Annotated in this window: 52 protein-coding genes and 6 pseudogenes (1 of these 58 cut by a window edge); 38 read left to right on the top strand and 20 right to left on the bottom strand. The window is 72.5% G+C overall.

The genetic code is table 11. The annotated features are described in order from the left end of the window. The 6 genes from ACIBJF_RS27920 to ACIBJF_RS27895 all read left to right on the top strand — a co-directional run. On the top strand, positions 1-924 hold the 3' portion of the coding sequence (locus ACIBJF_RS27920; protein ID WP_399177756.1) for an IS1182 family transposase. 741 nt of this gene lie to the left of the window's left edge; the window shows 924 of its 1,665 coding nt (coding positions 742-1,665); its start codon lies beyond the left edge, outside the window; its stop codon occupies positions 922-924. Between the two features lie 200 nt (positions 925-1,124). Beyond that, the gene (locus ACIBJF_RS27915) at positions 1,125-2,345 is read left to right on the top strand and encodes an RNA-guided endonuclease InsQ/TnpB family protein (RefSeq protein WP_399177754.1); all 1,221 of its coding nucleotides are present in this window, start codon (positions 1,125-1,127) and stop codon (positions 2,343-2,345) included. A 326-nt stretch (positions 2,346-2,671) separates the two neighbouring features. Next, positions 2,672-2,995 carry a DUF2795 domain-containing protein gene (locus ACIBJF_RS27910; protein WP_399177753.1) on the top strand — a complete coding sequence of 108 codons (324 nt, stop codon included), beginning with the start codon at positions 2,672-2,674 and terminating at the stop codon, positions 2,993-2,995. A gap of 102 nt (positions 2,996-3,097) precedes the next feature. After that, positions 3,098-4,612 (top strand): purine-cytosine permease family protein, encoded by a 1,515-nt coding sequence (locus tag ACIBJF_RS27905; RefSeq protein WP_399177751.1) that lies wholly within the window; start codon positions 3,098-3,100, stop codon positions 4,610-4,612. Beyond that, positions 4,609-5,160 carry a cysteine hydrolase family protein gene (locus tag ACIBJF_RS27900; protein WP_399177749.1) on the top strand — a complete coding sequence of 184 codons (552 nt, stop codon included), beginning with the start codon at positions 4,609-4,611 and terminating at the stop codon, positions 5,158-5,160. The genes ACIBJF_RS27905 and ACIBJF_RS27900 overlap by 4 nt, the downstream gene beginning before the upstream one ends. Beyond that, complete coding sequence (locus ACIBJF_RS27895; RefSeq protein WP_399177747.1) at positions 5,157-5,864, top strand: GntR family transcriptional regulator; 708 nt, start codon at positions 5,157-5,159, stop codon at positions 5,862-5,864. Before ACIBJF_RS27900 ends, ACIBJF_RS27895 begins: the two co-directional genes overlap by 4 nt. An 18-nt stretch (positions 5,865-5,882) precedes the next feature. On the opposite strand, the pseudogene ACIBJF_RS27890 reads toward ACIBJF_RS27895, so the two are convergent. After that, a pseudogene (locus ACIBJF_RS27890) lies at positions 5,883-7,139 on the bottom strand (alpha-L-fucosidase). 226 nt (positions 7,140-7,365) lie between these two features. Between ACIBJF_RS27890 and ACIBJF_RS27885 the strand changes: the two are divergent. From ACIBJF_RS27885 to pqqB, 3 genes are all read left to right on the top strand, one after another. Continuing rightward, on the top strand, positions 7,366-7,764 hold the full coding sequence (locus ACIBJF_RS27885) for an SseB family protein (protein WP_351804949.1): 399 nt from the start codon (positions 7,366-7,368) through the stop codon (positions 7,762-7,764). A 105-nt stretch (positions 7,765-7,869) separates the two neighbouring features. Then, positions 7,870-8,982, top strand: a complete 1,113-nt coding sequence (locus ACIBJF_RS27880; RefSeq protein WP_399177745.1) for a hypothetical protein — start codon at positions 7,870-7,872, stop codon at positions 8,980-8,982. A gap of 66 nt (positions 8,983-9,048) precedes the next feature. Then, positions 9,049-9,939 carry a pyrroloquinoline quinone biosynthesis protein PqqB gene (gene pqqB / locus ACIBJF_RS27875; protein WP_399177744.1) on the top strand — a complete coding sequence of 297 codons (891 nt, stop codon included), beginning with the start codon at positions 9,049-9,051 and terminating at the stop codon, positions 9,937-9,939. On the opposite strand, the gene ACIBJF_RS27870 is transcribed toward pqqB, so the two are convergent. The 4 genes from ACIBJF_RS27870 to ACIBJF_RS27855 all read right to left on the bottom strand — a co-directional run bounded on the left by ACIBJF_RS27870 (position 9,936) and on the right by ACIBJF_RS27855 (position 12,006). Continuing rightward, the gene (locus tag ACIBJF_RS27870; RefSeq protein WP_399177742.1) at positions 9,936-10,355 is read right to left on the bottom strand and encodes a MarR family winged helix-turn-helix transcriptional regulator; all 420 of its coding nucleotides are present in this window, start codon (positions 10,353-10,355) and stop codon (positions 9,936-9,938) included. The genes pqqB and ACIBJF_RS27870 overlap by 4 nt on opposite strands. A 74-nt stretch (positions 10,356-10,429) precedes the next feature. Beyond that, positions 10,430-10,780: a VOC family protein gene (locus ACIBJF_RS27865; RefSeq protein WP_069782639.1), complete on the bottom strand. Its 351-nt coding sequence runs from the start codon at positions 10,778-10,780 to the stop codon at positions 10,430-10,432. Positions 10,781-10,899: 119 nt separating this feature from the next. Further along, on the bottom strand, positions 10,900-11,520 hold the full coding sequence (locus ACIBJF_RS27860) for an ABC transporter permease (RefSeq protein WP_399177740.1): 621 nt from the start codon (positions 11,518-11,520) through the stop codon (positions 10,900-10,902). Between the two features lie 42 nt (positions 11,521-11,562). Next, on the bottom strand, positions 11,563-12,006 hold the full coding sequence (locus tag ACIBJF_RS27855; protein ID WP_399177813.1) for a hypothetical protein: 444 nt from the start codon (positions 12,004-12,006) through the stop codon (positions 11,563-11,565). Between the two features lie 105 nt (positions 12,007-12,111). Between ACIBJF_RS27855 and ACIBJF_RS27850 the strand changes: the two are divergent. The 17 genes and pseudogenes from ACIBJF_RS27850 to ACIBJF_RS27770 form a co-directional block, all read left to right on the top strand. Continuing rightward, positions 12,112-12,474 (top strand): annotated as a pseudogene (locus ACIBJF_RS27850) (glycosyl hydrolase 53 family protein); the annotation flags it as partial. Between the two features lie 181 nt (positions 12,475-12,655). Beyond that, positions 12,656-13,876, top strand: coding sequence for an RNA-guided endonuclease InsQ/TnpB family protein (locus tag ACIBJF_RS27845; RefSeq protein ID WP_399177738.1), 1,221 nt, complete (start codon positions 12,656-12,658; stop codon positions 13,874-13,876). A 61-nt stretch (positions 13,877-13,937) separates the two neighbouring features. Continuing rightward, positions 13,938-14,240: pseudogene (locus ACIBJF_RS27840) on the top strand (glycosyl hydrolase 53 family protein); the annotation flags it as partial. 190 nt (positions 14,241-14,430) lie between these two features. Then, positions 14,431-14,718, top strand: a complete 288-nt coding sequence (locus ACIBJF_RS27835) for a helix-turn-helix domain-containing protein (RefSeq protein ID WP_351804966.1) — start codon at positions 14,431-14,433, stop codon at positions 14,716-14,718. Between the two features lie 48 nt (positions 14,719-14,766). Next, positions 14,767-15,735 carry an SMP-30/gluconolactonase/LRE family protein gene (locus ACIBJF_RS27830; protein WP_399177736.1) on the top strand — a complete coding sequence of 323 codons (969 nt, stop codon included), beginning with the start codon at positions 14,767-14,769 and terminating at the stop codon, positions 15,733-15,735. 67 nt (positions 15,736-15,802) lie between these two features. Then, positions 15,803-16,264, top strand: a complete 462-nt coding sequence (gene crcB / locus ACIBJF_RS27825; protein ID WP_399177734.1) for a fluoride efflux transporter CrcB — start codon at positions 15,803-15,805, stop codon at positions 16,262-16,264. Further along, positions 16,261-16,641, top strand: a complete 381-nt coding sequence (locus ACIBJF_RS27820; protein WP_399177732.1) for a DUF190 domain-containing protein — start codon at positions 16,261-16,263, stop codon at positions 16,639-16,641. Before crcB (ACIBJF_RS27825) ends, ACIBJF_RS27820 begins: the two co-directional genes overlap by 4 nt. Beyond that, positions 16,638-17,012 (top strand): fluoride efflux transporter CrcB, encoded by a 375-nt coding sequence (crcB, locus tag ACIBJF_RS27815; protein WP_399177731.1) that lies wholly within the window; start codon positions 16,638-16,640, stop codon positions 17,010-17,012. The genes ACIBJF_RS27820 and crcB (ACIBJF_RS27815) overlap by 4 nt, the downstream gene beginning before the upstream one ends. A 75-nt stretch (positions 17,013-17,087) precedes the next feature. Then, on the top strand, positions 17,088-17,924 hold the full coding sequence (locus ACIBJF_RS27810; protein ID WP_399177729.1) for an undecaprenyl-diphosphate phosphatase: 837 nt from the start codon (positions 17,088-17,090) through the stop codon (positions 17,922-17,924). Positions 17,925-18,096: 172 nt separating this feature from the next. Then, on the top strand, positions 18,097-18,777 hold the full coding sequence (locus ACIBJF_RS27805; RefSeq protein WP_399177810.1) for a FadR/GntR family transcriptional regulator: 681 nt from the start codon (positions 18,097-18,099) through the stop codon (positions 18,775-18,777). After that, entirely contained in the window at positions 18,774-20,213 is a 1,440-nt protein-coding gene (locus ACIBJF_RS27800) for an amino acid permease (RefSeq protein ID WP_399177728.1), read from the top strand. The genes ACIBJF_RS27805 and ACIBJF_RS27800 overlap by 4 nt, the downstream gene beginning before the upstream one ends. Positions 20,214-20,254: 41 nt before the next feature. Beyond that, entirely contained in the window at positions 20,255-21,271 is a 1,017-nt protein-coding gene (locus ACIBJF_RS27795) for an asparaginase (RefSeq protein WP_399177726.1), read from the top strand. A 157-nt stretch (positions 21,272-21,428) separates the two neighbouring features. Beyond that, positions 21,429-22,841: an aspartate ammonia-lyase gene (gene aspA, locus ACIBJF_RS27790; RefSeq protein WP_399177724.1), complete on the top strand. Its 1,413-nt coding sequence runs from the start codon at positions 21,429-21,431 to the stop codon at positions 22,839-22,841. A 64-nt stretch (positions 22,842-22,905) separates the two neighbouring features. Then, entirely contained in the window at positions 22,906-23,841 is a 936-nt protein-coding gene (locus ACIBJF_RS27785) for a glutaminase (RefSeq protein ID WP_399177722.1), read from the top strand. Positions 23,842-23,880: 39 nt separating this feature from the next. Next, complete coding sequence (locus ACIBJF_RS27780; protein ID WP_399177720.1) at positions 23,881-24,141, top strand: hypothetical protein; 261 nt, start codon at positions 23,881-23,883, stop codon at positions 24,139-24,141. A 217-nt stretch (positions 24,142-24,358) separates the two neighbouring features. Further along, a complete protein-coding gene (gene mptB, locus ACIBJF_RS27775) occupies positions 24,359-25,762 on the top strand; it encodes a polyprenol phosphomannose-dependent alpha 1,6 mannosyltransferase MptB (RefSeq protein WP_399177718.1) in 1,404 nt (467 codons plus the stop codon). Further along, positions 25,759-27,162, top strand: a complete 1,404-nt coding sequence (locus ACIBJF_RS27770) for a glycosyltransferase 87 family protein (protein WP_399177716.1) — start codon at positions 25,759-25,761, stop codon at positions 27,160-27,162. The genes mptB and ACIBJF_RS27770 overlap by 4 nt, the downstream gene beginning before the upstream one ends. A 59-nt stretch (positions 27,163-27,221) precedes the next feature. Here ACIBJF_RS27770 and ACIBJF_RS27765 read toward each other — a convergent pair. Next, positions 27,222-27,917, bottom strand: a pseudogene (locus tag ACIBJF_RS27765) (D-alanyl-D-alanine carboxypeptidase family protein); the annotation flags it as partial. A 238-nt stretch (positions 27,918-28,155) separates the two neighbouring features. Beyond that, on the bottom strand, positions 28,156-29,304 hold the full coding sequence (gene rho / locus ACIBJF_RS27760) for a transcription termination factor Rho (protein ID WP_399177714.1): 1,149 nt from the start codon (positions 29,302-29,304) through the stop codon (positions 28,156-28,158). A 364-nt stretch (positions 29,305-29,668) separates the two neighbouring features. Here rho and ACIBJF_RS27755 point away from each other — a divergent pair. The 3 genes and pseudogenes from ACIBJF_RS27755 to ACIBJF_RS27745 form a co-directional block, all read left to right on the top strand. Beyond that, positions 29,669-30,001: pseudogene (locus tag ACIBJF_RS27755) on the top strand (cytochrome P450); the annotation flags it as partial. A gap of 178 nt (positions 30,002-30,179) precedes the next feature. Beyond that, positions 30,180-31,400 carry an RNA-guided endonuclease InsQ/TnpB family protein gene (locus tag ACIBJF_RS27750; protein WP_399177712.1) on the top strand — a complete coding sequence of 407 codons (1,221 nt, stop codon included), beginning with the start codon at positions 30,180-30,182 and terminating at the stop codon, positions 31,398-31,400. Between the two features lie 58 nt (positions 31,401-31,458). Further along, positions 31,459-32,436 (top strand): annotated as a pseudogene (locus ACIBJF_RS27745) (cytochrome P450); the annotation flags it as partial. Between the two features lie 106 nt (positions 32,437-32,542). Here the strand turns inward: ACIBJF_RS27745 and ACIBJF_RS27740 are convergent. Beyond that, positions 32,543-32,941 carry a nuclear transport factor 2 family protein gene (locus ACIBJF_RS27740; protein WP_399177710.1) on the bottom strand — a complete coding sequence of 133 codons (399 nt, stop codon included), beginning with the start codon at positions 32,939-32,941 and terminating at the stop codon, positions 32,543-32,545. A 94-nt stretch (positions 32,942-33,035) separates the two neighbouring features. On the opposite strand from ACIBJF_RS27740, the gene ACIBJF_RS27735 reads away from it, so the two are divergent. Both ACIBJF_RS27735 and ACIBJF_RS27730 read left to right on the top strand, forming a co-directional pair. Further along, the gene (locus ACIBJF_RS27735) at positions 33,036-33,599 is read left to right on the top strand and encodes a PadR family transcriptional regulator (protein ID WP_399177708.1); all 564 of its coding nucleotides are present in this window, start codon (positions 33,036-33,038) and stop codon (positions 33,597-33,599) included. 4 nt (positions 33,600-33,603) lie between these two features. Next, the gene (locus ACIBJF_RS27730; RefSeq protein WP_399177706.1) at positions 33,604-34,356 is read left to right on the top strand and encodes a class I SAM-dependent methyltransferase; all 753 of its coding nucleotides are present in this window, start codon (positions 33,604-33,606) and stop codon (positions 34,354-34,356) included. Here the strand turns inward: ACIBJF_RS27730 and ACIBJF_RS27725 are convergent. From ACIBJF_RS27725 to ACIBJF_RS27700, 6 genes are all read right to left on the bottom strand, one after another. Next, the gene (locus ACIBJF_RS27725; RefSeq protein ID WP_399177704.1) at positions 34,326-35,069 is read right to left on the bottom strand and encodes a GntR family transcriptional regulator; all 744 of its coding nucleotides are present in this window, start codon (positions 35,067-35,069) and stop codon (positions 34,326-34,328) included. The genes ACIBJF_RS27730 and ACIBJF_RS27725 overlap by 31 nt on opposite strands. A gap of 152 nt (positions 35,070-35,221) precedes the next feature. Further along, the gene (locus tag ACIBJF_RS27720; protein WP_399177702.1) at positions 35,222-36,388 is read right to left on the bottom strand and encodes a serine hydrolase domain-containing protein; all 1,167 of its coding nucleotides are present in this window, start codon (positions 36,386-36,388) and stop codon (positions 35,222-35,224) included. 118 nt (positions 36,389-36,506) lie between these two features. Next, positions 36,507-37,475 (bottom strand): acetylxylan esterase, encoded by a 969-nt coding sequence (locus ACIBJF_RS27715; protein WP_399177700.1) that lies wholly within the window; start codon positions 37,473-37,475, stop codon positions 36,507-36,509. Positions 37,476-37,577: 102 nt separating this feature from the next. After that, a complete protein-coding gene (locus tag ACIBJF_RS27710) occupies positions 37,578-38,162 on the bottom strand; it encodes a hypothetical protein (protein WP_399177698.1) in 585 nt (194 codons plus the stop codon). Positions 38,163-38,380: 218 nt separating this feature from the next. Next, positions 38,381-39,088: a ferredoxin reductase gene (locus ACIBJF_RS27705; protein ID WP_399177809.1), complete on the bottom strand. Its 708-nt coding sequence runs from the start codon at positions 39,086-39,088 to the stop codon at positions 38,381-38,383. Positions 39,089-39,173: 85 nt separating this feature from the next. Further along, positions 39,174-39,779, bottom strand: a complete 606-nt coding sequence (locus tag ACIBJF_RS27700; RefSeq protein WP_399177697.1) for a sulfite oxidase-like oxidoreductase — start codon at positions 39,777-39,779, stop codon at positions 39,174-39,176. A 180-nt stretch (positions 39,780-39,959) separates the two neighbouring features. On the opposite strand from ACIBJF_RS27700, the gene ACIBJF_RS27695 reads away from it, so the two are divergent. Both ACIBJF_RS27695 and ACIBJF_RS27690 read left to right on the top strand, forming a co-directional pair. Beyond that, positions 39,960-40,883, top strand: a complete 924-nt coding sequence (locus ACIBJF_RS27695; RefSeq protein WP_399177695.1) for an NADP-dependent oxidoreductase — start codon at positions 39,960-39,962, stop codon at positions 40,881-40,883. Next, entirely contained in the window at positions 40,880-41,641 is a 762-nt protein-coding gene (locus ACIBJF_RS27690) for a GNAT family N-acetyltransferase (protein ID WP_399177693.1), read from the top strand. Before ACIBJF_RS27695 ends, ACIBJF_RS27690 begins: the two co-directional genes overlap by 4 nt. 38 nt (positions 41,642-41,679) lie before the next feature. On the opposite strand, the gene ACIBJF_RS27685 is transcribed toward ACIBJF_RS27690, so the two are convergent. Further along, positions 41,680-42,078 carry a MarR family winged helix-turn-helix transcriptional regulator gene (locus ACIBJF_RS27685; RefSeq protein WP_399177807.1) on the bottom strand — a complete coding sequence of 133 codons (399 nt, stop codon included), beginning with the start codon at positions 42,076-42,078 and terminating at the stop codon, positions 41,680-41,682. 126 nt (positions 42,079-42,204) lie between these two features. Between ACIBJF_RS27685 and ACIBJF_RS27680 the strand changes: the two genes are divergently transcribed. After that, positions 42,205-43,308 (top strand): hypothetical protein, encoded by a 1,104-nt coding sequence (locus ACIBJF_RS27680; RefSeq protein WP_399177692.1) that lies wholly within the window; start codon positions 42,205-42,207, stop codon positions 43,306-43,308. A gap of 123 nt (positions 43,309-43,431) precedes the next feature. Here the strand turns inward: ACIBJF_RS27680 and ACIBJF_RS27675 are convergent, their stop codons facing one another. From ACIBJF_RS27675 to ACIBJF_RS27665, 3 genes are read right to left on the bottom strand one after another with little or no spacing between them, the layout of a single operon-like run. After that, positions 43,432-44,673: a VWA-like domain-containing protein gene (locus ACIBJF_RS27675; RefSeq protein WP_399177690.1), complete on the bottom strand. Its 1,242-nt coding sequence runs from the start codon at positions 44,671-44,673 to the stop codon at positions 43,432-43,434. After that, complete coding sequence (locus ACIBJF_RS27670; protein ID WP_399177688.1) at positions 44,670-45,896, bottom strand: AAA family ATPase; 1,227 nt, start codon at positions 45,894-45,896, stop codon at positions 44,670-44,672. The genes ACIBJF_RS27675 and ACIBJF_RS27670 overlap by 4 nt, the downstream gene beginning before the upstream one ends. A 57-nt stretch (positions 45,897-45,953) precedes the next feature. Then, positions 45,954-47,540: a hypothetical protein gene (locus ACIBJF_RS27665; protein ID WP_399177686.1), complete on the bottom strand. Its 1,587-nt coding sequence runs from the start codon at positions 47,538-47,540 to the stop codon at positions 45,954-45,956. Between the two features lie 223 nt (positions 47,541-47,763). On the opposite strand from ACIBJF_RS27665, the gene ACIBJF_RS27660 reads away from it, so the two are divergent. Further along, a complete protein-coding gene (locus ACIBJF_RS27660; protein WP_399177684.1) occupies positions 47,764-48,576 on the top strand; it encodes a putative protein N(5)-glutamine methyltransferase in 813 nt (270 codons plus the stop codon). 3 nt (positions 48,577-48,579) lie between these two features. Here the strand turns inward: ACIBJF_RS27660 and ACIBJF_RS27655 are convergent, their stop codons facing one another. Continuing rightward, positions 48,580-50,658, bottom strand: a complete 2,079-nt coding sequence (locus tag ACIBJF_RS27655; RefSeq protein ID WP_399177683.1) for a SpoIIE family protein phosphatase — start codon at positions 50,656-50,658, stop codon at positions 48,580-48,582. Positions 50,659-50,971: 313 nt separating this feature from the next. Here ACIBJF_RS27655 and ACIBJF_RS27650 point away from each other — a divergent pair, with 313 nt between their 5' ends. Beyond that, complete coding sequence (locus ACIBJF_RS27650) at positions 50,972-51,853, top strand: hypothetical protein (protein WP_399177681.1); 882 nt, start codon at positions 50,972-50,974, stop codon at positions 51,851-51,853. A gap of 104 nt (positions 51,854-51,957) precedes the next feature. Then, a complete protein-coding gene (locus ACIBJF_RS27645) occupies positions 51,958-52,329 on the top strand; it encodes a hypothetical protein (protein ID WP_399177679.1) in 372 nt (123 codons plus the stop codon). Positions 52,330-52,338: 9 nt separating this feature from the next. Here the strand turns inward: ACIBJF_RS27645 and ACIBJF_RS27640 are convergent, their stop codons facing one another. Further along, positions 52,339-52,752, bottom strand: a complete 414-nt coding sequence (locus tag ACIBJF_RS27640; RefSeq protein WP_399177805.1) for a tautomerase family protein — start codon at positions 52,750-52,752, stop codon at positions 52,339-52,341. A gap of 160 nt (positions 52,753-52,912) precedes the next feature. Between ACIBJF_RS27640 and ACIBJF_RS27635 the strand changes: the two genes are divergently transcribed. Further along, on the top strand, positions 52,913-54,928 hold the full coding sequence (locus ACIBJF_RS27635; protein WP_399177677.1) for an FAD-dependent oxidoreductase: 2,016 nt from the start codon (positions 52,913-52,915) through the stop codon (positions 54,926-54,928). The last annotated feature ends 462 nt before the right edge of the window (positions 54,929-55,390 follow it).

The following is a 55,390-nucleotide window of genomic DNA, read 5'->3' as shown; positions in this document are numbered from 1 at the left end:
CGGGCCTGGTTGGAGCAGTACCACCGCGACGGTGAGGGGGTGCGCTGGCGGGAGGCGAAAGACCTCCCGCCGGGCAGACGCCGGATGTCCTCGCCCTACGACCTCGACGCACGCTACGGCATGAAGCGGGGCTCGGGCTGGTGCGGCTTCAAAGCCCATCTGACCGAGACGTGCGAGCCGGATGCACCCCATATGATCACGAATGTCGAGACCACGGACGCCACCGTCGACGACGCCGAGATGACCGAGACCGTCCACCAGAACCTGGACGAACGCCGATTGGTGCCGGGCGAGCACGTAGTGGACGCCGGCTACGTCACTGCCGCCCACATCCTCACCGCACTCGACGAGCATGCGATCACGCTCCTCGGGCCGGTCGGCCTGGACACCCACCACGGCAAGCAGCACGACACCGGCCCGGACCCCTCCCAGCAGGCATTCACGATCGACTGGGACCGGCGCAAGGCGGTCTGCCCACGCGGCGCGGTCAGCATCAGCTGGTCCGACCAGGTCAAGCCCAGCGGCACCCCGATCACCCGGATCCAGTTCGCCGCCACCGACTGCCGCCCCTGCCCACTGCGCTCGGCCTGCACGCGGGCGTCCGAGAAGGGCCGCTACGGACGCAGCCTGACCCTGCTCCCGCGTGAGCAGCAAGAGATTCTGAGCCGGCGCCGACAGGAACAGCAAACCGAGGAATGGAAGAAGCGGTACGACATCCGAGCCGGTGTCGAGGGCACGATCTCGCAAGCCGTCCACCGCACCGGAATCCGCCGCACCCGCTACACAGGACTGTCCAAGACCCACCTCGGCAACGTCCTCGCCGCCACCGCGATCAACATCATCCGACTCGACGCATGGTTGACCGAAACCCCGCTCGGCGGCACCAGGACCTCACACCTGGCCCGCCTGGAACTCGCCGCGTGAACCACCAGCACTCGACAGCCAGTTTGCGGATTTCCCAACGGAGTCCTTCAGGCCGGGGATGAATCGGACTCCTGCGGAGCAGGGCAGGGATAGCCGGATCGCCGTCGGGGCGGTCCGGCGCCCCGCCCCGCACGGCGGTGATGCCGCCCACCGTGATCGAGAGCTCTCGACTGTCAGTGGTCTCGGGTAGGTTCGGATGCATGACGACGGAGGCTGGCACGAAGGACACCGGGCATGCCCGGTACACCTTCCGTGTGCGCCTGTCGGCTACCGCGCGGCGCGCACTCGAAGCGGAGTGGGCGCGCTGCCGGTGGATCTGGAATGAGTGCGTCGCGAAGTCCCGGCAGGTCCACGCGCAGGGCCGGGCGACGGGTGAGAAGTTGACCTGTGGTCCGGGGCAGTTGGACAAGATGCTGACCGAGGCCCGCGGGGTGACGCCGTGGCTGGCTGAGGGCGCGAGCGTGCCGCAGCAGCAGGTGATTCGGGACTTCGCCAGGTCGAGGGCGAAAGCGCTGAAGGACATCAAGGATCGGTTGCCGATGCACCGGCGGGCCGGGATGCCCCGCTTCAAGAAGAAGCGGGAGGCGCGGCCCAGCCTCAACTACACCAGGCGCGGTTTCCGCCTCAGGGACGGCCGCCTGCACCTTGCGGGCCGGATCGTGCTGAGGGTGGTGTGGTCGCGGGAGCTTCCGGCCGACCCGTCGAGTGTGCGGGTGTACCAGGACACGCTCGGGCACTGGTATGTGTCCTTCGTCGTTGCCGCGCGGAGTGAACCGCTCGCTCCCACGGGGCGCGTGCTCGGGGTGGACTGGGGTGTGACGGAGACCGCCACCACCACGGACGACGCCTACGATCTGCCGCATGCCGAGCACGGCAGGCGGGCCGCGCAGCGGCTGGCGAGGTATCAGCGGATGATGGCCCGGCGGCGGCGTCCGAAGGGACATCCCGCATCCGCGGGCTACCGGCAGGCGCAGGCACAGGCGGCGAAGCTGCACAAGAAGATCGCGCGGCAGCGGGAGGACACCGCCCGCAAGTGGGCCAAGCGGGTGATGCGCGGCCACGACGGGGTTGCGGTGGAGGACTTCAGGCCGAGGTTCCTGGCGAAGACCACCATGGCCCGCAAGGCGGCCGATGCCGCCATCGCCGCGACGAAGCGTGCCCTGTGCGAGATGGGCCGCAAGCACGGGCGGGACGTCCGTCTCGTGCACCCGGCGCACACCACGATGGACTGTGCCACGTGCGGAGCGAGAACCAAGCACGCACTGCCTCTGTCGATGAGAACGTATGCCTGCACCGTGTGCGGAGCGGTGTCCCCCAGGGACGAGAACTCCGCCCGCGTGATGCTGGTCCGGGCAGGTTGGAACCCGGACGGTGTCGAGGGCGTAAGACCGCCGGGGCCGCCGGCTCCGGTGGCGGCCTGAGCCGTAAATCCCCGCTCAGCCCTGGAGGGCGACGCATTCCCCTCCCTTCAGGGAGGGGAGCCTTCAAGGAATCCCCGTCAGTGCGAGGTGAGGGTGCTCCCCGGTCATGGGAGGCGGGAGGGAGGGGTACTCGGGGTCTTTGGGACCGGCACGGACGCGCGTGGGAGGCCCGATGAGTGAGAGCACCCCTTCGCAGGCCGAGGGCGAGCGGGAGCCGGGCACCGCGGAGGCCGAGCAGCCGCCGCGTACGACTTCGTCCCAGGCGGAGGGCTAGGACACCGCGGACGAGAACGCCGAGGAAGGCGACGAGGAGTGAGGGAGGCGCCATGAGCACGGCACACACCAGCGTCCCCGAGGTGCTGGCGGCGCTGAAGGACGTGTCGTACCCGGCCGACAAGGACCGCCTGGTCACGGCCGCCCGCGAGGCGGGCGCGTCGGACGAGGTCGTCAAGGCCCTGCGCGGCATCCCGGCCGAGCAGTACGGGGGTCGTGACGACGTGGCGAGGTCCGTACGGGTCGATCCGGACTCGGACATCGGCCGCACTGCGGCACAGCGCGCGGAACAGGCGCGGGAAGGCGGCAAGCCCGGCCTCTCCCAGCACCTGCGGGAGGAGCCCAAGACGCCCATCCAGGAGGAGTTCGACCGCTGAACCGCGAGGACCGCCGGGCCGTCGGCAGCCGGCGTTGACGGCCCGGTGTGCCGCTTCTAGCGTGAGCAGACACGTCTAGACAGGTGGGCAGGGGGCTCGGGGATGACGCAACCGCAGGACCCGACGGGAACAGCCGACGGCAGATCCACCGGCAGCGCGTTGCAGGTGGAGACGCACGGACTCGACGTGATCGGGGACGCCGAGCGCAAGGGAACCCCGCGGACGCTGTTCTGGCCCTGGTTCGGCGCCAATGTCTCCGTCCTCGGCCTGAGCTACGGTGCCTTCGCGTTGGGCTTCGTGATCTCCTTCTGGCAGGCCCTCGCCGCCGGCGTGCTCGGCATCGTCGTCTCGTTCCTGCTGTGCGGATTCATCGCGGTCGCCGGCAAGCGCGGCTCGGCGCCCACGATGGTGCTCAGCCGGGCGGCGTACGGAGTGCGCGGCAACCGGCTGCCGTCGGTGATCTCCTGGATGCTCACCGTCGGCTGGGAGACCGTCCTCACCGCGCTCGCCACGATGGCCACCGCGACCGTCTTCGGCCGCCTCGGCTGGGGCGGCGGCACCGATACCAAGGTGGCCGCCCTCGTGGTCGTGGCCGCGCTGACCGTCGTCGGCGGAGTCATGGGCTTCGACCTGATCATGCGGCTGCAGACGGCGATCACCGTGATCACCGGCGTCCTCACCGTCGTCTACGTCGGCCTCGTCGCCGACCACATCCACTGGAGCACGGTGAGCGCCGTCCCGCCGGGTTCCGCGCAGGAGTTCATCGGCGCGCTGGTGTTCATGATGACCGGCTTCGGCCTGGGCTGGGTGAACGCCGCCGCCGACTACTCCCGCTATCTGCCCCGGAGTTCGTCCGGCCGCGGGGTGATCGGCTGGACCACGTTCGGTGCCTCGGCGGCCCCGCTGCTCCTGCTGGTCTTCGGCCTGCTGCTGGCCGGTTCCTCGCCAGCGCTGAGCAAGGCTATCGCGGCCGACCCGATCGGCGCGCTCACCACGATCCTGCCGACCTGGTTCCTGGTGCCGTTCGCCGTGGTCGCCGTCCTCGGTCTGGTCGGCGGCGCCGTCCTCGACATCTACTCCTCGGGCCTCGCCCTGCTCTCCGCCGGCCTGTGCGTGCCCCGCTATCTGGCCGCCCTGCTCGACGGCGTCCTGATGATCGCCGGCTCGGTCTACATCGTGTTCTTCGCCGGTGACTTCCTCGGCCAGTTCATGGGCTTCCTCACCACGCTGGGCGTCCCCATCGCCGCCTGGTGCGGCATCGTCCTCGCCGACCTCGCCCTGCGCCGCCGCGACTACGACGACGGCGACCTCTACCGTCCGCACGGCCGCTACGGCGACATCCCCCTGCCGCCCCTGTTCCTCACCCTCGCCGCCACGGCCGTCGGCTGGGGCCTGGTCACCAACACTGCGGCGAGCTGGCTGACCTGGCAGGGGTATCTCCTCGGTCCGCTCGGCCTCGGGGGCAAGACCGGTGCCTGGGCGTACGCCAACCTCGGCGTCCTGGTGGCGCTGGCGCTGGCCTTCCTCTGCACCCTGCTGACGGGCCGGGGCCGGGTCCGTGCCCAGGAGGCGCAGGCGCCGAGCCCGGTGACCGACGCGGGGGTGCTCCAGCCATGACCGCCGGACACCTCGCCGTCATCGACATGCAGCGCGTCTTCGCCGACCCGGCGAGCCCGTGGGCCACCCCCCGGTACGCCGACGCGGTGGCGGGCGTACGCAGCCTGCTGCCGGCCTTCGCCGACCGCGTCACCTTCACCCGCTTCCTGGCCCCCGCGACACCGGCCGGGGCCTGGCGCGCCTACTACGACGCGTGGCCCTTCGCCCTGCAGCCCCCGGACGCCGAACTCTGGCAGCTGTCCGAGGAGTTCGCCGACCCGGCCGGCCAGGTCCTGGACGCCACCACCTTCGGCAAGTGGACCCCGGAGCTCGCCGCCCGCGTCGGCCCGGAGGGCCGCCTGGTCCTGGGCGGTGTCAGCACCGAGTGCTGCGTGCTCTCCACCGCCCTGGCCGCCGCCGACGCCGGCACCGAGGTGCTGGTGGTCGCGGACGCCTGCGCGGGCGTGGACGACGACTCCCACCTCAAGGCCCTGCAGATCATGGAGCTGTACCGGCCGCTGGTCCGGGTCACCACCGGCGACGAGCTGCTCGCCGAGGCCGGGCCGTGACCGGCGTCCCGCTCAAGCACCAGCGGATCAGCCGGATCCTCGCCCGGGAGATCCGCGACGGCAGCCGCCGAGCCGGCGAGCGGCTGCCCGGCGAACACACCCTCGCCGAGCGGTTCGGCGTCAGCCGTACGACCATCCGCGCGGCCCTCGCCGAACTGTCCGAGGAGGGCCTGATCACCACCCGCCCCGGAAAGGGCTCGTACGTCCTCTTCGACGGCCGCCCGCCGGACGACCGGTTCGGCTGGGCCCGCGCCCGGGCCGTGCGGGGGGCGGACACCGCCGTGCGGACCCTCGCCGTACGCGAGGCGCACGAGGACGCCCTCGCCACCGAACTCGGCCTGGACAAGGACGAGTTCGTGTGCGTGGAGCGGACCGGTGAACTGGTCGCGGACGGGACCGTGGTGTCGTACGAACGCCGTTTCCTGCCGCCGGTGCCGCTGATCCGCGAGCTGCCCGCCCGCGGCCTCGGCCAGGAGTCGGTCACCGAGCTGCTCGTGCGCGCGGGGCTCAGGCCCGACCACGGGGAACAGCGGGTCTCCGGGCGGCCGGTCGACGCCCGGGAGGCGGAGCTGCTGCGCCGCGCTCCGGGGGACTGGTTCCTGGAGACGCGGCGGACCAGCCGGGCGGCCGACGGCACCTTCGTCGAGCATGTCGTCGGCCTGCTCGACCCCAAGCACTTCGAACTGACCCTCACGTTCGGCTGACGCCGACGCGTTGCCGCGTCAGGAGCGCCCCGTCCCCTGGTAGAGGTCCAGCTCCCCGTCGAGCTCCACGGCGAGCACGGTGGCGTACTCGTCCACGTCCCCGCCGCCGGTGCGTCCAGCCAGGTCACCCCCGGTACCTCGTGCAGCCCGCCGGTGACGCGGTGGTCCAGCTCGGCGCCCGTCCCGAGCGCGCTCACCCGGCGCACCCGGTTGCGCAGGCCGCGTACGGAGACGGTCTCGCGCGGCGCGTCGAAGCAGAAGAGGTACAGCGTCCGCCGGTCGGCCGACAGGGTGCTCGGGCCGTAGTGATGTCCCGGCGGCAGGCCGGCCACCGTGCCGTACACGGCCTCGGCGTGCCGGCCGATCCACGCCCCGAGCCCCGCCAGGCGCTCCGCCTGCTCCGCGGTGATCGTGCCGTCCTCGCGCGGGCCCACGTCGAGCAGCAGGTTGCCGCCCGCGCCGATCGTCTCCGTGAAGTAACGCAGCAGCTGGCGCACCGACTTGTGGTTGTGGTCGCGGTGCTGGAATCCCCAGGAGTCGTTGACGGTCAGGCACAACTCCCAGGGACCGCCGGGCGCTTGGAGCGGCACGCCCTGCTCCGGGGTGGCGTAGTCGCCGTGGCTCAGCATGCGCGCGTTCAGGACCGTCTGCGGATGGCCGGCCAGGATCCGCGCGGCCAGGGCGTCAAGGCCCCACTGCTCCTCGGTGCGCTCCCACTCGCCGTCGAACCAGAGCAGATCCGGACGGAACCGGTCCACCAGCTCCCCGACCTGACCGTCCCTGTAGGCGAGGAACCGCGCCCAGGCCGCCGGATCCTCCTCGCCGGGCCGGGCATGCGCCAGCGGGTTCGGGGGATCCTCGTCGGGGGCCGGGTGCTCGCGTAGTCGGGGTGGTTCCAGTCCGAGTGGGGGTAGTAGAGGCCCACCCGCAGGCCGCGCTCGCGCAGCGCGTCGGCGTACCCGGCGATCAGGTCACGCCCCGCCGGGGTACGGCGCACCACGTTCAGATCGCCGTGGGCGCTGTCCCACAGGGCCACACCGTCGTGATGACGCGCCGTGAGCACGGCGTACCGGGCACCGGCACGGGCGAACAGGTCCGCCCAGGCACGCGGGTCGTAGCGGGACGCGGTGAAGCCGTCGAGCTGCTTCATGTACTGCTCGTGGGACACCTGTCCGGTGTAGAACGACCAGGACTCCGGGACCCCGTCCACCGGGTAGACGCCCCAGTGGACGAAGATCCCAGCTTGGCGTCGCGGAACCATGGCTGCATCGGCATACGGGCACGCTAGGACCTGTCCGGGCGGTCCCGCGCGGGTGACGGCCGATCTCGCCGGCCGGCTTTCACCCTCCCCGGCCACCACCGGGGCCTGACCGCCATCGGATCTCCCGCCGATCCTCACGCATGTCCCGCGGTCCACCGGGTACGCGAGGCGAAGCACGCCCGGGGACGCCGTTTCGCCCCTGGTGTGGCCTGTACGACCGTCGCTACCTGGGGACCTGCCATGGAGACACCCGCACACAACGACCTGCCGACGCCGGCCCAGCAGGCGCTGGACGCGCTGACCGTCAACGCCGAGGACCAGGCCGCGCTGGACGTCCTCGCCCACAGTGACGTGCTCGTCCCGGTGCCGGACGACGCGGTCGACGGGGAGGGCGCCGACGCCACGACCGTGGCCCTGCCCGTCCTGGAACAGCCCGGAGGCGACCCGGTCGTCCCCGTCTTCACCACGGAGGGCGAGATGGCCGGGCTGCTGCCGTTCGTCTCCCGCTACCGCCTCATCCCGCTCGGCGCCCTGGCCTCCCAGTGGCCCGACGAGGATCTCTCCCTGGCCATAGACGGCAGCTCCACCCACGCCCTGACCCTCACCTCACAGGGGGTGCGCACGCTGCTGGCCCGCTGACCAGGCGCCCCGAAGGGGCGCGGAGAACGGGGCGAGAGACCACGAGCGACCCGCACCCGCGCACGAAAGCGATCACCCCACCCCGTGGGCGACAAAAATAGGCCCATGGAATACATCGCCGGCGCGGCCGGGGCACTGGTCCTGGTGCTGGTCCTGACCAGCATCCTGCGCACCCTCGTGGTCCCCCGAGGCCTCTACTCCGCGCTGGTCTTCCGCCTCTGGTGGGCCCTGCGCCGGATCCTGTGGCTGACATCCGTCCGCAAGGACTACGCATCCATCGACCGCGCACAGACCTGGCTGGCCCCGCTGATGCTCATCGGCATGCTCGCCACCTGGCTCGCCGGTGCGCTGCTGGGCTTCGGCCTCCTGCTGTACTCGCTGTCCCCGCTGTCCTGGACCGCCGCGTTCCGGGAGGCGGGGTCCAGCCTGTTCACCCTCGGCTTCGCCAGCGGCGCCCGGCTGAAGCTGTCGGTCCTCGACTTCGTCGCCGCGGCCACCGGGCCGGTCCTGATCGCGCTGCAGATCGCCTACCTGCCCACCCTGTACGCCGCCTACAACCGCCGCGAACTGGAGGTCACCCTGCTCCAGGCACGGGCCGGCGAGCCCGCCTGGGGGCCGGAGATCCTCGCCCGGCAGTGGCTGGTGGACACCGAGACCGCGCTGCCGACGCTGTATCGCGCCTGGGAACGGCTCGCCTCGGACATGGGCGAGAGCCACTCGACGTACCCCATCCTGCTGACCTTCCGTTCCCCGCGCCCGCACCGCAGCTGGCTGGTCGGTCTGGTCGCGGTGATGGACGCGGCCGCGATGCAGCTGGCCCTGGACCCGCGGCTCGCCCCGCCGGAGGCCCGGCTGGTGCTGCGGGCCGGCTTCACCGCCCTGCGCGACATCGCCCGCGCGCTGCGCCTCCCCTTCGACGCCGACCCGTCGCCGGACGCGACCATCCGGCTCACCTTCGCCGAGTTCGACGCGGCCGTGGCCATGCTGGAGTCGGCCGGGTTCCGGGCCCAGCGCCCGCCGAAGGAGGCCTGGCCGCACTTCCAGGGCTGGCGGGTCAACTACGAGGCGATCGCCTACGAACTGTGCCGGCGCTGCGACGCCGTACCCGCGCTGTGGACCGGTCCCCGTGACTTCCCCGGTGGGTCGATCCCGCCCGAGCGCCCGGCGGACCGCAGGCCGGGCGAAGGACGGCCGGAACTGCCCCCCGCCGCCGGATAGTCCCCGGCCCGCGGCGGGAAGATCCAGCGAGGACAGGTCCGGACGCGTGTGAAGGAGCGGATGGTCGTGAGGGTCGTCGTGCTGGGCACCGCCGCCGGTGGCGGTTTCCCGCAGTGGAACTGCGCGTGCTCACCGTGTACGGCGGCACGGGACGGCAAGCTGCCCTCCCGCACCCAGGAGTGCGCCGCCGTCACCGGCAACGGCCGCGACTGGTGGCTGCTGAACGCCTCGCCCGATCTGCGCACCCAGCTCGCCGCCACACCGGCGCTGTGGCCGGGACCCGGCCCCCGGGACACCCCGCTGCGTGGCGTCCTGCTCACCGACGCCGAGGCCGACCACGTCACCGGCCTCGCCGAACTGCGCGGGGCCGCGGGCCTGAAGGTGTACGCCACCTCGCCGGTCCGCTCCGTGCTGGCGCCCGCCCGGGCCGCCCTGGACCGCTACGCGCCCTGGGAGTGGGCCGACAGCCTGGCCGACGGCGGGTTCGTGCTGGCCGGCGGGCTGGTGGTCACGGCCCATCCGCTGGGCGCGAAGATCCCGAAGTACGTGCCGGCCCAGCCGCCGGGACCGGCCGGCCCGTGGGTGACGGCGTACCGCGTCGAGGACCTGGCCAGTGGGGGAGTGCTGGTGTACGCGCCCTGTGTGGGCGGCTGGAGCCCAGAGCTGGACGAGCTGTGCGCCGAGGCCGACTGCGTGCTGCTGGACGGCACCTTCTACGCGGCCGACGAGATGGGCACGACGATACGGTCCGGGGCCGGGCAGGCCGCCATGGGGCACCTGCCGGTCACCGGCCCGGAGGGCACCCTCGCCGCCCTGGCCCGGCATCCCGGCGCCCGCCGGATCTACACCCACCTCAACAACACGAACCCGCTGCTCGACCCCGCCTCACCGGCACGCGCGCGTGTCGCCGAAGTGGGCGTCGAGGTGCTGGCCGACGGGACCGAGCTGGTGCTCTAGTGATCCCGCCCGCTGCTCCAGCGCTCCTGCCCGGTCAGCATGCGCTCCAGCACCGCGCGCTGCAGCGGCAGCACCTCGGCGTGCAGGGCGCGGCCCTTGGGAGTGAGCGCCACCCACACCCCGCGCCGGTCCTCCGCGCACACCGAGCGCTCCACCAGCCCGTCCTTCTCCAGCCGGCCGATCAGCCGGGACAGCGCGCTCTGGCTGAGATGAACCCGGCCGACCAGGTTCTGCACCCGGCACTGGTCGCCCTGCGCGGGCGACTCGGCCGCCAGGATGTCCAGCACCTCGAAGTCGCTGGCGCCCAGCCCGTGCGGGTGCAGGGCCCGGTCGATCTCGCACATCGTGCGCGCGTGCACGGCGAGTATGTCCCGCCACCGTTCCTCGAGCCGGGCGTCGGCCGTCTTGACTGCCATACCCGCACCGTAGCACCGATCCGGCCGATCGTTGACTGTGCAACTAGTGCGGGTGCAAGCGGAGGGTGGGGTGCTCAGGCGGCCGGGTCCTGGAGGAGGCCGATCAGGTTGCCGTCGGGGTCCTTCACCGACGCGATCAGCCTGCCGTTGCCGACGTCGCGCACGTCCTGGACCACCTCGGCGCCCGCCGCCAGCAGGGCCGCGAGGCGCTCCCGGAGATCGGTGACGTGCCAGAACGGCACCGGCCCGGTCAGGCCCTGGGCATGCCCGTTCGGGTCGAGGCCGACGTCCTGTCCCTCGGCCTTGAAACCGACGTAGTAGGGCTGGTCCGCGTACGGCTCGACACCCAGCAGAGCGGTGAACAGGGCCTTGGCGCGGTCCTTGTCCTTGACGGGGTAGATGATCGTCTGCACGCCGGCGGTCATGGGACTCTCCTTCTGAGGCGCGTGGCCCGACGGGTTTTCCGCCGGTGCACCTCACGCTAGAGCGGGGGAGCCCGCCGCGGCTTCTTCGATCCTGACCGGTTGCGGGTCCCCCCGGTGGATCACTCGTTGTGCAGCACCTCCGCCACGGTGAGCCGGGCGGCGCGCCGGGCGGGGACGAGAGCGCCCAGCACGGCGATCACCAGACCCGCCAGTGCCACTTCGGCCAGCTTCGGCGCGTGCCAGACGTCCGTCATGTACGACGGCAGGGTGATGTCGATCCCCGCCGCCATCCGGGGGACGACCACCTCGTAGGCGGCGATGCCCAGCGGGACGCCCAGCACCGACCCGATCACGCCGAGCACGGCCATCGACGTCACCGTCATCACCGTCACCTGGCGCGGGGTCATGCCGATCGACTTGAGCATGCCGAGGTCGCGACGCCGGTCGTGGGTGTTGAGCACGACCGTGTTGAACACGCCGAGGGAGGCGACCAGGGCCAGCAGCAGGGTGAGGGCGGTCGCCGAGTCGATGATGGTCCGGGCGCCGCTGCTCGGGCCGGTCAGCTGGGTGCTGAGGCCCTTGTCGACGGCTCGGGCGGCGCGAGCGTACGCGGTCCCGTCCCCGCCCTCGCGCAGTTTGACGTGATAGGCGACCGCCTTTCCGCCCGGCCCCAGTGCGGTGAACGTCGACCAGGCGCCGACGACCACCCTGTCGTTCTGCTGCATCAGCTCGCCGACCACGGTGACCTCCTCCTCGCGGCCGCTCTTGCGCAGCCGGAGGGGTCACCGATGCGCACCCCGTTGCGGCGCAGGAAGGCCGAGCCGACCACGACCTCTCCCGGACGGTGCATCCAGTGCCCCCCGGACGAGCACGTCGTCCAGGGGCAGGTCCGGCCCGCGCCTGCCCTCGAAGACGATCCTCTGTGCGGAACCCTCGAGCCGCGCGTCCTCGTCCGCCCGGGCCGTCACCCGTGCCGCGCCCGGCAAAGAGCCCAGCAGCGACTGGAGTTCGCGGTCGCCGTGGACCGGCAGCACCTGTTTGCCATCGACGTAGCCGCCTGCGTACACCGTGACGTCGTACGCACCTTTGCCGCCGTCTTCGAAGAGGGTCATCGTCGTCGCCAGCCCCGTCGCGAACGTCACCGTGGTCACCCCCAGGACCACCGCGGCCAGTGTGAGCGCGCTGCGTGCGGGCCGGGCGAACGGCAGCCCCGCCCCGAGGCTCACCGACCGCGGCAACCGCAGCCCCGCGAGCCGTCGCTGGATGCCGAGCGCCCGCCCGGCACGCGGTGCGCTGCCCGCGCTGATCGCTCGCGCCGCCGACAGCCGCTGGCTCAGGGCACCACCGCCGACATGGTCCAGATCGGCAACGAGATCAACGGCGGCATCCTGTGGTCCGAAGGCTCGACGGACAACTGGAGCCGGCTGGCCGGTCTGCTCAACTCCGGCTACGACGCGGCCAAGGCCGTCAGCTCCTCCACGGTCGTCGCGCTGCACCTGGCCAAGGGCGGGGACAAGTCCGGCACCGAGTGGTGGTTCGACAACGCGGTCGCCAACGGGGTGAAGTTCGACGCGATCGGCCTGTCGTACTACGGCTACTGGCACGGCCCGCTCTCCGACTTCCAGACCACCCTGGACGAGGCGGTCTCCCGCTACGGCAAGCCGGCGTTCGTCGCCGAGACGGCCTACCCGTTCACCGGGTTCCTCCGAGGATGCCCCGGCCGTCAGGCCGGGGAGGAATCGGACTCCTGCGGAGCAGGGCAGGGATAGCCGGATCGCCGTCAGGGCGATCCGGCGTCCACCCCGCACGGCGGTGATGTCGCCCACCATGATCAAGAGCTCTCAACTGTCAGTGCTCTCGGGTAGGTTCGGATGTATGACGACAGAGGCGACCACGAAGGACGCCGGGCATGCCCGGTACACCTTCCGTGTGCGCCTGTCGGCTGCCGCGCGGCGGGCATTGGAAGCGGAGTGGGATCGCTGCCGCTGGATCTGGAATGAGTGCGTCGCGAAGTCCCAGCAGGTGCACGCGCAGGGCCGGGCGACGGGCGAGAAGCTGACGTGTGGTCCGGGGCAGTTGGACAGGATGCTGACCGAGGCACGCGGGGTGACGCCGTGGCTGGCTGAGGGCGCGAGCGTGCCTCAGCAGCAGGTGATACGCGACTTTGCCAAGTCCCGTGCGAAGGCCTTGAAGGACATCGAGAACCGGTTGCCGCAGCAGCGCCGGGCCGGGATGCCCAGGTGGAAGAAGAAGCGGGAGGCGCGGCCCAGCCTCAACTACACCAGGCGCGGTTTCCGCCTTAAGGACGGCCGCCTGCACCTGGCGGGCCGGATCGTGCTGAGGGTGGTGTGGTCACGGGAGCTGCCCGCCGGCCCGTCGAGTGTGCGGGTGTACCAGGACGGCCTCGGGCACTGGTATGCGTCCTTCGTCGTCCCGGCTCAGGTTGAGCCGCTCTGTGAGAGCGGCCGCGTCCTGGGCGTGGACTGGGGGGTGAAGGAGACCGCCACCACCACCGACGACGCCTACGATCTGCCGCATGCCGAGCACGGCAGGCGGGCCGCGCAGCGGCTGGCGAGGTACCGGCGGATGATGGCCCGGCGCCGGCCTTCGAAGGGACAGCCCGCATCCGCGGGCTACCGGAAGGCGCAGGCACAGGCGGCGAAGCTGCACAAGAAGATCGCGCGGCAGCGCGAGGGCACCGCCCGCAAGTGGGCCAAGTCCGTGGTGCGCGGCCATGACGGGGTTGCGGTGGAGGACTTTCGGCCGAGGTTCCTGGCGAAGACGACCATGGCCCGCAAGGCGGCCGATGCCGCCATCGCCGCGACGAAGCGTGCCCTGTGCGAGATGGGCCGCAAGCACGGGCGGGAGGTCCGTCTCGTGCACCCGGCGCACACCACGATGGACTGTGCCACGTGCGGAGCGAGAACCAAGCACGCACTGCCTCTGTCGATGAGAACGTATACCTGCACCGTGTGTGGAGCGGTGTCCCCCAGGGACGAGAACTCCGCCCGCGTGATGCTGGTCCGGGCAGGTTGGAACCCGGACGGTGTCGAGGGCGTAAGACCACCCGAGCCGCCGGCTCCGGCGGCGGCCTGAGCCGTAAATCCCCACTCAGCCCTGGAGGGCGACGCATCCCCTCCCCCCAGGGAGGGGAGCCTTCAACCTGGCCCAGGACGACGCCCTGGAGAACCAGATCGACACCACAGGCGAGCTGGTCTCCGGCTACCCGGCGACCGTGGCCGGCCAGACCAAGTGGATGAACGACGTGGCGAGCATCGTGGAGGCCGTACCGAACCACCGCGGTCTCGGCGTCTTCTACTGGGAGGCGACCTGGACCGCCGTCCCCGGCAACGGCTGGGACCCGGCCGACGCAGCCTCCGGCAACGGCTGGGAGAACCAGGCCCTGTTCGGCTACGACGACAAGGCGCTCTCCTCCATGACGTGGTTCAGCCACCGCTGAACCACCGGTGACGGGCCCGGCCGTAAGGGGCGGCCGGGCCTTCGCCGATTTTCCGGGGTCATATGCCCCCTCCTCAGTCGTACGGCCGTTCGGTACCGGACAACGACCGCCGAGTCCGGGACGCGGCGGAGTCGGCCGCGCGACAGTGGGAACACTGCGTAACGAGCAGGTCGGGGACGGAGGCGGACGGATGATGGGAACTCCCTCGGGCCGGATGCGGCAGACGATTCTGGATTGGCTCAAGGAGCCCGCGGCCCACTTCCCGGCGCCCCGTCGCCGCGACCTCGCCGAGAGGGGAGTCACCGCGCGGGCCGTGGCCGCCAAGCTGGGCGTGCCCCGCCGGACCGCCGTCGCCCACCTGGACTTCCTCACCCGCCTCGGCCTGCTGCGCACTCGCCGCAGCTGCCGGGGCACGTGCTACCGGCGCGACGAGATCCGCATCGCGGAGGTGGCCCGGGTTTTCGAGAAGGGGTGGTGAGGGGACGAAAGACTCGGAATGGGCCGACCGACCGCGAAGGGCACGCGCATGGACCGACCCACGGAACTCCTCCCGCTCCACTACCTCTCGCTGGGCGCCCGTGGCCCCGAGGACGTGGTGGCCGACGCGGACGGCCGCGTGCTGACCGGAGTGGAGGACGGCCGGATCCTGCGCGTCCACGGTCTCGGCGACCCGCGCACGTCCCGTGTGGAGGTGTTGGCGGACACCGGCGGCCGTCCTCTCGGGCTCGAACCGCTCCCGGACGGCGGCCTGTTGGTGTGCGACGCGGAACGCGGACTGCTGCGCGTCGACCCCGCGGACGGCGCCACCGGCACCGTCCAGGTTCTCGCGGACTCGGCGGCGGGGGAGCGGCTCCGCTTCTGCAGCAATGTCGTCGCCCTGCCGGACGGCAGCGTGTACTTCACCGTCTCCAGCCGCCGCTACCCACTGGAGCAGTGGATCGGCGACATCGCCGAACACACCGGAACCGGACGGCTGCTGCGCCTTCCGCCCGCGGGCGGTGAGCCCGAAGTCCTCCTGGACGGGCTGCAGTTCGCCAACGGCCTGGCGGCCGGTGCCGACGGCTCCTTCCTGGTGATCGCCGAGACCGGCGCCTGCCGCCTCACCCGCTACCACCTCACCGGTCCGCGCGCCGGCCACGCCGATCCCTTCGCCACGCTGCCTGGCATGCCGGACAACCTCTGGCGCGAGGGCCCCGACGGCCCGCTCTGGGTTGCGCTCGCCAGTCCCCGGGTCCCGCCGCTGGAGCTGCTGCACCGCACCCCGCCCGCCGTGCGCGCCGCCGCCGCCCGGGCCGCCGTGCACGCGCCGTACCGTCCGAGCGGGACGATCGGGGTGATGGCGCTCGACGACACCGGACGAACCGTCCGGCACCTCACCCGCCGCCGCTCCGGATTCCGCATGGTCACCAGCGTCTGCGTGAGCGGGGACCACCTCGTCCTCGGCAGCCTGTGGGAGCCCGGCGTCGCGGTCTGCGCGCGGACCGCGGCCCGCTGACACGGCGGTACGCTGGTGCCCGGCCGTGATCACCCGTCGGGGCAGGCCGTACAGGAGACGCAACCGCATGACAGCCCCGGAAGCCCAGAGCCTCCGTGCCCGTCCCACCCCACGGCGGCGGTCCGAGTGGCGTGCCCAGATGCCCGTCGTCGCGGTGGTCGCCTTCGGCGGGGCCCTCGGCGCGTGTGCCCGCTACGGCCTCGCCCTCGCCTGGCCCACGCCGCCGGGCGGCTTCCCCTGGGCGACGTTCCTGACCAACGTCGTCGGCTGCGCGGTGATCGGTGTCTTCATGGTCCTCATTACCGACGTGTGGGCCGCCCACCGCCTCGTACGCCCCTTCTTCGGCACCGGCGTGCTCGGCGGCTTCACCACCTTCTCCACCTACGCCGTCGACATCCGCAAGCTGGTCGACGCCGGCCGCCCGGGCCTCGGGCTCGGCTATCTCGCCGCGACGCTGTGCGCGGCCCTCGCCGCGGTGTGGCTCGCCTCTGTCGCCGCCCGCCGGGTGCTGATCGGGAGGAAGCGATGACGTCACTCACCGGCCCGGCCCTCAGGCTGACCGTCTACATCGGCGAGGACGACACCTGGCGCCACAAGCCCCTCTACTCCGAGATCGTGCACCGCGCGCACGCGGCCGGACTCGCCGGGGCGAGCGTCTTCCGGGGGATCGAGGGCTTCGGCGCCTCCTCCCGCATCCACACCTCCCGCCTGCTGTCCCTGAGCGAGGACCTGCCCGTGGCGGTTGTCGTCGTGGACACCGAGGAGCGGGTACGGGCGTTCCTGCCGCAGCTCGACGAACTCGTCGACGAGGGGCTCGTGACCCTGGAGGAGTGCGAGGTCGTCCGGTACGTGGGGCGCGCCGGCGACCCCGAGGGCACGGATCCGAAGGGTAAGAAGTCGTTGTGAACTGGCTGCTCGTCATCGCGGGAGCCGTGGTGGGCGCACCGCTGCGCTATCTCACCGACCGTGCCGTGCAGGCCCGCCACGACTCGGTGTTCCCCTGGGGGACCTTCGCGGTGAACGTCACGGGCTCGCTGATCCTCGGGCTGCTCACGGGCGCCTTCTCCGCCGGGGCGGCCGGGCCCCATCTGCAGCTGCTGGTGGGCACCGGGTTCTGCGGAGCGCTGACGACGTACTCGACCTTCTCCTACGAGACCCTGCGGCTGACCGAGGCCGGTTCCGGCCTCTACGCTGCCGCCAACGTCGTGGCGAGCGTGGTGGCGGGGCTCGCCGCCGCGTTCGCGGGTGTCTCGATCGCCGGCGCCCTGTGGGCCTAGGCGCTTGCCAGAGCGCCGGGCGCAGCAAGTACTGTCTACAGCAATGTCGACCAACTCTCCTCAGAACTGGATCCCATGAGCGCCATCTCCGTCGGTCAGGCCGTCGTCCTCGGAGTAGTCGAGGGGGTGACCGAGTTCCTCCCGGTGTCCTCCACCGGTCATCTGAAGATCGCCGAGGGGCTCATGAGCATCCCCGTCGACGACAAGTCCGTCGTCGGTTTCTCCGCCGTCATCCAGGTCGGCGCCATCGCCGCCGTGCTCGTGTACTTCTTCAAGGACATCAAGCGGATCGTCTCCGCCTGGTTCCGCGGTCTGACCAACCGCGAGGAGCGCTACCACCACGACTACAAGTTCGCCTGGTGGGTGATCGCCGCCACCATCCCGATCGTCGTGGTCGGCCTTGCCGCCAAGAAGCTCGTCGAGGGGCCGCTGGGGTCGCTGTGGGTGGTGGCGGGCTCGCTGATCGTCGGCTCGGGTGTGATGTGGGCCGCAGACCAGATGGGCCGGCACAAGCGCGGCGAGGACGACACCTCGTTCAAGGACGCGATGTGGGTCGGCTGCTCCCAGATCCTCGCCCTGCTCTTCCCCGGCTTCTCCCGCTCCGGCGCCACCATGTCCACGGCGCTCATCCTGGACCTCGACCGCGTCGCTGCCACCCGGCTCTCCTTCTTCCTCGGCATCCCGGCCCTGACCGGCGCCGGTGTCTACGAGCTCAAGGACGCCCTCGGCGCGGGTGTGGGCGCGGCGCCGCTGGCCGTCGGCACGATCGTGTCGTTCGTGGTCGCCTACGCCTCCATCGCCTGGCTGCTGAAGTTCGTCGCCAAGCACTCCTTCAACGCCTTCGTGATCTACCGGATCGTCATCGGCGTGGGCCTGCTCGGCCTGCTCGGCGCGGGCGTGCTCAACGCCTGACCGAACCCTCCTGATCACCCACGGGGTGCGGATGCCTGCATTCAGGCGCCGCGCCCCGTGAATGTTTTCTTACGGAACGCCTTGACAGTCCTGGCGCGCAACCCGCAGGATCGCTCCCGTGAACCTGTCAGACAGCCAGACAGGTGGTCTGGGTCCCCGGCGTGTGAGCGCCATGGAAGCGGTCCTCGCCCACCTCCGCGGCGCCATCGAGCGCGGCGAGTACGCCATAGGCGACAAGCTCCCCTCCGAGGCCGAGCTGTGCCGCACCCTCGAGGTGTCCCGGCCCGTGCTGCGCGAGGCGCTGCGCGCGCTGCAGACGATGGGCCTCACGGTCTCCCGGACCGGCAAGGGCACCTTCGTCGTCGCGAACGCCGTGGAGGACCCCACGTTCGGCGACTACGCGGCCAGCGACCTGCTGGAAGTGCGCCGGCACATCGAGATCCCCGTCGCCGGCTACGCGGCCGTGCGGCGCACCCCGGAGAACCTGGACCACCTGGCCCATCTGCTCGACCGCATGGAGCGGGAGACGGACACCACGGCCTGGGTCGCGATGGACACCCTCTTCCACCTCGCGATCGCCGAGGCCGCCCAGAACCCGGTCTTCCGCCGGGTCATCGAGGAGATCCGCGACGCACTGGCGCGTCAGTCGGCCTTCCTCAACGAGCTGGGCGGCCGCCGCGAGCAGTCCAACCGCGAGCACCGGGCCATCGTCGAGGCGCTGATCGACGGTTCCGAACACGACGCGGTGGAGGCCATGAGCCACCACCTGGACCGCGTCGAGACGACCCTCACCGACATCGTGCGTCCCCAGCGGACGGACGATCTCCCCACGGAAGGCGGACCCGAGGCGTGAGCGAGCAGCACCTCAAAGACGAGACGCGCCCCTCGTCCGGCCATGTCGACGCCGGAGACGCCGGCTACAGCAAAGGCCTGAAGCACCGGCACGTCAACATGATCGCCATCGGCGGAGCCATCGGCACCGGCCTGTTCCTCGGCGCGGGCGGCAGGCTCGCCGACGCCGGGCCGTCCCTGTTCATCGCCTACGCCGTCTGCGGCGTCTTCGCCTTCATGGTCGTACGCGCCCTCGGCGAACTCGTCCTGTACCGCCCGTCCTCCGGCGCCTTCGTGTCGTACGCCCGGGAGTTCCTGGGTGAGAAGGGCGCCTACACCGCGGGCTGGATGTACTTCCTGAACTGGGCGACCACCGGCATCGCCGACATCACCGCGGTCGCCACCTACACCCACTACTGGGGCATGTTCTCCGACATCCCGCAGTGGGTGATCGCGCTCATAGCCCTGGCCGTCGTCCTCACCGTGAACCTGATCTCGGTGAAGATCTTCGGCGAACTGGAGTTCTGGTTCGCGATCGTCAAGGTCGGCGCACTCGTCGTCTTCATGTGCATCGGCATCTTCCTGCTGGTCACCCAGCACCCGGTCGTCGGCCACCACCCCGGCCCGTCCCTGATCACGGACAACGGCGGCATCTTCCCCAACGGCCTGCTGCCGATGCTGCTGATCATCCAGGGTGTCGTCTTCGCCTACGCCTCCGTCGAGCTGGTCGGGGTGGCCGCCGGTGAGACCGAGAGCCCCGAGAAGATCATGCCGAAGGCGATCAACTCGATCATGTGGCGCGTGGGCCTGTTCTACGTCGGCTCCGTCGTCCTGCTGTCCATGCTGATGCCCTGGAACGCCTACAGCGCCGGCGAGAGCCCCTTCGTGACCGTCCTGTCGCACATCGGCATCCCCGCGGCCGGCGACGTGATGAACCTGGTCGTGCTCACCGCCGCCATGTCCTCGCTGAACTCCGGCCTGTACTCCACCGGCCGCATCCTGCGCTCCATGGCCATGAGCGGGTCGGCGCCGAAGTTCACCGCGCGGATGAGCCGCAGCCAGGTGCCGTACGGCGGAATCCTGCTCACCAGCGGTATCTGTGTCCTCGGCGTGGGCCTCAACTACGTCGTCCCCGCCGACGCGTTCGAGATCGTTCTCAACTTCGCGGCGATCGGCATCCTCGCGACCTGGGGCATGATCATGCTGTGTCACCTGCTCTTCTGGCAGAAGACCCGGAAGGGTGAACTGATGCGGCCGTCGTACCGGCTGCCGGGCTCTCCCTGGACCGAAGTCGTGACGCTGGCGTTCCTCGCCTCCGTCCTGGTCCTCATGTACGCCGACGGCGGCGCCGGACGCACCACCGTGCTCTGTCTGCCGCTGATCGTCGCAACCCTGGTCGCGGGCTGGTACGGCATCCGCAGCCGGATATCCCGCACGTCCACCGGCGCCGACGCGTGACCCGCGTACCGGCCGACCCCGACCCAACGATGCAGGCAGTGATGTACAGCAGTTCCCCCGCGGACGCACCCGTCGTCCGCGAGCCCCTCCACGCCCCGGTCGCCCACCTCATCCGCGGTGAAGTCGTCGAGGGCATCCACTACGGCTCCGTCGTCGTCCTCGGCGCCGGCGGCACGGTGGAGTTCCAGCTCGGCGACATCGAGGCCGCCTTCTACCCGCGCTCGGCCGTCAAGCCCCTCCAGGCCGTGGCCATGCTGCGGGCCGGGCTGCCGCTCGACGGCGCACTGCTGTCGCTGGCCGCCGCCAGCCACTCCGGCGAGGAGCGCCACCTCGCCGGCACCCGGCACATCCTCGAACTCGCCGGACTCACCGAGGACGACCTGCGCAACGTCCCCGACATGCCGTTCGACCCGGCCGTCCGGGACGCCTGGGTGCGCGAGGGCCGTACGCCCTCCCGGCTCGCCCAGAACTGCTCCGGCAAGCACGCGGCCATGCTGTGGACCGCCAAGGTCAACGGCTGGTCCCTGGAGGACTACCTCGACCCCGAGCACCCGCTGCAGCAGGCCATCCAGGAGATCGTCGAGGACCTGACCGGACAGCGGGTCGCCCGGGTCTCCGTGGACGGCTGCGGCGCGCCGCTGTTCTCCATCTCCCTGCACGGCCTCGCCCGCGCCCTGTCCCGGATCACCACGGCCGCCCCCGGCACGCCCGAGGCGCGGGTCGCCGACGCCATGCGCGCCCACGCCGAGATGGCCTCCGGTGCGGGGCGCGACGTGGCGGCGCTGATGCGGGCCGTGCCGGGGTTGCTCGCGAAGGACGGCTTCGAGGGCGTGCAGGTCGCTGCCCTTCCTGACGGCCGTGCCATCGCCGTGAAGATCGCGGACGGGGCGAACCGGGCGCGGATTCCGGTCGCGGCGGCGGCGCTCGTTCGCGCGGGCGTGGATCCCGAGTCGCTGACCGCGTTCGCGGGGGAGCCGCTGCTGGGCGGCGGGGAGCCGGTGGGCCGGGTGCGTGCGGTGCGTGCGTTGGACCCTGTCGAGCTTCCCGCCTGCGCATAGGGATCCGTCGATTCCAGAGGGGACTGCGGTCCGCCGCCGGTCCGCCGGCCGTCCGTGGTCGATCGCGCACACGCGGCGGTAGCCGCACATCGACACAGCCCCGCGCCCCTTTCGGGGCGCCCTCACTTCCGTACCTCAGAAAGAGGACCGTTTCCTCATGACCGCCGCCACCACGCGCAGTGAGCACGACCTGCTCGGCGACCGTGACGTACCCGCCGACGCGTACTGGGGTGTGCACACCCTGCGCGCGACGGAGAACTTCCCCATCACCGGCACCCCGATCTCCGCCTACCCGCACCTGATCGACGCCCTGGCCGCCGTCAAGGAAGCCGCCGCACTCGCCAACGAGGAACTCGGCCTGCTGGCGCCGGAGAAGGCGCGTGCGATCGTCGCCGCCTGCCAGGAGATCCGGGCGGGCAAGCTGCACGACCAGTTCGTCGTCGACGTCATCCAGGGCGGCGCCGGCACGTCCACCAACATGAACGCCAACGAGGTCGTGGCCAACCGGGCGCTGGAGCTGCTCGGTCACGCCAAGGGCGAGTACGCGTATCTGCACCCCAACGAGGACGTCAACCTGGGCCAGTCGACCAACGACGTGTACCCGACCGCCGTCAAGGTGGCGACGGTGTTCGCGGTCCGTGGACTGCTCAAGGCGATGGCCGTACTGCAGGACGCCTTCGCCCGCAAGGCCGTCGAGTTCCGTGACGTGCTCAAGATGGGCCGTACACAGTTGCAGGACGCCGTGCCGATGACGCTCGGTCAGGAGTTCTCCGCGTTCGCCGTCATGATCGAGGAGGACCGCAGCCGTCTTGCCGAGGCGGTCGAGTTGATCCATGAGATCAACCTGGGCGCAACGGCCATCGGTACGGGACTCAACGCGCCCGCCGGGTACGCCGAGGCCGCCCGCCGGCACCTGGCCGACATCACCGGCCTGCCGCTGGTCACCGCCGCCAACCTGGTCGAGGCCACCCAGGACTGCGGTGCCTTCGTGCAGATGTCCGGTGTGCTGAAGCGGATCGCGGTGAAGCTCTCCAAGAGCTGCAACGACCTGCGACTGCTGTCCTCAGGCCCGCGTGCCGGCCTCGGTGAGATCAACCTGCCGCCGGTGCAGGCCGGTTCGTCCATCATGCCGGGCAAGGTCAACCCGGTGATCCCCGAGGTGGTCAACCAGGTCGCCTTCGAGGTGATCGGCAACGACGTCGCCATCACCATGGCCGCCGAGGCCGGACAGCTCCAGCTCAACGCGTTCGAGCCGATCATCCTGCACTCCCTGTCGGAGTCCGTCACCCACCTGCAGAGCGCCTGCCTCACCCTGGCCGAGCGGTGCGTGGCCGGCATCACCGCCAACACCGAGCGGCTGCGCGCCACCGTGGAGAACTCCATCGGGCTGGTCACCGCCCTGAACCCGCACATCGGGTACACGGCCGCCACCGAGATCGCCAAGGAGGCGCTCGTCACCGGCCGGGGCGTGGCCGAACTCGTCCTGGAGAAAGGCCTTCTGCCGGCCGAGCGCCTCGCCGACCTGCTGCGCCCCGAGGTCGTCGCGGGCAGCAGGGCACCTGCCGCCTGACCTGCGGTTACGGGCAGATATCAACCCGCATGCGAGTGGGCTCCAGGGCCGGTCCGGAGGCACAATGGTGATCATGACGACGTCGTCCCTCACTTTCCTGCCGGTCCTGGAGCGCATCGCCGAGGAGATCGAGCGCACGCCCGGCCGCGGCCGGGCCGCTGACTACATCCCGGCCCTGGCCGCCTGCGATCCCCGCCGCTTCGGCATGGCCGTCGCCGAGCTGGACGGCACGGTGTACGGGGTGGGGGAGTGGCGCGAGCCGTTCTCCACGCAGTCCATCACCAAGGTCTTCACCCTGGCCCTGGACCTGGCCCGCGAGGGCGACGAACTCTGGGAGCACGTGGGCCGCGAGCCCTCCGGCAACCCCTTCAACTCCCTGGTCCAGCTGGAGTACGAGAACGGCATCCCGCGGAATCCTTTCATCAACGCGGGCGCCCTCGTCGTCACCGACCGCCTCCAGACCCGTACCGGAGACGCGGCCGGCGAACTGCTGACCTTTCTGCGCACCGAGAGCGGCAACGTCACCCTGGACTTCGACAAGGAGGTCGCCGCCTCCGAGACCGCCCACGGCGACCGCAACGCGGCCCTCGCGCACTTCATGGCGTCCTACGGCAACATCGACAACGACGTGCCGAGCCTGCTCGACCAGTACTTCCGGCAGTGCTCCATCACCGCCTCCTGCGCCGACCTGGCCCTCGCCACCGGCTTCCTGGCCCGGCACGGCATCCGCGCCGACGGCGGCCGGCTGCTCACCCGCAGCCAGGCCAAGCAGGTCAACGCGGTGATGCTGACCTGCGGGACGTACGACGCCGCCGGGGACTTCGCCTACCGCGTCGGCCTGCCCGGCAAGAGCGGCGTCGGCGGCGGGATCATCGCCGTCGTCCCGGGCCGGTGCACGCTGTGTGTGTGGAGCCCCGGCCTGGACGAGCGGGGCAACTCGGTGGCCGGAGTGGCGGCCCTCGACCGGTTCACCACGCTGACCGGGCTCTCGGTGTTCTGACCGGCCCGCGTGGAGGATCAGCGCGCGCATCCCGGCCGCGTGCCCGATCCGCACGAAGTCCCGGTCGCCGACGACCGGCAGCGTGGGCGCCCGCAGTCCGCGCAGATCCTCGGCGCTCCACGGCAGCGGGGCGCGCGCGGCCGCCGAGCACTTGGCGAGCAGGTCCTGAAAGCGCTCGGCGTGGGGAGCGACCGCGGCGTACAAGCCGTCCTGCCGGTACGGCGCGGAGGCGACGACCAGCCGCCCGACCGGTCCGGTGCCGTACCGCCACCTCCGGCGCGGTCGGTCCGCCGAGGCTGAAGCCGAGCAGGTCCGCCTGCGCGGGCGGGACGGCGCCGTAGGCGGATCGCCCGCCACCGTGATCACGTCCTTTCCATGCGAAACGGGCGAAGAAGTGACCTCCCGTACGCCCGGAAGTCATCGTTGCTCACATGCCGGTCACATGCGGGCCGCCCGCCGGTGGGAGGAGCGTCGCCTTCCGGCCACCCGGCGTTGACACGCTGAAGCAGTGTTGGCCATGGCATTCCCCGTCGATCTCCGCCGCTGCCAGGTGCTCGGGCTGGCCGGCACCGCCTTTCTCGCGCTCGGCGGTGAGACGGCCGGTGCCCTGCCCGTGCAGGACCTCCTGGCACCCGCCTCGGTGCAGGCCGCGCTCGGCCTGGTCGGGGTGTACTTCGGTGTCGTCCTGCTGATAGCGGCCTGGGTGCTCCTCGGCCGCCTGGTGCGCGGCCCTCAGCCGCCCACCCCGCGCGCCCTGCTGCTGGTGCTCGCCGTGTGGACGGCACCGCTGCTGCTCGCGCCGCCGCTGTTCAGCCGGGACGTCTACAGCTATCTCGCGCAGGGCGCCATGGTCGACGCCCACATGGACGTCTACGCCCACGGCCCGGCCCAGCTCGGCGGCCCGCTCGCCGACGAGGTGGCCCCGATGTGGCAGCACACCGGCGCCCCCTACGGCCCCGCCTTCATGGCCCTGGCCTCCGCGCTCTCCGGCCTGACCCGCGGTCAGCTGCCGGCCGGCCTGCTCGGCATGCGCCTGGTCGCCCTGCTCGGCGTGGCCCTGATGGCGGTGGCGCTGCCCCGCCTCGCCCGGCACAGCGGCGCCGACCCGGCCGCCGCCCTCTGGCTCGGCGCCCTCAACCCGCTCGTCCTGCTGCACCTGGTCGCCGGCGCCCACAACGACGCCCTGATGCTCGGTCTGCTGGGGCTCGGCCTGGTCGCCGCGCGCGGGGAACGGCCGGCCGGCGGCGCCGTCGGAGCGGTCCTCGTCACCCTGGCCGCCCTGGTCAAGGCGCCGGCCGCGCTCGGACTGCTGGCGGTCGTGGCCCTCCAGGTCCGCTCCGGACGCCGTCCGCTGCCGGCCGTTCTGACCGCGGCGGCCGCCTCCGCCGTGACGACGGTCGCCGCCACCGCCGTCGCCGGCACCGGCTACGGCTGGATCGGTGCCCTGGCCACCCCCGTCTCCCCGCACAACTGGGCCCTGACCAGCCTGCTCGGCCGCGCCACCGGCGCCGTGCTGGAGCACCTCGGCAGCAGCCTGGCCCCGCTGGCCGTGCCGGCCTGGCATCTGCTCGGCCTCGCCGCCACCGCCGTCGCCGTGGCGCTGATATGGCTACGGCTGCGCGTGAGACCGGTGTACGCCCTCGGGCTCAGCCTGCTGACGGTCGCCGTGTTCGGCCCGGCGATCCGCCCCTGGTACGTGCTGTGGGGCCTGTTCCTCATCGCCGCCGCCGCGCCCAGCACCTCGGTGCGGCACCGGGTCGCGGCCCTCGCCGGCGTCCTCGCCCTCACCGTCCTGCCCAGCGGCGGCCCGGCCGACGCCGGGCAACTCGTGCTCGCCGTCTCCGGCGGCGTGCTCGGCGTGGTCGTCCTGTGGCAGGCCCACCAGGCGGCCCAGGCCCCGGCACCGGGACACATGGCGTGAGGGGGCCGCGTACGACCAGGGGCCGTCTGCTGCTGGTCCTCGTCCTCGGCGCCGCGGTCACCGTCTTCACGGCGACCGTGCCGCTGCTGCGCGACTTCTTCGACCTGCGCGTCTACTACGGCACCGTGCACACCTGGGCGCACCACGCCGGGCGGATCTACGACTACCAGGTGCCGGGCACCTCGTACGGCTTCACCTATCCGCCGTTCGCGGCGCTCGCCATGCTGCCGCTGGCGCTGCTGGGCCGGGACGCGGCGATCGTGGCGTCCCTGCTGGTCAACCTGGCCGCGCTGGCAGTCATCCTGCGCATCCTGGCCGGAGCACGCTGGCGGCGGCACGGCTGGTACCGCTGGTCGCTGTGCCTGTGCCTGCTCGCGCTGTTCGAGCCGCTGCGGGACACCTTCAGCTTCGGCCAGGTCAACCTGGTGCTGCTCGCCCTCGTCCTCGCGGACTGCCTGCTGCTGGCGACCGGCCGGGAGCGCTGGGCGGGCGCCGGGATCGGGCTCGCCGCCGCCGTGAAGCTCACGCCGGCCCTGTTCATCGGCCTGCTGCTGCTCGCCGGGCGGCGCCGGGCGGCCGCTGTCGCGACGGCCGTCGCCCTCGCGGCCACCGCGCTGGCCGCCTGGGCGGATCCGCGGGCGTCCCGCTTCTACTGGACCGAGGCGCTGTGGGACACCAGCCGGGTGGGCCGGCTCGACTACGTGTCGAACCAGTCGATCCAGGGTGTGCTGGCCCGGCTCGGCGAGCCGGGCCGCCCGCTGTGGGCGACGGCGGTCCTGCTGACCCTGTGCGTCTGGGCGTGGCGGACCCGGCAGGCGGTGCGGGCCGGTGACTGGACGGCGGCCTTCGCGCTCACCGGAGCGGCTGCCTGTCTGGTCAGCCCCATCACCTGGGTGCACCACCTGGTGTGGCTGCTGCCGTCGTTCGCGGTGCTGCTCCGCGCCGGGCACCCGCGGATCGCGGGCGCCCTGTACGCGGTGCTGTGCACGAGCGTGGTCTGGCTGTGGTTCGACGACGCCTCCGGCATCGGCGGCTTCCTCGGCAGCAACACCTACACCTGGATCACGCTGGGGTTGCTGCTCGGCCTGCCGACGGGTCAGCCGCGCGGGGCACGCCTGCTCCTGGCCCGCAGCGCCATCACCACGGCGGCCCGCAGCGCCACCACCGCGGCGCCGGCGACGAGCCCCGCGAGCCCCGCGACGACGGCGGGGCGCGGCCAGCCCGAGTCGTCCGGTGCCTGCGACGTGGCCGCGGCCACCGGCTTGGCCTTCGACGCCGGCCGCGACTTGACGCGCAGCCCGTCCAGCGAGCCGACCGGGTCCACCCGGCCGGCCGCGGCGAAGCCCCAGTCGAGCAGCTCGCGCGCCTCCTGGTACACCGCCAACCCGCCGCCCTCCTGAGGGTTCATCACGGTCACCACCAGCGTGCGGGCGCCGTGCCGGGCCGCGGCCACCAGGGTGTTGCCCGCCTTGGTGGTGTAGCCGTTCTTGATGCCGATCAGCCCGGGATACTTCGTCACGCCGCTCTTGCCGGTCAGCAGCCGGTTGGTGTTCCTGATGCCGTACGAGGAGCCGTCACCGGGGAAGTACGCCTCCGCGGTCGAGCAGTACCGGGCGAAGTCGGGATTGCGCAGGCCCTCCCGGCCGAAGAGCGCCAGGTCGTAGGCGGAGGACACCTGGCCGTCGGCGTCGTATCCGTCGGGGGAGACGACATGGGTGTCCAAGGCGCCGAGCGTGCGCGCCTTCGTCTGCATCTGGGCGGCCGTGGCCTCCCAGCCGCCGTTCATCGAGGCGAGCACGTGCACGGCGTCGTTGCCGGAGTTGAGGAAGACCCCGCGCCACAGGTCGGACACCCGGTAGGTGAGTCCCTCCCGGACGCCGACCAGGCTGCTGCCCTGGCCGATGTCCGCCAGCTCCGCGTTGCGCACGGTGTGCCGCATCCCGGCGGGCAGGGCGGGCAGCACGGTGAGGGCGAACAGGGTCTTCAGGGTGCTCGCGGGCGGCAGCTTGCGGTGCGCGTTGCTCGCGGCCAGCACCGCCCCGCTGCCGGCGTCGGCCACCACCCACGACAGCGCCGACACGTCCGGCACCTGGGGCGCGTCCTGGTGCGGCCGGACCAGGACGCCGGAGCGGTAGAGCTGGTTCGGCCCGGGCATCGCCGCCCGGGGCGCGGGCGGAGCGGGTTCCCCGGTACGGGGCCCGGCGGAGGCGGTGGCCGGGGCGAGTGCCAGCACGCCCGCCACGCACAGGGCACAGGCCGACTCGGCCACCCGATGAGAAAGTCCGGTGATCATGTGATCAACGTACGAACGGGTTCGCCGTCTCACGCGCTGGAAGGGCCGTTCGGCCCACGCGAGCAACCCGTAAGCCGCACCCGTCCGCCTGCATACGGGCTCAGCCGGTGGGCAGGGTGGGGCGGATCTGCCGCAGGAACGCGGCGTTGTCGGGGGTGGAGCGCATCCGCTCCAGGAGGGTCTCCAGACCGGACGGACCGCCCTCGCGGGAGCGCAGGACGCGGCGCAGACCGTGGACGGCCGTCAACTCGGCCGGAGTGAGCAGGAGTTCCTCGCGGCGGGTGCCGGTGGCGTCGAGGTCCACGGCGGGGTAGAGACGCCGGGCGGCGGATTCCCGGTCCAGGCGCAGCTCCATGTTGCCCGTGCTCTTCAGTTCCTCGAAGTAGTAGCCGTCGGCGCGCGAGCCGGTGTCCACCAGGACGGTGGCGAGGATGGTCAGCGAGCCGCCCTCCTCGGCCTGGCGGGCGGCGCCGAAGAACCGCTTGGGGCCGAGCAGCGCGCCCGCGTCGACACCGCCGCTCAGGGTGCGGCCGCCGGCAGCGGAGGCGTTGTTGTGCACCCGGCACAGCCGGGTCAGCGAGTCCAGCAGGATCACGACGTCCTCGCCGGCCTCCACCAGGCGCTTGGCCCGCTCCACGACGAGCTCGGCGAGGGCGATGTGCTCCTTGGGCGTCCGGTCGAAGGTGGAAGCGTACACCTCGCCGCGCACCGAGCGGCGCACCTCGGTGACCTCCTCGGGGCGCTCGTCCAGCAGCAGGACGATCAGCCGGCACTCGGGGTGGTTGCCGGCCACGGCGGCCGCGAGCTGCTGCAGCAGCACCGTCTTGCCGCTCTTCGGCGGGGCCACGATGAGTCCGCGCTGGCCCTTGCCGACCGGCGCGAAGAGATCGGTGACGCGCCCGGCCAGTCCCGACCCGGGGTGTTCGAGGCGGATGCGCTCGCGCGGGTGGAGCGGGGTGAGGTCGCGGAAGTGACGCCGGCCGCGCACGTCCGCCGGGCCGTGTCCGTCGACGCGGGTGACCTCGGTCAGCGCGCGCCGGTCACTTCGGACGCCTTCGACGAGGTCGCCCTTGCGCAGCCCATGGCGCCGGATCAGGTTCGGCGAGACCTGGGGATCGACGGGGGAGGCCAGCAGGTGCGCGGCCCGCAGATACCCCTTCCCCTGCGCGTCGATGTCGAGGACACCGGTGACGAGCCGGGCGGCCGGGGCCTGCTGGACCGCGGGAGGATGTTCGAGTGCGGTGGTCATGGTGGGAGGTCCTTTCACGGACGGGGAAAGAAAGCCGGGGAGGGGGGAGAGGCCGCGAGCGGGAGGCCTTGACAGCTGCCTCCGGGCGGCGGGAACGCCACCTCGGGTACGGCGGGATACGCCCTGGTCACGAGGTGGTGCGGAGAGGAAGCCCGGGCCGGTGGAAAGCCACGGCCGAGGGGCTGATGGAGAGGAAGCGGCACCGGTGCCCGTACGACGGGACACGCACAAGCGCTGATCGCACTATACCCATGCGCTCGGTTGGGTCAACATGATGGCGTCCGCGTCTATTCCCGCCCCGAGCCGGCAGCGCTCCTCCGCCGAGCCACCCTGCGCTTCCGCCCGACCGTCAGGAGAAGAACCCGTGGAGACCCCTCCCGCCCGGCCCCCGCACCGACTCGACCCCGCGGGCGGCTGCCCGCACACCGTCAACGCGCGGCTGCTGGCCGGCGGTGCCGTGGCCCCGGTGGAACTGCCCGGCGGGATCGAGGGGATGGCCGTACTCGGACACGAGGCGCTGAAGGAGTTCCTGCAGCATCCCGAAGTCGCCAAGAACGCACGCCACTTCCCGGACCTGCGGGAGGGCCGGATCCCCGCGGGCTGGCCGCTGCTGACCTTCGCCACCGTGCCGGGCATGACCACCGCGGACGGCGAGGACCACCGGCGGCTGCGGTCCCTGGCCGGCCGCGCCTTCACCGGGTTCCTCCGAGGATGCCCCGGCCTTCGGGCCGGGGAGGAATCGGACTCCTGCGGAGCAGGGCAGGGATAGCCGGATCGCCGTCAGGGCGATCCGGTGTCCACTGGGCACGGCGGTGATGCCGCCCACCATGATCGAGAGCTCTCAACTGTCAGTCCGCTCGGGTAGGTTCGGATGCATGACGACGGAGGCGACCACGAAGGACGCCGGGCATGCCCGGTACACCTTCCGTGTGCGCTTGTCGGCTACCGCGCGGCGCGCACTGGAAGCGGAGTGGGCGCGCTGCCGGTGGCTCTGGAACGAATGCGTGGCCAAGTCCCGGCAGGTCCACGCGCAGGGCAAAGCGGGTGGCGAGAAGCTGACGTGTGGTCCGGCGCAGTTGGACAAGATGCTGACCGAGGCACGCGGGGTGACGCCCTGGCTGGCTGAGGGCGCGTCGGTGCCGCAGCAGCAGGCGATACGCGACTTTGCCAAGTCCCGTGCCAAGGCGCTGAAGGACATCAAGGACCGGTTGCCGCAGCAGCGCCGGGCCCAGATGCCCCGCTTCAAGAAGAAACGGGAGGCGCGGCCCAGCCTCAACTACACCAAGCGCGGTTTCCGCCTCAAGGACGGCCGCCTGCACCTTGCCGGCGGGATCGTGCTGAGGGTGGTGTGGTCGCGGGAGCTGCCCGCCGACCCGTCGAGTGTGCGGGTGTACCAGGACAGCCTCGGCCACTGGTATGCGTCCTTCGTCGTTCCCGCGCAGAGCGAACCGCTCGCCCCCACGGGGCGCGTGCTCGGGGTGGACTGGGGTGTGAAGGAGACCGCCACCACCACCGACGACGCCTACGATCTCCCCCATGCCGAGCACGGCAGGCGGGCCGCGCAGCGGCTGGCGAGGTACCAGCGGATGATGGCCCGGCGGCGCCGTCCGAAGGGACAGCCCGCATCCGCCGGCTACCGCAAGGCGCAGGCACAGGCGGCGAAGCTGCACAAGAAGATCGCGAGGCAGCGTGAGGACACCGCCCGCAAGTGGGCCAAGTCCGTGATGCGCGGCCACGACGGGGTCGCGGTGGAGGACTTCAGGCCGAGGTTCCTGGCGAAGACCACCATGGCCCGCAAGGCGGCCGATGCCGCCATCGCCACTACGAAGCGTGCCCTGATCGAGATGGGCCGCAAGCACGCACGGGACGTCCGTCTCGTGCACCCGGCGCACACCACGATGGACTGTGCCACGTGCGGAGCGAGAACCAAGCACGCACTGCCTCTGTCGATGAGAACGTATGCCTGCACCGCGTGCGGAGCCGTGTCCCCCAGGGACAAGAACTCCGCCCGCGTGATGCTGGTCCGGGCAGGTTGGAACCCGGACGGTGCCGAGGGCGTAGGACCACCGGGGCCGCCGGCTCCGGTGGCGGCCTGAGCCGTAAATCCCCGCTCAGCCCTGGAGGGCGACGCATCCCCTCCCTCCAGGGAGGGGAGCCTTCAAACCCCGCCGGGTGGAGCAACTTCGGTCCCGCGTCGAGCAGTTGACCGCAGCCCTGCTGGACGACCTGACCGCCGCCGCGAAGGACGCGGACGGCGTCGCCGATCTGCGGCGGCACTTCGCCCTGCCGCTGCCGATGGCGGTCATCTGCGAACTCCTCGGCGTGGGGGCCGAGTTCCGCGGCCGGCTGCACCACCTCAGCAACCAGGTCGTGGCCACCGACATCGAGCCGGCCGAGGCCATCGCCGCCAACCGCGAACTCGTCGCGGTCCTGGGCGAGATCGCGGCGGCGAAGGCCGCGGCGCCCGCCGACGACCTCACCAGCGCGCTCATCGCCGCGCGCGACGAGGACGGCGACCGGCTCGGCGACCAGGAGCTGATCGGCACCCTCCTGCTGATGATCGTCGCCGGACACGAGACGACGCTCAACCTGATCACCAACGCCGTGCGCGCCCTGTGCGCCCACCGCGACCAGCTCGACCTCGTGCGGGCGGGCGAGGCGACCTGGGCCGACGCGGTCGAGGAGACCCTGCGCTGGGACGCGCCGGTCAGCTACTTCCCCTTCCGCTACCCGGTGCGCGACCTGACCGTCGAAGGCACTCTCATACCCGCCGGCACCCTCATACCCGCCGGCACCCTCATACCCGCCGGCACCCCCGTCCTCGCTGGCTACTCCGCCGCCGGCCGTGACCCCGCCGCGCACGGCCCCGACGCCGACCGCTTCGACGTCACCCGTCCCGCCCGGCCCGGTGCCGTACGCCATCTCTCGCTCGGGCACGGTGCGCACTACTGCCTCGGCGCGCCGCTCGCCCGGCTGGAGGCGGGCATCGCGCTGGAGCGGCTCTTCACCCGCTTCCCCGACCTCGAACCCGCCGCGCCCGAAGCCGGCCTGGCCCCGCACGCCGGGTTCGTCGGCAACAGCGTGCGCACCCTGCCGGTCCGGCTCGCACCCGCCGGATCCCCCGGAGCCTGAGCGCTGTAGCGGCCACACGAACGACAGGTTCAGTTCCGGACCGCCGCGCTGCCCGTCAGGACCACCCTTGCTCGCGGTACCGGCATGGCGCCCCCATAGGTGCTGGTCACGCCGACCGCGCCTCCGCCTCCTTCGCGATCTCGTCGAACCGCGCTCCCATGGCCTCGGCGAGGGCGTGTGCCCCGGACAGCGGGCGGACCATGACCATGAACTCGTCGATGAGACCCTCCTCGTTCACATGGAGGAAGTCGCAGCCGGTCAGCTCACGGTCGCCCACCCGGGCGGTGAAGACCAGCGCGTGGTCGGGGGCGGCCGGGTCGCCGATCTCCCGGACGTAGCGGAAGTCCTCGAAGACCTGGGACACCGCGCGCAGGATCGCCGCGGTGATCGCCTTGCCCGGATACGGCTTGAAGACGACCGGGCTGGTGAAGACGACGTCCTCGGCCAGCAGTGCCTCGACCGCATCGATGTCGTCGGCCTCGACCGCGGCACGGAACGCATGCATCGGATCACCTCGCAGAGTCGATGAGCTCAATGAGACTAGTCAATTAATTGAATAGGTGCGGATGAGATTAATCAACGGCTGCTAGCCTGTCCACATGTCGCTCAAGTACGCCGTCCTGGCCGCCCTGCTGGAGGGCGAGGCCTCGGGCTACGAGCTGTCGAAGTCGTTCGACGTCTCACTCGCGAACTTCTGGCCCGCCACCCCGCAGCAGCTCTACCGCGAGCTGGAGCGCCTCGCGCAGGACGGACTGGTCCAGGCCCGGACGGTGCAGCAGGAGCGGCGGCCGAACAAGCGGATGTTCACGCTCACCGAGGCCGGCCGGGCCGAGCTGGACGCCTTCGCCGCCGAGCCGCCGAAGCGGCCCACCGCCGTCCGCGACGAACTCCTCATCAAGATCCAGGCGATGGACGGCGGCGACCCGGAGGTCACCCGCGCGCTGATCGAGGAGCGCATGGGCTGGGCGCGCGGAAAGCTCGACCGCTACCGGCGGGTGCGGCGCCGCCTCCTGGACGGGCGGACCGAGGAGGAGTACCTGAGCAGCACCGACCGCGTCGGCCCCTACCTCACGCTCATGGCCGGGATCGGCTTCGAGGAGGAGAACCTGCGCTGGTGCGAGCGGGTTCTCGCGGTCCTGGCGCAGCGCGTGGCCCTAGGCTGAGAAGATGTTCGGTCCCGAAGGCCCCAGTCTGCGTGAACTCGCCGTGCAGGCGCTGTCGTCCGTCGAGCACGGCTACGACCTGCTCGCCCCGAAGTTCGACCACACGCCCTTCCGGACGCCGGACGACGTACTGGGATCCGTGGCGAAGGCACTCACCCCGCTCGGCCCGTTCGAGGACGGGCTCGACCTGTGCTGCGGCACGGGCGCGGGCGCCGAGGTGCTGACCGGGCTGTGCCGCCGGAGCGTCACCGGGGTGGACTTCAGCGCCGGCATGCTGGACGTCGCCCGGCACCGGGTGCGGCCCGCCGGCGGGCCCGAGGTCGCCTGGGTGCGCGGCGACGCCCGGGCCCTGCCGTTCGCGGCCGCCTTCGATCTCGTGGTCTCCTTCGGGGCGTTCGGTCACTTCCTGCCGCGCGAGCTGCCGGGGCTCTTCGCCCAGGTCCACTCCGTCCTGCGGCCGGGCGGCCGGTTCGCCTTCCCGGTGCTCGCCCCGCCCCGTCCGACCCAGGCCGGCTTCTGGATGCTGCTCGGCTTCGACGCGGTGATGCGGGTGCGCAACGCCCTGTGGCGGCCGCCGTTCGTCATGTACTTCCGGGCCTTCCGACTCGGCGGCGTGCTCGGCGAGTTGGGCCGCGCCGGGTTCTCCGTCGAGCTGCACGGCCTGCCCGAGTTCGGGCGGCGCGGCGACGGCGGCCCGCGGGCCCGGCTGGTGGTGGCCCGGCGGGTTCAGCCGGCCGCGGGCAGTGTGAACTCGTAGACCAGCTCGTCCCGTTCGGCGTCCACCACCAGATCGGTGATCTCCAGCGGCCGGGCGTACTGGTCGTGCACCCGCCGGGTCACCCGTACCGATGCGGCGCCGTCGACCTGGGTGATGGCGTCGCGGTGGTGCAGGGACAGGCCGGCCTTGCGCATCCAGTCGTAGGCGCGGCGCAGTTGCGCGGGGGTGCTGCCGTCGGCCCGGCCCCGGTAGCGGGCCAGCTCCGCCACCTCGGCCAGCGCCACCGCCGAGAACGACGTCACCGCCGTGCGCAGCGACCGGCCGTCCGGCGTGGCCGACCGGTAGCGGTGCACCAGCGTCGGCCGGTGCGGGGCCAGACCCAGCGCCCGTGCGTGCTCCTCCGGCGGCGTCTCCCAGGTCACCGTGGCCCGGTCGACCGCGGACGGGTCCGCCGAGCGGGCGCCGAGCGGGAAGGCGGGCGTCCCCGGCGTCGCGAGCGGCCGGGCGGGCAGCGTCGCATGGCTGCCCCTGCGGTCGGTGGCGACGGCACCGCTGCGGCGCAGCACCTCCAGTGCCTGCCGGACGGTCTCCCGGCTGACCTGGAAATACGCGGCCAAGTGCCGTTCGCCCGGCAGCCGTTCACCCGGCGGAATGCTGCCGGCGCGCAGTTCGTCGAGGAGCAGCGCCGCGATCCGCCCGTACAGGGGCCGGTCGTCGCTCTGCGCGGGTTCGTGCGGGGTGGTGCGGGCCATGCCGCGCCCTCCTGTTGTGACTAGACGTAGTCGTGCGGGCTCGTTGCGCGACCACACTTAGCATTGGTCTAAACCACGAGGGAAGAGCGGTCCGCCGGTTCGGCCGAAACCCACCCGCAACCCACCCGCGAAGCACCCGGGCCGTCACGCCGTCACAAGGCGCTGTACAGGGCGTCGATCAGCGCCATCTTCCGTGGGTCGTCGGCGATGCGCGGCCCCATCCGGTTCATCACGTATCCCAGCGACACGCCCGCCTCCGGGTCGGCGAGTCCGCACGAGCCCCCGAAACCGTCATGACCGAAAGCCCGCGGATTCGGGCCGTACGACCCGTTCGACCCGCTCAGCCACAGGCCGAGCCCGATCTCGGTCTCACCGTCCAGGCCCGCGCCCAGCACCAGGTCGCGGCAGCTCCCCTGGCCCTCGCGCACCCGCTCCGCCGCCTCCGGTGACAGGATGCGCCGCCCGCCGTGGGAGCCGCGCCCGGCGAAGACGCCGTACAGCGCGGCGACGGCGCGTGCGGTGCCGTGCCCGTTCGCCGCGGGGATCTCCGCCGCGCGCCACTCGGGCGTGTTCGCCTCCGCCGCCCCGACCACCGGATTGGTCAGCGCCGCCAGCGCGGCGGGCGTCAACTGGCTGAAGATCGCCGCCTGTTCACTGCGGGACGCGGCCGGCGGATGCACCATCTCGGCCGCCCGGCCCGCCTCCTTCGCCGGCAGCCCGACCGTGAAGTCGATCCCGAGCGGCCCGGTCACCTCCCGCTCCAGGAAGGCCCCCGGCCGCAGCCCCGAGATCCGCCGGACGACCTCGCCGACCAGGAAGCCGTACGTCAACGCGTGGTACCCGGAGCGGGTGCCCGGCTCCCACCACGGCTCGGTCGCCGCCAGCCGGGCGGTCGTCAGCTCCCAGTCGTACAGGTCCGCCAGGGAGTGCTGCTCGCGCAGCCCGGACAGCCCGGCGCGGTGCGACAGCAGATGCCGTACGAGCACCTTCTCCTTGCCCGCCGCCGCGAATTCCGGCCAGTAGGCGGCAACGGGCGCGTCGAGGTCGAGCAGGCCCCGGTCGGCGAGGAGATGCGCGCACAGCGCCACCGGGCCCTTGGTGGTGGACCACACGTTCACCAGCGTGTCGCGTTCCCAGGGCCGGATGCCGGCCGCGTCCGCCCAGCCGCCCCAGAGGTCCACCACCGTGGTGCCGTCGACGGTCACCGCCATCGCGGCGCCCAGTTCGCCCCGCTCCCGGAAGTTGTCCTCGAACGCCTCGCGCACCGCCGCGAAGCGCGCGTCGCAGTGGCCGTGGACCTGTGTCTCGTGCGCGGACATGGGACCTCCGTCGTCGCCGGAAACCCGGGCCGCGACGCTGCGACCCGGGTCCCCCGAACGTACCGACTGGTCGGACTGGAGGGAAGTGCCCGGCGTACTCCGGTGCCCGCCCGCCGCCTCAGGCGTACGACCGCAGCCAGCGCAGCTTCTCCACCTCGTGGAAGGGGCCGCCGCCCTCGTGGTCGTTGAAGTCGTAGACCTCGATCGCCTTGTCCTCGTGCGCCCAGGCGTTGAACGCGGCGAACACGGTCGACGGCGGGCAGGTCTGGTCCTCCAGCGCCGCCGAGAAGAGGGCCGGCGCCCGGCCGCGGGCCGCGAAGTGCACCCCGTCGAAGTAGGACAGCGTGCGCAGCACCTCCGCCGAGCGGCCCCGGTGCGTCTTGAGGAACAGTCCGATCTCGCGGTAGGGGTGCCGGTCCGTCAGCGTGGTCGCGCGCGGGAAGTCGCACAGGAACGGCACGTCCGGCGCCACCGCCACCAGGTCGGGGACCAGGCCGCCGACGGCCAGGGTGATGCCGCCGCCCTGGCTGGCGCCGAGCGCCACGGTACGCGCCGCGTCGGTCAGCGGATGCGAACGGGCCGCCTCGACGGCGCGTACGGCGTCCGTGAAGACCCGGCGGTAGTAGTAGTTCTCGGGCGCGTCGATGCCCCGCGTCATGAAGCCGGGGTACGCCGGGGCCGCGCCGACGGGGTCCGCCGTGCCGCCCCCGGCGCCCCAGGCGCTGCCCTGGCCGCGGGTGTCCATCACGAAGTGCGCCCGGCCCGTCGAGGCCCACAGCAGGCTCTCGTGCGGCAGCCCGCGCCCGCCGCCGTAGCCGACGAACTCCACGACCAGCGGCAGCGGTTCGGTCGCGCCGGCCGGCAGCCGGAGCCAGCCCCTGACCGGGTGACCGCCGAACCCGGCGAACGTCACGTCGTACACCTGGACCGTCGACAGTCCGGTGTCCACCGGCTCGAAGCGGGCGTCCAGCTCGTGTTCGCGTGCCTCCTCCAGGGTCTTGTCCCAGAAGGCGTCGAAGTCCTCGGGCTCGGTGGACGCGCTGCGGTGCTTGCGGAGTTCCTCCAGGGGCAGGTCGAACAGGGCCATCTACAACCACCTTTGCGAAGGGAGACTGCGTCAGCTCACCGTACGTGGGTGCCGGATGGCTGACCAGTAAGCGGTTGCCCCCTGTCGGGGGCCGGATACCTGTCAAGCCCGGGGCTGGGTCCACCTCGGTCCCGTCCGCGCCCACTCCCGTTCCCACTCCGCCAGCCGGTGGCGCAGCGCGATCCGGCGCTCGACGGCGTGCCCGAGGAGCACGAAGGCCGCCGTGCCGCCCGCCGCCACCAGCCCGACGGTCACCGTGTGCTGCCAGACCGCCGCGTTGTCCGGCGGCGGCGCGACACCGCGGCCCCGCGCGTCGAGCCACACCGGGACCGTGTCACCGGTACGGGTCCCCGCCGGCACCCGGGCCCACGCCGTACGGGTCCCCTTGCCGGGCTCGGTCCAGCGGACGTGGGCGCGGTACGGGTACGCGCGGTCGCCCTGCGTGCCGGGCAGCCGCTCGGGCGGGTCGCCGAACACCTGCGCGCGCACCTGGTGGCGCTCGGCCCGCTGGGTGGCCGCGACACTCCGGGCCGTGTCATGCGCGCGCAGACCCGCGGCCACGCCGACCAGCGGTGTGACCACGAACAGAAGGACGGCGACGATCAGCACCGTCCACGCCTCCACGACATCCGAGTGGCGCCGCAGCGGATTGCGCCGCCAGCGCCAGCCACGCACCCGGGTACGCATGTCCACCTCCTCGCACCGTCGCAGCCGGAGAGCCGACGAGCCGGTCCCTCAGGCCCGTCACCCCCTCCGCCGCTCACGCACACGAGCGTCCACACCCGTCTCGTACCCCGTACGGAGCACCTCGCTCACGCCGAGAACCGCGAGTTCAAGCCCACCTGGAGCACGGAACGCGCCATGCGCCCCACGGTCGCGCGAACGACCCCGGCGCGCGACTGGGGTCAGCCGAAGCGCTCGATCCGGATCCGGTCCACCGGCTGGCCCACAGCGACCAGCAGGCGGGACGCGTGTTCGGCGAACCCGTTGGATCCGCACACATAGGCCTCCCACCCACCGGGAGGCTGTTCGGCCAGGAGCGGCGCCACATGTGCGGTCGCCATACGTCCCACGGGCACACCCTGTGGGGCGCTGCGAGTGAAGACGGGCGTGGTCTCCGGGCCCAGCTCGGCCGCGTAGATCAGTTCCTCGGGGCTGCGCGCGGACACCAGCATGCGCAGCGGCACGGTGAGAGCGCGGTCGCGGTGGTGCCGCACCATCGACATCAGCGGGACGATCCCGGAGCCGGCGCCGATCAGCAGAGCGGGCCGGTCGCCGGGCCAGGCGAAGAAGCCGCTCAGCGGCCCGCGCACCTCGACCGTGTCACCGGGGCGGGCGACCGTGTGGAACCAGCCGGACACCTCGCCGTCCGGCACCCGGTCCAGGGTCAGCTCGATGTGCCCGGAGTCGTCCGGCGCCGACGCGATCGAGTAGTGGCGCTGGGCCGCGTAACCGTCCGGCGCGGTCAGGCGCAGCATCAGATGCTGGCCCGGCAGATGCCCCGCCCATCCCGGCACCGCCAGCCGGAAGGTTGCCGCGCGCGGCGTCTCACGCCGGATCTCCACCACCGTGGCGAGCTGCCACACGGCCGCCACCTGATTGCTCACCTCGATGCGTCCGGGTACGGCGAAGCGCCTCGCGGCAACGGCGGTGCCCTCGGTCGGGTCAGGGGCGGTGTTCGCGTTCGTCGTCACCGTGTCAGTCACCGGAGTACCGCTGCTCCTGCCAGGGGTTGCCGCGCTCGTGGTAGCCGTTGCCTTCCCAGAAGCCCGGCTCGTCGTGGTCGAGGAGGGTCAGGCCGGCGATCCACTTGGCGCTCTTCCAGAAGTACAGGTGGGGCACCAGCAGCCGCGCCGGGCCGCCGTGCTCGGGCGGCAGCGGCTCGCCGTCGTACTCCCAGACGATCCAGGCCCGCCCGCCCGTGAGGTCGGCGAGCGGCAGGTTGGTGGTGTAGCCGGTGTGGGAGCGGGCGACCACATGGGTGGCGGACACATGGGGCCGCACCACATGGAAGAACGCGTCCAGCGAGACCCCGCCGAAACGCACGCCGAACTTCGACCAACCGGTCACACAGTGGATGTCGCCGTCGTACGCCGACGCCGGCAGCGCGTGCGCCCCGTCCCAGTCCCAGGTGTGCGGCCGCTCGACCAGGCCGTCGATCCGGAAGGACCAGTCGGCCGGTGCGAGGTCGGGGGTGACCTCGGCGGACAGGACGGGCCAGTCCTCGCCCGCGTCGTACTGCCCGGGCGGCAGCCCCGGGTTGTGGACGCGCGGGCGGCCCGTGAAGCCTCGCGTAACGTTCATCCTTCAACCGTACGTTGTCCTTCCTTGTGCTCCGTCTCTCGTCCCCGACGTCAGGGCCGGATGATTGCGGCCGTATGAACTCTTTCGGGGCCGGGGAATAGGTTCGCGGCGCTTCTCCTTTGCGCTCGGTGCCGGCACCGGTACACCGGTGGCAGGGCGAGAGAAGCGAGGGAAAACAGCATGTCCAAGGCGTATGTCTACACGCGACACGGGGGACCGGAGGCCGAGGCGCTGGTCGATCTGGACCGCCCTGGTCCGGGCCCTGGCGAGATCCTGATCGCGGTCCGCGCGGCGGGCGTCAATCCCGTCGACTGGAAGCTGCGCCAGGGCTTCCGCCGCCCCGGCGAGGGCGAGCCTGTCTTTCCGGTGGTCTTCGGCAGCGAGGCCGCCGGCGTCGTGGCGGAGGTCGGCCCGGGAGTCACCGGCTTCGCCGCCGGCGACGAGGTGTTCGGCGGCGCCGCCCACGGCGCATACGCCGAGTACGCCCTGCTCACCGCCGACGTGACCGCCCACAAACCCGCCGCGCTGTCCTTCCGTGACGCCGCCACCCTCCCGGTCGCCGCCGCCACCGCCTACGACGGCGTCCGCCAGCTCGACCTGCCCGGTGGCTCGACCCTGCTGGTGACGGGCGCGGGCGGCGGCGTCGGCAGTGCGGCCGTGCAGATCGCCCGCGCCTTCGGACTGCGGGTCGTGGGCGTGGCGAGCGAGGGCAAGAGGGAGTTCGTGGAGTCGCTGGGCGCGGTGCACGTCTCCTCCGGCCCCGATCTGGTCGAGCGGGTGCGGTACGCCGCGCCGGACGGGATCGACGGCGTGTACGACCTGGTGGGCGGCCCGGTGCTCACCGAGGCCGCGGAACTGCTGAAGGACCGCGCCAAGCTGGTCACCGCGGGCTCGCCGCAGCAGGCCGTGGCCGCGCTCGGCGGCGCCGCCGTCCACCGGGTCCGCACCGCCGCCGTCCTCGAGGCGGTGGCCGACCTCGCCGTACGCGGCGCCCTGGATCCGCACGTCACCCGGGTCTTCCCGCTGGAGCAGGCCGGCCAGGCGCTGCGCGCCGTCGAGGACGGGCACGCCCTCGGCAAGATCGTGATCGAGGTGGCCGCGTGAGCGTCATAGCCGGAGCGGGCGTCGGCGACGGGCCTGCCGCCGACGCCCCGCACGTCCTCGACAATCCCGCCCTCGCCTCCCTGACCGGACCGCACGCCCATTTCGCCGAGCGGCGCGGCCGCGTGCTGCGCTACCCCGTCGACGTCTCTCCCTGGCTGGCGCTGCCCGACGAACCGGACGCGCGGGACTGGGCGGACCTGGCCGCGCTGGCCGGTCCCGGCGCGGAGATCCCGCTGCCGGGCTACCGTGGCGAGGTGCCGGACGGCTGGGAGATCACCTTCCGGATCGACGGCGTGCAGTTCGTGGACGACGGCCTCGCCGCCGCGCCGGACGCGGAGGCGGTGCGCCTCGGCCCGGCGGACGTACCCGAGATGCTCGACCTCGTGGCCCGCACCCGGCCCGGACCGTTCCTGCCGCGCACCGTCGAACTCGGCACCTACCTCGGCATCCGCTGTGCAGGGGCGCTGATCGCCATGGCGGGGGAGCGGCTCCACCCGCCCGGCTTCACCGAGATCAGCGCGGTCTGCACCGACCCCGCCTTCCGCGGCGAAGGCCTCGCCACCCGGCTGATCCTCGCGGTCGCCCACGGCATACGGGAGCGCGGCGAGACGCCCTTCCTGCATACCAGCGCCCAGAACACGGGCGCGATCCGGCTGTACGAGTCGCTCGGCTTCCGGCTGCGCCGCCGTACGGCGTTCCTCGCGGCGCGCGCCCCGGAGCGGCTGGCCGACGGGCGGGCCGCGGTCCCGGTGGCCTGACCGTCACGGGCCGGGGCGCGCCCGTGTCCCGGTGACCCTCACTCGGCCCCGCTCCCACCAGCATGCGCGTTGTACCGCTCCAGGTAGGCCGCGAAGCGCACCAGGTCCTCCTCCGGCCAGCCCGCGAGCCGCGCGCGGAACGCGGCCCGGCGGCTGCGGGTGACCTGGGCCAGGATCTCCCGGCCGGCCTCCGTCAGATGCAGCACCTGGACCCGGTGGTCCTCCGGGTCCAGGCGGCGCTCGATCAGCGCGGCCCGCTCCAGCGCGGCCACCTGGCGGCTGACGGTGGACTTGTCCAGCGCGTAGTGGGCGGCGAGATCCGTCGCCCGGCAGCCGCCCTGCTCCTCCAGGTGGCCGAGCAGGGTGTACGACACCAGGGACAGCTCGGGGTGCATACGGCCCGCCGAGGCCCGGGCCCGGCGGGCGAAGATGGTCATCTCGCGCTGGATCGTCTCGACGGCCGACTCCGCTGCGCTCACGGGAATACCTCCTCCGGCGTTCTAGTTGTATAGTACAACTTGAAGTGAAAGTTGTATAAGCCAACCTTTGGAGGTTCGCGCGCGATGAGGTCACCGGCACTGCGCCATGTGCTCACGCACCTGATCACCCCGCTGCTGATGTGCATAGGCATGGGGCTCGCGTACATGGGGGCCTTCGTGACCCCGGAGCCGCACCACCTGCCGGTCGCCGTCGTCGGCAGCGCCCCGAAGGCCAAGGTCTTCGCCCAGACCGTCAAGGACACCGCCGGGGACAAGCTGGACGTCCGCACGGTCGCGACCCGCGCCGACGCCGTCGACCTGCTGAAGTCCCGCGAGGTGACCGGCGCCTATGTGCCCAGTGCCAAGGCGCCCGAGCTGCTGGTGGCGAGCGCCGCCTCCGACATGGGCGCGACCGCGGTCGAGAAGGTCTTCACGCCGGTCGCCGCCGGGCAGGGCGTGCCGCTGAAGGTCACCGACGTGGCCGAGCCGGTCGCCGACGACCCCACAGGCCAGGGCCTGTTCTTCCTGCTGATCGCCCTCAGCATCGGCTCCTACGCCTCGGTCGCCGCCCTCGGTGCCGCGGGCGCCGCCCTCTCGATGCGGGTACGGGCGCTGCTCACGCTCGGTGTCTCCGCCGCGGTCAGCGGCATCGGAGCGCTCCTCGCCGGACCGGTGTTCCACCTCGCCCACCACGACCTCGCGGGCGTGTGGGGAATGGCCTGGCTGTACTCGGCCGGCATCCTCTTCATCGGCGTCGGCCTGCACACCTTCCTCAAGCGGTGGACCACGCTCACCATGATGGTGCTGTTCGTGATGCTCAACTTCACCAGCTCCGGCGGGTTGTTCCGCCCCGAGCTGCAGAACGGCTTCTTCGGCACGCTGCACGCCTTCTGGAACGGCGCCGGCTTCGTCGAGGGTGTCCGCAGCCTGCTGTACTTCGGCGACGACGGTCTGTCGCGCAACGTGTCGACGCTCGTGGTCTGGCTGCTCGTGGGCCTCGTCGTGACCGGGATCGCGGCCCTGTACGAGCGTCCCCGCCGGGCCCGGCACGCGGTCGGCCACCCCGGCACCGCGACGACCGAGCCCGAGGCGACTGGCACGCCCGCCGTGCCGCCGATGGAGCGGGAGGCGGCGCGGACGGCCGAGGAGGAGGCCGAGGAAGAGGTCGAGGAAACGGTCGGCGTCTGACCCGGCGCCTTCCGGGACGGGGAGCACGCCCGGCGACGGGCGGGGCTCCCTGCCGGCGCGTCACCGGACCAGCCCTCTGCCGGTACTTCGACGGGATGGGCCTCCTGCCGGTGCTCCACCCCGTCACCCCGCCGCCGACCCGATCGTCACCACCCGCGCCCACGCCGGCGGCGCGTCCGGCTGGTAGTCGGGACGGTCCTCGTCGTACGAGCCGCCGACCCGCGGAAACAGCCCCACCACCGTGCGGCACCGCGGCCGTTCGTCCGGCCATGGCGTCTGACCGTCAGTCAGGACCACGACGGCGTCGGGCCGGGTCCGCAGCGCGCGGGCGAACCCGGTGCGCAGATCCGTCCCACCGCCGCCCACCAGCTCGATGCCCTCCGTCCGGCACAGCGGCCGCACGGTCTGGGCCGCGGCGTCGCAGGACAGCACGGAGATCAGGTCCCGCCGGCCGCCCACGGCCCGGCAGATCGCGGTCACCTCCAGCAGAGCGCTGCCCAGTTCGGCGTCGCTGACCGACCCCGAGGTGTCGATGACGACGCACACCCGGGGCGGCCTGCGCCGCAGACTCGGCAGGACGATCCCGGGCAGCGCGGCCGCACGCCGCGCCGGCCGGCCGTGGCTGTAGTCCTCGCCCACCCCCGGAGCGGAGACCGCCGACCGCAGTGCCGAGCCAAGCAACTGCCGCCACGGCTGCGGCGGATGGAACACCTCCTCCGCCCACCGCCGCCAGCCCTGCGGGGCGCTGCCCGGGTGGCCCTTGATGCCCTGCGCCACCCGGAACCGGACCGCGTCCCGCTCCTGCTCGCTCAGCCCGTGCGCGCCGTCCGGCCCCAGCTCCCAGCCCCGGTCCCGCCCGTCGGCGCCGCTGCCGCAGTCCAGCCAGGCCAGCCGGGCAAGGCGCGGTCCGAGCCGGAACTGCCGCAGGTAGTCCTCCATGAGCTCGCCCGGCCGCAGCCCCAGCGTCCCTGGCGTCACGGCGTCTTCGGGGCGCACAAGCCCGTCGCCGTACACATCGTCGTTGATCTCGCAGTCGGCGGCGATGTTCATCCGCAGCCGCTCCGCCGGCCCGGTCAGCTGGTGCTCGCGGGCGAACCGGTCGCTGCGCCCGTGATGGTCGCGCAGCAGATGCGCCACCTCGTGCACCCACACCGCCGCCAGTTCCGCCACCGGTGTGCGGTCCACGAACGCCGGGGAGACATAGCACCGCCAGTACCGGTCGACGCCCATCGTCGGAACCTCCCGCGACTCCACCGGCCGCAGCGCGAACAGGGCGGTCGCCAGGTACGGCCGGGCCCGGGCCGCGTGCAGCCGCGCGGCGAACAGCTTGCCGCGGTCCAGCGCGCCGGGTGCGTCCGCCGTCATCGGCGTGCCCCGGCGACCCGGGCGGCCCGGTCGGCCCGCTGGGACAGCGACACCACCCCGGCGAGCCGCTCGACCGCCGCCGGCACGTCCCAGTCCTCCCGGCGCAGGGCGGCCAGCGTGGTCGCCGGGACGACCACCACGTCCGGTGCCCCGGTCTCCATCGCCCGCACCAACAAGGCCCAGGCCGCGTCCCAGCGCGCCCGCTCGGGGCGCCCTCGGACCGCGTCGACCACGCCGTCGAGCACGGCCTGCCGCAGATCCCCCCGCTCGGGCAGTTCGGCACCTGCCGGGTCGGCGAGCAGCGTCTCCGGGTCGGGCAGGTCCATCCGGTCCAGACTCGCCAGCAGTTCCAGCCCGGGGCCGTCCCCCACGGTGCCCCGGACCAGCAGCGACAGCACGTCCCGCGACGATCCGGCGGCGGTCGCGAAGGCGATCAGCCGCAGGGTCGCCTCCCAGCTCCGGGGCGACGGCCATGCGCCGCCCCGGCGGCTCTCGCCGCTCGGCAGCCGGTGCACCAACCCGGGCCGCGCTACGAGGAACGCGCACACCGCGCGCCGGGCGAAGGCCACGGCCTCGGACAGCCGCTCGGGGTCGAGCGCGGGCAGGGTCGCCCGCGGCCAGGTCCCGCCGAGGCCCCGTACGACGACGTCGTGGTCGTGGGCCCACTGCAGATGCACGAACCGGTTGGCCAGCGGCGGGCTGAGCTCCCAGCCGTCGGCCGCCGAGGAGCGCGGGTTGGCGGCGGCCACGATCCGCACCCCGGGCGGCAGCCGCAGCGCGCCGATCCGCCGCTCCAGCACGAGCCGCAGCAGGGCCGCCTGCACCGCGGGGGGAGCGGTGGACAGCTCGTCCAGGAACAGCAGGCCCCGCCCGGCCCGTACGAGCCGCACCGCCCAGTCCGGCGGGGCCATCGGGACGCCCTGCACCGCCGGATCGTCTCCGACGACGGGCAGGCCGGAGAAGTCGGACGGCTCGTGGACGCTCGCGATCACGGTCGTCAGCGGCAGGTCCAGGGTGGCGGCCAGCTGGGTCAGCGCCGCCGTCTTGCCGATGCCGGGCTCGCCCCACAGCAGCACCGGAAGATCGGCGGCCACGGCCAGGGTGAGCGCCTCCAGCTGTACGTCGGTGCGGGGTTCGGTGGTCGTCTCGCGGAGCAGGTCCAACAGGGCTTCGGCGACGTCGAGTTGAGGGGCGAGGGAGACAGGAGCGGTGGCAGCGGTCATGTGGGATCACCTGAAGGATGTAGGAGGGGGGTGAAGTCGGTGGAAGGGAAAGGAGGTTCAGAAGAAGGTGACGGTGCGGGACTGCCGTCGGGTGGGGCGGCGGCCTCGGCCGGTGCGGCGGCCCGGGTCGGTGGAGGTGCCGTCGGGGCCGGTCAGACCGGCCCGGTACAGCCCGTAGGCGATACGCCGCTCGGCGGCCGCCGTGAGCTCGTCCCGCAGCGGTCCCTCGCGCAGCACCGCGCCGGGACCGAGCAGCCCCTCGACCACGGCGAGGGCGCCTTGGGTGTCCCCGTGGTCCAGCCGTTCCCGGACACCGGCGAGGCAGTCGGGGCGCCGGTGCGCCTCGTCGATGACCCGCAGGCAGGGCAGTGGCGGCCCGCCGAGCGCGGCCAGCAGCTCCTCGCGCCGGATCTCCGCCGGATCGTGGTCCAGCGGCACCAGGACGCCGTCGGCCAGGCCGATCCGGTGCGTGGCTCCCCGGCACTCCACCCGACGCGCCTGTTCCACCGGGTCCGGATCGCGGACCGCACCCGGCGCCGAGTGGCCGGGCCACAGCGCGGCGGCGACCAGGGGATGCAGCCGCTCCGCGCCGAGCAGTCCGGCACGCAGCAACTCAAGATCGGGCGCCACCCAGGTCGCCGCATCGGGCAGCACCGGCACGGCGGACAGACCGCCCGGCGGAAGTTCGTCGACCATCCGCAGACCCGGCGCGCCGTCACGGCCTGCGACCTGGTGGAGCCCGCCTGGGTCCGGCGGTCCGTCGGCCGCGACGGCCCGGCGCCGGTCCTCGGCCGGGCTTGGGGCGTCGCCCTCGTCCGCGAGGTGGTGCGGTCGGTCATGGTGCCGGGGTCCGGCCGCCGGGTCCGTGGCCGGTTCGGCCGGGTGGGCCCCGCGCCGGTGCTCGGCGGGATCCGGCGCGTCACCCACGTCCGCCGCCACCGCCAGCACCAGTCGGCGACGGCCGCCGAGTCGTACGGCGAAGGTTCCGCCGGAGTGTCCTTCGGCGCGCAGCAGGATGCCCGCCTCGGCCGCCCACCGGCCGACGGCACAGCCATGCCCCGGCGGGACGAGACCCAGCGGATCGCGGTCGGGTGGCGCGGGACCGCCGGCGCCCGACCGCTCGCGCAGCTCGCCCGCCCTGGTCGCGTCCCACAGGTGCCGGTGCAGATCGAGCCGGTAGCGGCGGTTCGGGCGGGGATGCGGATGGCGGCCGGTGGGCGCCTCGGCCGGATCGAACAGGGCGAGGGTGATCCGCTGGCCGGCGTCCGCCCAGGCCGGTGGGGTACGGGCCACGAGATGCAGCGGGCCGGCCCGGCCGGGCCGCTCGTACCGGGCCAGCATCAGGGTCAGGCCGGGGCGCAGCAGCCCGTCGGGCGCGATCCTCGGCATGTGCCAGCGCAGCAGGTCCGGGGCGAGACTGCGGAGGTCGGCGCGGAGCCGGGCCGCGATCTCCCGGCCGTGGGCGCGGGCCACGGAACGCAGATCGAGGTCTACGTCGATCCGGGCGGCGGCACAGGCCCCCGCCCAGTCCCCGGCGGCGCGGCGGCCGGTGGCGAGCTCGATCATGGACGGTGGCACGGCGTACGTCCGTACGCGCAGCCACAGGGAAAGCCGGGAATCCCCGTACGCGGTGGAAGGGAGCATCAGCGCTCACCTTGCGCGGACGGGACCCCCGATCTCTGCGAGGCGTGAGTCGTCATCGCGGCGAGCGTAGCCGCCCGCCCGGCACCGCGCCACGTGTTTTTCCCGCAGGAAACCGGGCGCACCCCTTGGGGTATGGTGGCCGTCCGGTCGCGGACGGTGCACCGGCAGCGGTGACCGCGAGAGCGCCCTGAAGTCCCGCGCTCCGAAAGGCTTTCGGCCCCCCATGTCGTCTTCTGGTTCCCTGTCCTCCTCGTCCTCCTCTGCCCCTTCCTCCCATGCCACCCTCGTCTCGGCCCTCCGCGCCGCCGGGTGCGTCTTCGCCGAGGACGAGGCGGAGTTGATCCTCGCCACCGCCCGCACGCCCGAGGAAGCGGCCTCGATGGTGGACCGGCGCGCCGCCGGGCTTCCGCTCGAACACGTCCTGGGCTGGGCCGAGTTCCACGGTGTGCGGGTCACGGTGGAACCGGGGGTGTTCGTCCCCCGCCGCCGTACCGAGTTCCTGGTCGACCAGGCGCTGGCCCAGGCGCCGCGGGCGGGTGTCGTCGTGGACCTGTGCTGTGGCTCCGGCGCGCTCGGCGCGGCCCTCGCCGCCGCCCTGGACGGAGCCGAGGTGCACGCGGCCGACATCGACCCGGCCGCCGTACGCTGTGCCTCGCACAACCTCGCCGCCTTCGACGGCCGGGCCCACCAGGGCGACCTCTACGACGCCCTGCCCGCCGCGCTGCGCGGCCGCGTCGGCATCCTGACCGCCAACGTGCCGTACGTCCCCACCGCCGAACTGCCCCTACTGCCGGCCGAGGCCCGCGACCACGAACCGCGCGTCACCCTGGACGGCGGCGCCGACGGTCTGGACGTGCTGCGCCGGGTGGCCGCCGGGGCGCCCGAGTGGCTCGCACCGGGCGGCTGCCTGCTGACCGAGACCAGCGAACGCCAGGCACCGGCCGCCGTACGGATCTTCACGGACGCAGGCCTGACGGCCCGTCTTGCGGTGTCGGAGGAGCTGTCCGCGCACGTGGTGATCGGCGTACTGCCGTAGCCGTCAGGGCAGTTCCTGTGCCCGCGCGATGAGCAGGGCGACGTCGTCGTGGTTGTCGGGGTGGTGCAGGGTGCGCAGCAGGAAGTCGCAGGTCTCCTCCAGGGGGCGGGCCGGGTCGTCGAGCAGGGACAGCAGGAAGTCCAGGCGTTCGTCGAGGGAATGGGAGCGGGTCTCCACCAGCCCGTCGGTGTAGAAGACGAGTTCGTCGCCGGGCTCGAAGTCGACGGTGACGGTGGAGAAGGCGACCCCGCCCACGCCCAGCGGCACCCCGGTCGGCAGGTCGAGCAGTTCCGGCGGGCGGCCCGGGCGGAGACGGGCCGGCGGCAGATGGCCGGCGTTGGCGATCCGGCACTCCCGCAGATGCGGATCGTGCACGGCGTACATGCACGTCGCGATGGAGTGGTCCAGGGCCGACGTCGTCTTGTCCAGGTGCTCCAGCAGCAGCGCCGGGTCGAGGTCCAGGGCGGCCAGCGTGGTGGTCGCCGTGCGCAGCCGGCCCATGGTCGCGGCCGCGCTGAGCCCGCTGCCCATCACATCGCCCACCACGAGCGCGGTCTTGCCGCCCTCCAGCGGAATGACGTCGAACCAGTCGCCGCCGACCTCGCTGGTGGCCCCGGCGGGCTGGTACCGGGAGGCCACCTCCAGGCCGATCGTCTCCGGCGGCCGGCTGGGCAGCAGACTGCGCTGCAGGGTGAGGGCGGTGTTGCGGGCGTTCTGATACCAGCGCGCGTTGTCGATCTGCACGGCCGCGCGGGCGGCCAGTTCCCGGGCGAGCAGGACGTCGTCCTCGTCGAACGGCGCCGGATTGCGGGTGCGCTTGAGGTCCAGGGCGCCGAGCACCTCGCCGCGCGCGATCAGCGGTACCGCGAGATACGAGTGCAGTCCCGCGCGGCCCAGCAGTTCGGCCGACTCGGGGCAGCGGGCGATGCGCCGCAGGTCCTCGTCCTTCACCTGAGGCACCAGCAACGCCTCGCCGGAGCGCACGCACTCGGTGACCAGCCGGTCGGGTCCGTACCACGCGATCCGGCCGGGCGGATCGGCGGCCCGCACCGCGTCAGAGTCGTCCTGCGGAAGCACCGCGAGAGCCCGGATCATCGCCGACTCCGACGGTCCCAGCGTGCTGCGCCGGCCGTCCACCACCGAGTCCAGCAGGTCCACGGCGGCCACGTCGGCGAGTTCCGGTACGGCGACCTCGGCCAGCTCGCAGGCGGTGCGGTCCAGGTCGAGCGTCGTACCGATCCGGGCGGAGGCGTCGGCGATGACCGCGAGCCGGCGCCGTGCGGCCTCCGCCTCCAGGGAGGCCCGGTGCTGCTCGGTGATGTCGACGACCGAGACCGCGACGCCGAGCACATTGCCCATGGCGTCGTCGAGCCGGTACAGCGAATGCGCCCAGGTGTGGTCCTCGTCCGGGTCGGCGGGGGTACGGCCGACCAGCGTGTTGTCGATGACCGGCACGCCGGTGTCCAGCACCCGCCGGGCGTCGGTCTCCACCGGCTCGGAGTCCAGCATGGGCAGGACCTCGCGCATCGTCCGTCCCACGTGCTCGGCGGCCGGCACCCCGTTGATCTGCTCCAGGGCCGGGTTGACCGAGACGAACCGCAGGTCGGTGTCCAGGACGGCGTAACCGATCGGCGACTGCTTCACCATCCGCTCGGACAGCGCCACGTCCTGCTCGAGGCGCCGTACGGTCGACTGGTCGGCGCACAGACCGAGGGCGTACACGTCACCGCGGTCGTCCAGCAGCCGCATGTTGCGGAACTCCACCAGGCGGGTGCTGCCGTCCTTGTGCCGGATCGGGAAGCCGCCGGCCCAGCTCTGCCCGGTGCGCATCACATCGGCGAAGAGCTTGCCGACCAGCTCGAAATGGCGTTCGTGGACCATGAGCCGGGCCGCGTACTGGCCGAGGGCCTCGCCCGCGCTGTACCCGAACAGCTCCTCCGCCTGCGGGCTCCACAGCACGATCCGCCCGGTGGTGTCCAGCACCACCGAGGCCACGCCCAGCACATCGAGCAGGCCGCCGGGCCGCACCGGCCCGCGCACGGGCTCGCCGCCCTCCGTCACCGGAGCCTCGGCTGCACTCATGCCATGCACCGCCTTCGCCCGTCCGCACGGCACGCCGTCCCCCGTGCCGACTCCCCTTGATCCACCGCGCTCACACCCGACTCTCCGACGCCGTGCCGGTTACCTCCACCATCTCTCACCACAGCGGTGCGCGTCCGCCGAAGCCGTCACGCCGGGACCGAACTCCTGTCCCGGACATCCTGCACGCCCGTTCGGCGGACGGGGAGAGTTCACGCTCATGTTGCTGCATTGGCCTGTACATGACTAACGCGCCACGCCAGACTGTCCGCCGACCGAGTGTTCCCGCCCCCGCACCCCGCCCGAGGAGTCGGCCATGCCCGCGTCCGCCCGGCAACGTTGTCACGCAGTCCTCTGCGGACTCGTCACCCTCGCCACCGCCGCCGTCGTGTCCCTCGCCGCACCCGCGCCCGCCTCCGCCGCCGACAGCTGGACGGAGACCGGCTCCGACCGCGCCCGGCCGCTGGACGAGAGCCAGGGACTGACCTCCGTGGAGGTCCCCGCGAACAGCCCCAACCGCTACACCGGTATCGGCACCATTCCCCTCGGTGTCTCCAGCCGCGGCTGGAACCACGTCGGCGATCCCGATGCCTCGTACAACGGCTACTACATCGAGCCCTACCAGCAGGACTCCGGCAACTCGAAGATGTACCGCGTGCAGGCGCCCGACGGCACCTGGTCGGAGTACGTCCACACGCTGAGCCCCGGCGAGGCCCTGAACAACTCCTGGGACGCGGTCTCGCCCGACGGCCAGTGGATGCTCTCGGGCGAGTGGGGCACGATGAACCGGCTGCTGGTCTTCCCCACCCCCGGCGTCAACCCGTCCACCTCACCCTCGGCGAACCTCCCGCAGGTGTCCGCGGTCGACCTCGACCACGCCGTCCGCGACGTCCAGGGCTGCGACTTCTCCGGCCCCACCACCCTGCTGTGCTCCTCCGACGACCCGGACGGCAGCCTCTTCGGCCTCACCAAGCCGCTGCTCCAGATCGACCTGTCCGCCCCGCCGAACGGCTCCGGGGACGTCACCGGCCATGTCACCGCCCTGCGCCAGCTGCCGCTGCGCAGCTCCTGCTCCGGCACGTTCGAGGCGGAGGGCATCGACTACGACCGCCGCACCGGGATCCTGCGCGTGATCGTGATGTCGCCGGGCTTCTGTGTCCTGACCGACAGCAAGACCTACAAGTTCTCCCGCGGCTGAGCCCGCCTGGGGTGTGCCGACCGGCAGGTGGTGCTTTCCTGAGGGTGGACGCGGTTCGGCGGGGTACTCCCTTCCACCGCGGCGCGCCACGAAAGGAGCGATCAATGGCACACACGGAGCGGTCGCATCCCGAAACCGTCACGGTGGAGATCAGCGGTTCCAAGGAGGACGCCCGCCTCGTCTTCGACGCGCTGGGGTCGTGCTTCGCCTCCGACAGGGGTGCGGACGAGATCCCTCAGCAGCTCCACGAGGTCCGGCCGATGGTCTGGCTCGGCACGTACGACGTCGCGGACGCCCTGGGGCCGGGCTGTCCCCCGGTCCACCTCGGCGCCGCCGTCCAGGCGGACGTGCAGGGCGGCTACTGGGCCGTGGACCGGTTCCGGCACACCCTGGACTCGATGTTCACCGTCGAGGAGACCTGTACGGCCTCCGGCGACCAGGAGAGGGACCTGCATCTGCGGCTGCGCAGCCGCTGACCCTCTCGCCTACGAGAACGCCCCGGCCGGCTCCCCGCCGGCCGGGGCGTACTGCGCCTCGCCATTGCCGAAGGACCAGTCGGCGGACGTGTTCTCGGTGACGGTGACGACGACATTGCGCGGCGCGGTGCCGGTGCGCTCGTGCACCAGCTCGGCGATCCGCCGGTAGAGCGCGCGCTTCTGCTCCGGGGAGCGCCCCGAGCGCATGGTGACGGCCACGAACACCACCGCGTCGTCCTCGCGCACGCCCAGGTGGTCGCCGTGACGCAGGGTGCTCGTGGTGCCGTCGTGGCCGGTCAGCACCTGGAAGCGGTCTTCGGGCGGGACGCCGAGCGTCTCCACCAGGGCGTCCTGGACGGCCTGGCCGAGCGCGTCGAGCCGGGCGGGGTCGGAGCCGAGCGCGTCGATGCGGACGAAGGGTATGGTGGCGTCCTTTCGGGGCGGGCAGGGATCGGGCTCGTTGTGTACATACTAGTAGGTACAGAGTGGTCGGCGTCACCCCTCGGCGGTTGTGCAACTAGTTGCATAAAGGCTCTCGCGTCCTCTACAACAAGAGGCGACGACACCGCGCACGGAGGGCCCGATGAGCCGTTACCCGCACCTGATGACCCCGCTCGACCTGGGCTTCACCACCCTGCCCAACCGCGTGCTGATGGGCTCCATGCACGTCGGTCTGGAGGAGGCCGAGCGCGGCTTCGAGCGCATGGCTGCGTTCTACGCGGCCCGCGCCCGCGGCGGCGTGGGTCTCATCGTCACCGGCGGCATCGCGCCCAACGACGAGGGCCGGCCGTACGAGGGCGGCGCCAGACTCACCACCGAGGCGGAGGCCGAGCAGCACAAGGTGGTCACCGAGGCCGTGCACCGCGAGGGCGGCCGGATCGCGATGCAGATCCTGCACTTCGGGCGGTACGCCTACCACCAGGACCTCGTCGCACCCAGCCCGCTGCAGGCGCCGATCAGCCCCTTCGTGCCGCGCGAACTCACCGACGCCGACGTCGAGCGGACCATCGGCGACTACGCCCGCGCCGCCCGCCTCGCCCGGCAGGCCGGCTACGACGGCGTGGAGATCATGGGCTCCGAGGGCTACCTCGTCAACGAGTTCATCGCCGCGCAGACCAACCGGCGCACCGACCGCTGGGGCGGCTCCTACGAGAACCGCACGCGCTTCCCCGTCGAGATCGTGAAGCGCGTGCGCGAGGCCGTCGGCGAGGACTTCATCGTCATCTACCGGCTCTCCATGCTCGACCTGGTCCCGGGCGGCTCCTCCCTGGAGGAGGTGATCACCCTCGGCAAGGCGGTCGAGGCCGCCGGGGCGACGATCATCAACACCGGCATCGGCTGGCACGAGGCCCGCATCCCCACCATCGCCACCTCCGTCCCGCGCGGCGCCTACGCCTGGGTCACCAAGAAGCTCATGGGCGAGGTATCCGTGCCGCTGGTGACCACCAACCGCATCAACACCCCGGAACTCGCCGAGGAGTTGCTGGCCGGCGGCTACGCGGACATGGTCTCCATGGCCCGCCCGATGCTCGCCGATCCCGACTTCGTCGCCAAGGCGGCCGCCGGGACGCCCGAGGCCATCAACACCTGCATCGGCTGCAACCAGGCCTGCCTCGACCACACCTTCAGCGGGAAGATCACCTCCTGCCTGGTCAACCCGCGCGCCTGCCACGAGACCGAGCTGGAGCTCTCCCCGACCCGGCTGAAGAAGCGCGTCGCCATCGTCGGCGCGGGACCCGCGGGCCTTGCCTGCGCGGTGAGCGCCGCCGAGCGCGGCCACGAGGTCACGCTCTTCGACGCCGCGAGCGAGATCGGCGGCCAGCTCAACGTCGCCCGCAAGGTCCCCGGCAAGCAGGAGTTCGACGAGACGCTGCGCTACTTCCGCCACCAGCTCGACGCCCACGGGGTCGACGTACGCCTCGACACCTGGGTCACCGCCGAGACCGTGGCCGGCTACGACGAGGTCGTGGTCGCCACCGGTGTCACCCCGCGCACCCCGGACATCCCCGGCGCCGACCACCCGCGCGTCCTCGGCTACCTCGACGTGCTGCGGGACGGCGCGCCCGTCGGCGACCGGGTCGCCATCCTCGGCGCCGGCGGCATCGGCTTCGACGTCGCCGAGTACCTCACCGACGGCGGGGACAAGGCGAGCGAGGACCCCCGGACGTACTTCCGCAACTGGGGCGTCGACATGGACTACCAGGCTCCGGGCGGCCTCGCCGCGCCGCAGCGGCCCACCCCGCCCCGCCAGGTCCACCTGCTCCAGCGCAAGACCACCAAGGTCGGCGCGGGCCTGGGCAAGACCACCGGCTGGATCCACCGCACCGAGCTCAAGCACCGCGGCGTGACCATGGTCCCGGGCGTCCGCTACGACCGGATCGACGACGCCGGCCTGCACATCACCGTCGGCGAGGAGAGCACCGTGCTGGAGGTCGACACGGTGGTGCTGTGCACCGGCCAGGAGCCGCGCCGTGACCTGTACGAGGAGCTGGCCGCCGCCGGGCGCAGCGTCCATCTGATCGGCGGCGCGGACGTCGCGGCCGAGCTGGACGCCAAGCGGGCCATCAAGCAGGGCACGGAGCTGGCGGCGGCGCTGTAGGTCGGTCGGTCCGGTCCGGTTCGGTCGGTCCCGTAGGGGCGATCCCTAAGAGTCATCACGTAATGCTGTGATGTCCGCCCGGTGTCTGTGCGGAGCTGGCGCGCCTGGGTGGCGCGTGGTCCGTGCGGCCGGCTGCTCCGACGTGGGCCTTGTGCCGCTTGGTTGCGGGTCGGGTCTCATTCGGGGTTGGTCCGGTACCGGGTGGTGGTGTTTTGTCGAGCAGAGGCCCGTGACCGGGGTGTCCTGGCTTGAGGGCTGCCGCGTGGGTGCGGCCCCGTGCGGGGCGAGCACCGCGCTGCGGTTGACTCGACAGGGCTTCTTGCAGCCCTTGTGCGAAAACGATTCGTGTGTGGCGGGGGGGGGGCCGGGGGGGGGCCCCCCGGGGGGGGGGGGGCGGGCGCGGGCCGGGGGGGGGGGGGCCCCCGGCCGACAAACAGAACCCCCCCCCGCCCCCCCCGCCCC

The sequence above is a fragment of the Streptomyces sp. NPDC050743 genome, from assembly GCF_044456925.1.
Taxonomy (GTDB): domain Bacteria; phylum Actinomycetota; class Actinomycetes; order Streptomycetales; family Streptomycetaceae; genus Streptomyces.
Note: the sequence above shows the minus strand (reverse complement) of the source record. Positions and strands in the feature narration are given on the sequence as shown.

Bases quoted from the DNA above. Each gene is read 5' to 3' on its own strand.
- mptB (WP_399177718.1), top strand. From the start codon at position 24,359: ATGGCATTCCCCGTCGATCTCCGCCGCTGCCAGGTGCTCGGGCTGGCC.
- ACIBJF_RS27695 (WP_399177695.1), top strand. From the start codon at position 39,960: ATGTCCAAGGCGTATGTCTACACGCGACACGGGGGACCGGAGGCCGAG.
- ACIBJF_RS27740 (WP_399177710.1), bottom strand. From the start codon at position 32,941: ATGCATGCGTTCCGTGCCGCGGTCGAGGCCGACGACATCGATGCGGTC.
- ACIBJF_RS27645 (WP_399177679.1), top strand. From the start codon at position 51,958: ATGGCACACACGGAGCGGTCGCATCCCGAAACCGTCACGGTGGAGATC.
- ACIBJF_RS27735 (WP_399177708.1), top strand. From the start codon at position 33,036: ATGTCGCTCAAGTACGCCGTCCTGGCCGCCCTGCTGGAGGGCGAGGCC.
- ACIBJF_RS27635 (WP_399177677.1), top strand. From the start codon at position 52,913: ATGAGCCGTTACCCGCACCTGATGACCCCGCTCGACCTGGGCTTCACC.
- crcB (WP_399177734.1), top strand. From the start codon at position 15,803: ATGACAGCCCCGGAAGCCCAGAGCCTCCGTGCCCGTCCCACCCCACGG.
- ACIBJF_RS27820 (WP_399177732.1), top strand. From the start codon at position 16,261: ATGACGTCACTCACCGGCCCGGCCCTCAGGCTGACCGTCTACATCGGC.
- ACIBJF_RS27785 (WP_399177722.1), top strand. From the start codon at position 22,906: ATGGTGATCATGACGACGTCGTCCCTCACTTTCCTGCCGGTCCTGGAG.
- ACIBJF_RS27665 (WP_399177686.1), bottom strand. From the start codon at position 47,540: ATGCTCCCTTCCACCGCGTACGGGGATTCCCGGCTTTCCCTGTGGCTG.
- ACIBJF_RS27720 (WP_399177702.1), bottom strand. From the start codon at position 36,388: ATGTCCGCGCACGAGACACAGGTCCACGGCCACTGCGACGCGCGCTTC.
- ACIBJF_RS27910 (WP_399177753.1), top strand. From the start codon at position 2,672: ATGAGCACGGCACACACCAGCGTCCCCGAGGTGCTGGCGGCGCTGAAG.
- ACIBJF_RS27805 (WP_399177810.1), top strand. From the start codon at position 18,097: ATGGAAGCGGTCCTCGCCCACCTCCGCGGCGCCATCGAGCGCGGCGAG.
- ACIBJF_RS27680 (WP_399177692.1), top strand. From the start codon at position 42,205: ATGAGGTCACCGGCACTGCGCCATGTGCTCACGCACCTGATCACCCCG.
- aspA (WP_399177724.1), top strand. From the start codon at position 21,429: ATGACCGCCGCCACCACGCGCAGTGAGCACGACCTGCTCGGCGACCGT.
- ACIBJF_RS27710 (WP_399177698.1), bottom strand. From the start codon at position 38,162: ATGCGTACCCGGGTGCGTGGCTGGCGCTGGCGGCGCAATCCGCTGCGG.
- ACIBJF_RS27810 (WP_399177729.1), top strand. From the start codon at position 17,088: ATGAGCGCCATCTCCGTCGGTCAGGCCGTCGTCCTCGGAGTAGTCGAG.
- ACIBJF_RS27830 (WP_399177736.1), top strand. From the start codon at position 14,767: ATGGACCGACCCACGGAACTCCTCCCGCTCCACTACCTCTCGCTGGGC.
- ACIBJF_RS27880 (WP_399177745.1), top strand. From the start codon at position 7,870: ATGGAATACATCGCCGGCGCGGCCGGGGCACTGGTCCTGGTGCTGGTC.
- ACIBJF_RS27725 (WP_399177704.1), bottom strand. From the start codon at position 35,069: ATGGCCCGCACCACCCCGCACGAACCCGCGCAGAGCGACGACCGGCCC.
- ACIBJF_RS27845 (WP_399177738.1), top strand. From the start codon at position 12,656: ATGACGACAGAGGCGACCACGAAGGACGCCGGGCATGCCCGGTACACC.
- ACIBJF_RS27900 (WP_399177749.1), top strand. From the start codon at position 4,609: ATGACCGCCGGACACCTCGCCGTCATCGACATGCAGCGCGTCTTCGCC.
- ACIBJF_RS27675 (WP_399177690.1), bottom strand. From the start codon at position 44,673: ATGACGGCGGACGCACCCGGCGCGCTGGACCGCGGCAAGCTGTTCGCC.
- ACIBJF_RS27730 (WP_399177706.1), top strand. From the start codon at position 33,604: ATGTTCGGTCCCGAAGGCCCCAGTCTGCGTGAACTCGCCGTGCAGGCG.
- ACIBJF_RS27915 (WP_399177754.1), top strand. From the start codon at position 1,125: ATGACGACGGAGGCTGGCACGAAGGACACCGGGCATGCCCGGTACACC.
- ACIBJF_RS27670 (WP_399177688.1), bottom strand. From the start codon at position 45,896: ATGACCGCTGCCACCGCTCCTGTCTCCCTCGCCCCTCAACTCGACGTC.
- rho (WP_399177714.1), bottom strand. From the start codon at position 29,304: ATGACCACCGCACTCGAACATCCTCCCGCGGTCCAGCAGGCCCCGGCC.
- ACIBJF_RS27835 (WP_351804966.1), top strand. From the start codon at position 14,431: ATGATGGGAACTCCCTCGGGCCGGATGCGGCAGACGATTCTGGATTGG.
- ACIBJF_RS27870 (WP_399177742.1), bottom strand. From the start codon at position 10,355: ATGGCAGTCAAGACGGCCGACGCCCGGCTCGAGGAACGGTGGCGGGAC.
- ACIBJF_RS27905 (WP_399177751.1), top strand. From the start codon at position 3,098: ATGACGCAACCGCAGGACCCGACGGGAACAGCCGACGGCAGATCCACC.
- ACIBJF_RS27660 (WP_399177684.1), top strand. From the start codon at position 47,764: ATGTCGTCTTCTGGTTCCCTGTCCTCCTCGTCCTCCTCTGCCCCTTCC.
- ACIBJF_RS27700 (WP_399177697.1), bottom strand. From the start codon at position 39,779: ATGAACGTTACGCGAGGCTTCACGGGCCGCCCGCGCGTCCACAACCCG.
- ACIBJF_RS27750 (WP_399177712.1), top strand. From the start codon at position 30,180: ATGACGACGGAGGCGACCACGAAGGACGCCGGGCATGCCCGGTACACC.
- ACIBJF_RS27715 (WP_399177700.1), bottom strand. From the start codon at position 37,475: ATGGCCCTGTTCGACCTGCCCCTGGAGGAACTCCGCAAGCACCGCAGC.
- ACIBJF_RS27655 (WP_399177683.1), bottom strand. From the start codon at position 50,658: ATGAGTGCAGCCGAGGCTCCGGTGACGGAGGGCGGCGAGCCCGTGCGC.
- ACIBJF_RS27685 (WP_399177807.1), bottom strand. From the start codon at position 42,078: ATGACCATCTTCGCCCGCCGGGCCCGGGCCTCGGCGGGCCGTATGCAC.
- ACIBJF_RS27865 (WP_069782639.1), bottom strand. From the start codon at position 10,780: ATGACCGCCGGCGTGCAGACGATCATCTACCCCGTCAAGGACAAGGAC.
- ACIBJF_RS27795 (WP_399177726.1), top strand. From the start codon at position 20,255: ATGTACAGCAGTTCCCCCGCGGACGCACCCGTCGTCCGCGAGCCCCTC.
- ACIBJF_RS27650 (WP_399177681.1), top strand. From the start codon at position 50,972: ATGCCCGCGTCCGCCCGGCAACGTTGTCACGCAGTCCTCTGCGGACTC.
- ACIBJF_RS27885 (WP_351804949.1), top strand. From the start codon at position 7,366: ATGGAGACACCCGCACACAACGACCTGCCGACGCCGGCCCAGCAGGCG.